Below are 57,671 nucleotides of genomic sequence, written 5' to 3'. Positions count from 1 at the left end.
CGGCTCAAACGGCAGGCCGCGGTCAGTGCCTGGCTGCCAGCCAGCGAACAGGCGCTCTAGCGGCGCATCCGCTTCACCAGTGCGAAACGGGACAGCAGCACCAGACTTCGCGCCCTGGTCGCGGAAGGTGGTTTTCGCGTAGGAAACGTTCACCAGTGCACCTACTTCACCAACACTGGTTTCCCAACGGTTACTGGCAAGCGCACTGATCACCGGGTCAGTTGCATCCGCTTGTTCCTGGTGAATGCCGCGAGCGGCAAAGACCACTTTATTGCCTTCAAAGTTAAATGGGCGATGGGTGTGAATATCGATCTGCCCAGCAATACCACTGGAAATCAGGTCAGCGGAGCGGGTTTTGAATACATCAACCTGCCCCAGCAGGCTAGCGGGAATATCTGCCAGCGCCACAGAGCGGCCAGAGGCAGTAAAAATATTGCGACCATTTACCGTAGTGGTGACATCGTTTAATCCACGAATGGATACCGTGGTCACTTCACCGGCGCCGCGGTCGGTTACCTGTACACCGGTTACACGCTGCAGGGATTCAACAACGTTATTGTCCGGAAACTTACCGATATCTTCCGCAACGATAGAGTCCACAATCTGGAAGCTATCGCGCTTTATATCGATAGCCTTTTCGAGACTGGCACGCACGCCGGTAACTACTACCTCTTCGAGTGCGGAAGACTCATCGATTTGTGCATCGTAAGAGGCGTTCTGGGCCATAGCCACTGCACTGAAACCACCAAACGCCGTCGCCATGGCAATGGACGAACTCAGTAGGTGTCGCTTGAACATATTATCTCTCCCATCTTGGGTGTTTTTATTGTGTTGCCGAATTCCGGGGAGGGCATTCACCACTCCCGGTTTTTCCGCGCCAGACCTCCGCGCGGGTTTCTGTCTGTAACCGGCTTGCGCAACGTATCCGGCCTCTGGGCGGCCGGGGTTCCACTCGCGAATTACAGGCGTCAAGGGGTCGCTTGTGCTCAGGGAACACAAACCCCATTCGGTTTCGGGCAGATGAGAGCCACACAGGCTAATTGGGTGGGCAATAAACGACTGGTGGTGCAGGCCGTACAGAATTGGCCGGGAAGTCGTCTCTCGCGCATCGCTGGTCTTCGACTCTCTTATTATTCGGTGCTTGTCTCGGCAGGGCCGGCTCGCACTCTCTTTTATCTGGTGTCCCTCTCCCCTGGTGGCAAACACTTTTGCAAGTAGCGCCCTGGGAAGGCCGGATTTACACCTTATTTGTATTACTTTTAGGCATGCTAGCCACTTATTTCGGGTCCGTCAACGAGCTTTTCGCCATTTTTGTTATACAAAATGAAGATTTTGGACAGCGACTGAACTATCCAGGCGGCATCAAACCCGCGCTATCAGGGCCATAGCCGGGAACAATGACCCGCAGCGAACGCCAGCGCGGTCTCCATCGGTATAGCCTGGCACGTAATTCTTCATTTCCTGCACGAAAAATCAACGATTTATCACGAATACAGGCTGCTCCGGGACTCTGCGGCCCATGTCAGCGGCTCTTTCTCCGCAGTTCCAGGCCACAAAAGCCAAAATATTATTGTAATACGATAACTCTATTGGCAAGATTCACGGCTACCCTGCGCTGGAGATGTCGGCAGCCCCACTGTCGGCACTGGCATTCTCTGTGCGCACTGCGGTACTGGGTGCGATCGGAGGGGGTAATAGCGGAGAGAAAGCTCCAGATAATAAATACAAGAGGGATTCACCCATGAAGACCAACCACCGGGTCAGTTACCTGGCCCTAGTGCTGTCCAGCATTCTGTCGACCACCGGCTGTTTTGATTCGGGTTCCGGCGGCGGCGATGACGACCCCATTGTCAAACCTCAGCCAGAACCGGAGCCCCAGCCCGAGCGGCCAAAGGTTCCGGACGCCACAGATCCCACCGCAGATGGCAGCACCATCGCCTACAACGATATGGGTGTGCACGACCCATCGGTGATCCGCGACGACGACGGCACCTTTTATGTATTCGGCTCCCACCTGGCTGCTGCCAAATCCACCGACCTGATGACCTGGGATTTTGTCGCCGAAGGCGTCAACGACCAGAACCACCTGTTCAACACCTACGCCAGTGAAGTTTCCGAGGGGCTGGAATGGGTCGGTGGCCACCAGGGTTCCTGGGCAGCAGATGTGATCAAGCTGAACGACGGTCACTACTACTTCTACTACAACCACTGCGCCAACCCGGAAAGCGAAGCCGGCGACTGCAACGCGCCGCGCTCCTATCTCGGCGTCGCGATGGCAGACAGCATCGAAGGTCCCTATACCGATCTGGGTATCTTCATGCGCTCCGGCATGACCCCGGAAGAACTCGCGGCGGGCTACGGTCCCGACGGCTTCACCGGCACCGAGTACAACCCCTGGATCCACCCCAACGCCATCGACCCGGATGTCTTCTACGACAAGGACGGCAAGCTGTGGATGACGTACGGCTCCTACTCCGGCGGCATCTTTATCCTGGAAATGGATGAAACCACCGGCAAGCCGCTCCCCGGCCAGGGCTTCGGCAAACACCTTACCGGCGGCGACCACAGTGCCATTGAAGGCACTTACATGCTGTACAGCCCGGAGAGTGACTACTACTACCTCTTCATGTCGTTCGGCGGCTTTGTCTCCACCGATGGCTACAACATTCGCATCGCCCGCTCGAAAAACCCGGACGGCCCCTTCCTGGACGCGGAAGGCAATGACATGGTCAATGCCCGCGGCAACTGGGACAGCATCGCGCCTTACGGGGTGAAGATGATGGGCGGCTTTGAATTCGCCTCGGATGTGGGCGACACCGTTGGCGCGCGCGGCTATTTGGCTCCGGGCCACAACTCTGCCTACTACGACGAAGCCACCGGCAAGCACCTGCTGATTACCCACACCCGTTTCCCCAACCGCGGTGAACAGCACTCGGTGCGGGTACACGAGATGTTCGTGAATGCCGACGGCTGGCTGGTGGCTTCACCCCAGCGCTACGCGCCCATCGATGGGGACAACATCGTCGACAGCAACGACCTGAACGGTACCTACAAATTCATCAACCACGGCAAGGACATTAACCGCACTGCCAAACCCACCCTGTACGTTTCCCTGAATGACGATGGCACTGTGAGTGGCGAAGTCAGTGGTACCTATGTGCACGATGTGGATAACCCGGCGCAGATCAGCTTCACCCTGGATATCGACGGTGAAAGTATTGCCTACGCGGGGGTCACCCAGTGGCAGTGGAACGAAGCTTCCAGCAAGCTGGTGCCGGTGTTTACTGCGGTATCCGCCAGCGGCGAATCCATATGGGGCACCAAGATGGATAACCTGGTGGATACCGATGTACTCACCAATATCAGTGATGCACTGGTTCTGCCGACAAGCTCCACGGATAACCGTCTGACGCTACCCACCCGCGGCACCCGTGCTGCCAGCATCACCTGGAGCAGCAGCGACGAAAATGTCATTCAGGCCGATGGCAGCGTAACGCGCCCCAATGCGGGTGAAGGCGACCAGACGATCACCGTCACCGCGGACATCGACCTTAATGGGGTCACCAGCAGTAAGTCCTTCGACATCACCATTCCCCAGCGCCAGCCGTACAACCGCACTGCCTGGTTCCCGTTTGAAAACAGCCTGGCGGAATCCGAAAGCCGCTTCGCTCCGGGTACCGCCACCGGCGACCGCATTTTCAACACCGGCACCATCGCGTACACCGAAGGCCAGGAAGGCTCAGCGTTGCAGCTCGACGGCAGCAACGGCGTGCTGTTGCCGGAAGGGTTGATCAACAACTACGAGTACACGGTGTCCTTCTGGACCAACCCGACAGCAATCACCGGATTCACCACCGCCTTCTTTGGTGCCGTCAACGAGCAGACCGATGACAACGGCCTGCCCTATTCCAACAACTGGATCAGTTTCCTGCCTCAGAGCTGGGATGAAAACACCATGTTGTGGAGTGGTAGCGAGGCCTGGTTCGATGGCTCCGCAGGCGAGCGGATTCCGGAAGGCGCCTGGACCCACATGGCGTTTTCCGTCAACCAGGGCCTGGTCAGCGTCTACCTGAACGGCGAGCAGAAATTCTCTGCGGGTAACCTCAGCGACTTTTTCTCCAGCAACACAGGAACCTTCGCACTCGGCGTCAACTACTGGGATCTGCCGTTCAACGGCCTGATCGATGAGCTGAAAGTGTACGAGGCCGCCCTCACCGCCGAGGAGGTTCGCTTCCTGGATATCGACAAAAAGTCCGACGCCGAATTGCTGGCTTCCGCTACCGCGATTCTCGATCTGGGCGACCTGTCCGCGGTTGCGGACAATCTGCAGCTGCCGGTAACCGGCCCCTACGCCGCCGCCATCCACTGGAGTTCCTCCAACCCGGCCGCGATCGAGGTATCGGGCAGCACCGGTGTGGTCACCCGTCCGGAAGGCAGCGATGCCGAAGTCACTCTCACCGCAACGCTGACCCTGAACGGTGCCCAGGAAGTGAAAACCTTCGCCGCCACGGTGAAATCCAGCGGCTTACCCGAACCTGTAGCCCACTACGGTTTCGAACAAACCCTGGATGACACCACCGGCAATTTCGGTGCGGGTAATGTGGTCGGCAATCTGATCGACGCCGCCGGTGGCAGCATCACCTATGCCGACGGTGTTGCCGGCCAGGCCGCGGTATTCGACGGCGCATCTGGCGTGGTATTGCCGGACGGGTTGATCGAGGATCACAACTACAGCTTCAGCCTGTGGCTGAGCCCCTCGGCACTCACCGCCTACACCACCAGCTTCTTCGGCTGGGCCACCACTGAAAGCTGGATCAGCCTGCTGCCCAACGGCCACGGCAGCGACACCATGTTGTGGTCCGGCACCGCCTGGTACGACGCCAATACCGGTATCCAGATTCCTCAGGATGCCTGGAGCCAGCTGGCGGTCAGTGTGAATGGTGGTGAAGTCAATATGTACATCAACGGCGAGCTGGCCTTCGGCGGCAACAACTTCCCGGATATTTTCGGCACTGCGGCGGAGCGTCACTTTGCCCTGGGCGTGAACTACTGGGATACCCCCTACGCCGGCATGATGGACGAGCTGAAAGTCTATGCAGACGCCATTCCCGCTGCCGACATTCAGGCACTGTATGAGGCGGAGCTACTGAACCAAGAGTGATGACGCCAATTTCTACACATTAGTTAAAGAAAAGGTTCAAACCGGACCAAACCGAACCAAACCCAAAAAAGGGCAGCGCAAGCTGCCCTTTTTCATGGGCGACTTGTTCTCGGTCAGTGGTTTCCGCTCCATAGAAATATTGCCGCCTTCCCGGGCTTTGAGTAGTGTGAAGGGGTACGGATCGAATAAGACCTTGCCATGGAACACTCAATTGGGCCGCGGTTGCCGCTCATTCATCACATATTGCCAACCCTGCTCGCAGTACTGCTGTTAATGGGTGCCAGTGAATGGCTGATTATTAGCCAGCTGCCACCGGGAACCCAATTCGCCGGCTCGGTGCTGCGGGTACTACTGGCCACTGCGCTGGTCGGCTTCTCCGGTTTCCTGTTATATCGCCTGCAGCAGCGCCTTAACCTACGTCAGGCCAGATTGTTGGCCCACCAGGAAAAGCTCAATGCCGAGTACCAACAGGAACTGAAAAAGCACGAGCAAACCGAAAAGACCCTGTCCGACCAACTGCATTTCCTCCAGATTCTGATCGACGCCATCCCCGCCCCCATCTTCTATAAAGACGCCGATGGCATTTACACCGGCTGCAACCGCGCGTTTGAGGCTTTCCTCGGCAAGTCGCGGCAGGCGATTGTCGGTCACTCGGTGTATGGCGTATCCCCTGGCCCCCAGGCCAAGGTATATCACGAGAAAGACCTGGAGTTGATGCACCAGCGCGGCCAGCAGGTTTACGAATCTCAAGTGGCCTACGCCGACGGCAGCCTGCACGATGTCATATTCAACAAGGCTGCTTACGAGCTGGAAGATGGCCGCCTTGGCGGATTGATCGGCGTCATTCTGGATATTACCGAGCGCAAGACGCTGGAACGGCAGCTGGTACAGGCCAAAGAAAAAGCGGAGTTTTACAGTCGTTCCAAAACCCAGTTCCTGACCAATATGAGTCACGAGATCCGCACGCCACTGAATGCGATTGTCGGTTTCAGCCAGGTACTGCATAGCCGCAGTGCCGGTTTCGAGTTGCCGCAGGATTTTCGTGAATTCCTCGAAAAAATTTCCATCAGCGGCCAGCGCCTGGCGGAGCTGGTGAACGATGTGCTGGATATATCCCGGATCGAGGCGGGCAAGATGGAAGCGGTGGAGGAGGACTTCCCGCTACAGCGCTTGATCGACTGCATCCTGGTTTCCTGCGAACCCCAGGCCATTCGCCAGAACCTGCGTATTCACTGTGATATCGACCCCACCCTGCCCGCGTATATTCGCAGTGACCGCGGCAAGCTGTCGCAGATACTCATCAACTTGATCGCCAACGCCATCAAATTCTCGCCGGCCGACAGCGCCATTACACTCACGCTGAAAAACCGGAACGACACACAGCTTGCGATCGAGGTGATGGATCGCGGTATCGGTATTCCGCCGGAGCAACAGGCGATTATTTTCGAGCCGTTTGAGCAGGTGGACAAATCCCTCCGTGGGCAAGCCCGCGGTACCGGATTGGGGCTGCCAATTACCCGCAGCCTGGTGGAACTCCTCGGCGGCAGTATTTCCCTGGAAAGTGAAAATAATGTCGGCACCCGCTTCCAGGTATTGTTGCCCTTGCGCCACGGCAGCCCCACACCAATAGCAAGTGGTGAGCAGGAAAAAACCCGCTCACTCGACGGTATCCGGATTCTGATTTTTGAAGACAACGCGCTGAACCAGACACTGATGCAGGCGTTCTGTGATGATCTGAAGGTGGATGCCACCTTTGTCGCCGATGGCCGCCAGGGAATCGAACAAGTCCAGGCCATGCACCCGGATCTGATTTTTATGGATATTCAGATGCCCGGGCTCAGCGGCATCGAAGCCACGCAAAAAATTCGCCAGAACCCGGCATTTTGTGATACACCGATCATCGGCCTTTCGGCCGCGGCCTTTAGTGACCAGCGCAATGCGGCGCTGGATGCAGGCATGAACGACTACCTCACCAAGCCGATCGCTTTTCCGCAGTTAATCGCGGCGATCAACAAACACCTGGTCTAATGGAAAGTATTCGACAGGTTTTCTCGCACAAAAAAATGGGCAGCCTGAGGCTGCCCATTTTTTAATTTGGCCGTTCCGGAAGGTACGGCCTTTGCCTTTGCAGGCAAACCCATCCTGTGACAGATTGGATTACTTCAGGTCAAAACGGTCCAGGGTCATCACCTTGGTCCAGGCATCGACGAAGTCGTTTACGAACTTCTCGTCGCTGTCGTTGCTGGCGTACAGCTCAGACAGTGCGCGCAGTTCGGAGTTGGAGCCGAAGATCAGGTCTACCGGGGTGGCAGTCCACTTCACTTCGCCAGTCGCTCGATCTTTACCTTCATACAGACCATCTTCCTTGAAGGACTTGGACCACTTGGTGTCCATATCCAGCAGGTTGACGAAGAAGTCGTTGCTCAGGGTACCCGGCTTGTCGGTGAAGACGCCGTGGGTGGATCCGTCGTGGTTCGCACCCAGGGTACGCATGCCACCCACCAATACCGTCATTTCCGGCACGCTCAGGTCCAGCAAATTAGCGCTGTCGATCAGCATATCAACCGGCATCATGTGCGCTTCTTCGCTGTAGTAGTTACGGAAGCCGTCCGCCTTGCGCTCCAGGTAACCGAAGGACTGAACATCGGTCATTTCCTGGGTAGCATCATTACGACCCGGCTTGAACGGAACGGTAACGTCGTAACCGGCTTTCTTGGCAGCCTGCTCGATCGCAGCGGCACCGCCGAGAACGATCATGTCTGCCATGGATACTTTCTTGTTACCCCAGGCTTTGCTGTTGAATTCCTGCTGAATTTTTTCCAGCTGACCCAGAACCTTGTCCAGTTCCTGCGGGTTGTTCACAGCCCAGTCTTTTTGCGGAGCCAGACGGATACGTGCACCGTTGGCACCACCGCGCATGTCAGTGCCGCGATAAGAAGAAGCAGAAGCCCATGCAGTGCGCACCAGTTCAGATACGCTCAGGCCGCTGTCCAGCACCTCGGCTTTCAGGTTTTTCACATCGCGATCGCTGATCAGTTTGAAGTCCACTTCAGGGATCGGATCCTGCCAGCTCAGTACTTCCGCCGGTACTTCGTCGCCCAGGTAGCGCGCGCGCGGGCCCAGGTCGCGGTGAGTCAGCTTGAACCACGCCTTGGAGAAGGCCAGCTGGAATTCTTCCGGGTTCTTGTGGAAACGCTCAGCGATTTCCTTGTACTTCGGATCAAAGCGCATGGACAGGTCGGTGGTGAACATCATCGGCGCGTGACGCTTACCTTCAACGTGCGCATCCGGAACGAACTTCGCCTGCTCGGCATTCTTCGGCTCCCACTGGGTGTGGCCAGCCGGGCTCTTGGTTTTTACCCATTCGAAGCCGAACAGGTTGTCCAGGAACTGGGAGCTCCAGGCAATCGGGTTAGCGGACCAGGCGCCTTCCAGGCCCGAAGTGATGGTGTCTTCAGAGTGGCCTTTGCCACACTTGTTTTCCCAACCGAAGCCCTGCTGCTCGATCGGAGCGCCGCCCGGCGCTGCACCAACACATTCCTGCGGCTTGTGTGCACCATGCGCTTTACCGAAGGTGTGACCACCGGCAATCAGTGCAACGGTCTCTTCGTCGCTCATGGCCATGCGGCCAAAGGTGTCACGAATACGGTGGCCGGCAGCCAGCGGGTCCGGGTTGCCGTTCGGGCCTTCCGGGTTTACGTAAATCAGACCCATGTGGTCCGCAGCCAGTGGTTTCTCAAGAACGTCGCCCTTGAAACGCTTGTCGTTGCCAACCCATTCGCGCTCGGAACCCCAGTAAACAACGTCGGCTTCCCAATCGTCTTCACGGCCGCCGGCGAAGCCGAAGGTTTTGAAGCCCATGGATTCCAGAGATACGTTACCGGCCAGCACCATCAGGTCAGCCCAGGAAATCGCATTGCCGTACTTCTGTTTTACCGGCCACACCAGGCGACGGGCCTTGTCCAGGCTCACGTTGTCCGGCCAGCTGTTCTGCGGCTCGAAGCGCTGCTGGCCGCCACCGGCGCCACCGCGACCGTCGTACACACGGTAAGTACCGGCACTGTGCCAGGCCATACGAATAAAGAAGGGACCGTAGTGACCGTAGTCAGCCGGCCACCAGTCCTGGGAAGTGGTGAGGACTTCCCTGAGGTCTTTCTTGACGGCTTCCAGGTCCAGCTTGCTGAAGGCTTCGGCGTAGTCGAAGTCAGCACCCATCGGGTTGGACTTTTCTGCGTTCATGCGCAGCGGTTGCAGGTCGATGCGGTTCGGCCACCAGTCCTGGTTGGACATGACCTGATCGCCGGAAGGCGCGGCGTTGGCGTTAACAGAGAGTGCTGTCGCCAGGGCCACCGCCAGAGAGAGGGATTTCTTGAGCATTGGATTGCGTTCCTTATAGTCTCATCAATCGGACGAGAGAATCCTATAGGGTCACGCAATCACCTTGAAATTAGACGTTATTATCGGCCTTATTAATATCCACAATCTGAAAATGGTTATTAATAGCTATCGAGTATCAGCCTTATAGAGTGCAGCAATCCATTGCACAGTAAACCATCAATTTGTGGTCAAACTGCCAAGAGGCACCCGGGTAACAACGATGTCCTCCTTGTTTTCGCCGTAGGCCACATACAAATGCTCCTTCCACACAAACGATTTGGGATAACTAAAGCCTTTTCGCTTGTACAGTCCCTCGTAACGCAGCCCCTCAAGATTTTCGCCCCCCGCGCGTAAAAGGTAAGCGCGGTCAAACAACTGGCCATCACTGCTCAGGGTGATTGTGAGGGGCTCGCGGTCTTTTGAGCCACTGGGGTTATTGACGAGATACGCAGTCCCGTCCGGCAAATTGCCCGCACTCTGCTTGGCGCGGGAATCCGGCATATCGGTTTTTTCTACCCGGGACCAGCTTGTGCCGCAGTCTTTACTTTCTGATGCCAGTACCCGGAAGCCGCTCTGCTGGTCCCGAAATACCATGACCAGTGCACCGTCCTTGCGCCGGAAGTTACTCGGCTCCAGCTCTCTGCTCACACCGTCTTTCATCGACAGATTTTCAAACTTGCCAAGCTGCCAGCCATGGATACCCGACAGGTCCTCGGTAAACATGGGAGTAGCCCGCAAACCTGGCTGGCGATGCAGGGCGGTTACCAGTCTTCCGCAATAGGTGTGGAAATCTTGCTCGATAACGCCATCCAGTGGTTCGCCAGAGGCAAACGTCGGGCGCACAGGCGCGTGCCAACCCTTATCCTGGTGACTGCGCAAGACCTCGGTGTAGCCACCGCGAGGCTTCATATCTTCGGGCCATACGTTGATGAATGCGTACAGTTCCTCGCCCTTCGACCACCAGCCACCGCTGGTTATCACTGCGCCTTGCCGTGCGGGCGCCAAAACTTCGGGCGCACTCCACTCCAGACCATCCTGACTGGTGGCGTAGAGCACGCGGGTATCCGCTGCGTCTTCATCCCGCGCCAAACTCTGCCACTGTGCATATAGGGTCCCGTTGTGTGCGAAAAGTACCGCACCGTGGTTGTATTGGCTCTCTTCCGGCTTTGCTCGGTATACCGTTACCGACTCGGTGCCCTCTAAAGTAACAAGCCCCAAAGTACCGGGCTGAGCGTTATCAAACAGATCGGGCGCTACATCAAAGGGCTGCGCGCAGGCACCCATCGAGATACTCAGCAAAATAGTCGAAAACAAATTCTTCATCTAAAAACCGCAACTCGTCAGGATCTAGTAAAGTAACAGCGGACCAAGGTGGCCTGAAATTGTCGATGTGCTGCTCAATGAAAGCGCTGAAGCGTAACAGCAGCGACCATGCGGCAAAAGTCCCCTATAACCCAGCACAGTACCCCCTACAACAGACGAGCCAACATTCACATGCAATCGGTCGCCATTTTTGTTGATGTACAGAATGTGTATTACACCACGCGACAAGCGTTTCGCCGGAATTTTGATTACAACGCATTTTGGTCGAAGGCAACCGAGGGCAGGCGGGTCACCAGTGCCATTGCCTATGCAATAGACCGCGGCGACCAGAAACAGCGGGAATTCCAGAACATACTCAGGGCCATCGGTTTTGAGGTAAAGCTGAAACCCTATATCCAGCGCGCTGATGGCTCGGCAAAAGGCGATTGGGACGTAGGTATTACGATTGACGCGCTGGAATACAGTGAGGATGCCGATACGGTAATTCTGGTTTCCGGTGACGGGGATTTTGATTTGCTGGTGGAAAATCTGCGTGTTCGCCGGGGTAAACGCGTAGAGGTATACGGTGTTGCGGCGCTGACAGCCGACTCACTGATCAACGCCGCCAGCGATTTCACGCCAATCGAAAATGCATTATTACTGGGCTAACTAACGGGAATGAAATAGATCCATAGAGTCCGCGTAATCGCCGGTCATCCAATGAAAGCTGTCCATTGCAAATCGCATTAAAACGGGTTCAATGTATAGCCCTGCTGCTGTAACAGCGCATTGGCCGTCATCGCAGACAGCGCCATATTGATACCCGGCAACAGATGCGCGTTATCAATTTCGTAATAGGCTGCAGATTGTCCGCACAGATACACCTGTACCCCCTGCTCTTGTAACGCGGCAAGAAGTGGCGCATTGGGGTTTTTACCCCCAAACTTTTCTTCAAATTGCTTGTTCGCGAGCAAATCAAGACCAGCCTTACCATGCACGACCAACGCGAGCTCTATTTGCTCCGGAGGCACGCCGGCACGGGCCTGCATATTCAGAAAGCGAGCCAGACTTTCAAAGCGTCGATTGGCTTTTTCCTTATCGCCCTGATCAGCCACATCAAAAACCACCTTGAAGTGCTCCTTCCCAGTCAGCGGACTGCTCTGCTTGACCTCGGCAACCGCTCCGTAGTTTTCAATTACCGGCCCCTTGGAGAAGTCCGCAGCCGACGAAAATGGCGCAACCAATATAAAAAAGGAGAGTGCGAACGTGGGGTTAATCATTTTCAACTCACTGTTGCATTTAATGGTCGTGAATAAGGCAGCGGTAAATTACTGCATTGCCGCGGTGATCCCGGGCCTGACGGCGTCTGATCCCGAACTGGATGACGCCATTTCCAATCGATTACGCCCACCCTGCTTAGCCCGATAAAGCGCTGCGTCAGCGGCCTCAAACAGTTGCACCGCGGAAACATAATTATTCTGCTCAAAGGCGGCAACGCCGATGCTCACCGTCAGGGATATTTTTCCCAGCTCCAGTTCTGCCACCAGTCTGACCAAACGTTCGGCGACAACCGCGGCCTGTTCCCGGTTGGTCCGGGGCAAGAGTATGGCGAATTCCTCACCGCCATAGCGACAGGCCAATACCGGTTTGCGCACCTGCTTTCTGATCAACTGTCCCAGAGCACACAAGGCTTCATCACCACGCGCGTGCCCCAGCCGATCGTTAATGGTTTTGAAGTGATCCAGATCGAGAATCAACAGAGCCAGGGGTGTACCGTTGCGATCAGCCAGCGCAAACTCCCGCGGCAACTGCTCATCGAAATAGCGACGATTGAACAGGCCGGTCAATTGATCCAGATAACCGTGTCGCTGTATCTCCCCTACTCTGGCGCCCAGCGCCAGAGACAAGAGGACCATCTCCACCAACGCCCCCACCTGAAATGCGTTGTGGGTAAAACTGTTGTGGGGTACCAGGCCAAAGGTTTTCAACATATAGATGACCACACTCACCAAAAGCGCGGTCCAACCGACCAGGAAATAGCGCGCGGGCACCGAGCCCCGCAACAGGCTGATCACCCCCATCACCATAAACAGAATGGAAAGTACCAGGGTGAGAATGGCAAGGATCAGAATAATCGGCCCGTAGTCCACAAACGGAGAAACTATCGTCAGTGGAATAAGGAGGTAGAGTAACCAACGCGCTACTTTGTCGGTACGCGGTGCCAAACGGGGGCCGGAACAGACAGTGCGCACAAACTGGATACCAAAGATCAGGGTAAACCCAAGGAGGACTACCAGGCTTTGATTGGCCAGCCATGGATTTTCAGGCCAGAGGTATTGATAGGATATGCCGTTGTGAATGCCAAAATAGAGGCCATAGCTGACGGCGTATCCCATGTAATAGGCATAGGCTCTGTCGCGCACCGCCAGGAACAGAAACAGGTTGTAAATCACCAGCACCAGGAATCCGCCGTAATAGACTCCCAGTAATATCTGCTCCTTGCCCAGTTGCGGCAGGAATGCCGTTTTGCTGCTGACACTGAGGCCGATATTCATCGAGCCCGCGGTCTGGTAGCGCAGGTAGTAGGTTTGGATACTGTTGGCAGGCAGGGTAATCGGGAAAACGAAATCGCGCAGGTTCAGAGGACGAGAATGAAAAGGTCGGCGGTCGCCGGTGGCGATCTGCGTCCAGTCGCCAGCGGAATCCTGACTCCAGAAATCCAGGTGATCAATCAGTGGGTAGTCCTGGTGCAGGATCAGCCCCACAGGAGCCGTCGTGGGATTTTGCAGGGTAACCGCCACCCAGTAAGTAGCCTTGCTGAAGCCGAAGTTCGCGCGCTCGCCTTCAATCGGCTTCAGTTGCTGTTTCGCGTCCGCGTCCAGGACTTCCGGTAACGCAAGGCTGCCCTGCTCATCCACAAGAATCCGCAGGTGCGATGTGAGGGCATGAGGCCGTTGCTCCTCCTCCACGACGAAGGGATTCGCCGCGGCCCCCAGTGACAGACAAATCAGCAACAGCCCCCATATCCACATTGCGATCTTCATCGCTGCCGCTTCCCCAAGCTTATTTTTCTGTTAATTGACGCCGAATATTACCACAACAGGCGTGTATGCCCCGCCAACCCGAAACATCGGCCTAAACTGACCAGTCTCATACTGTCAAATAATGAGCAGATGTATTTCACCGTTACTTAGTGAACGACATATCCTCTGGGAGTCGCCTAAATGAACACTAAGCGCGGCAGATATAAGAATGGAGCCATTGAAAACATTCTGCTTACCGGAGCACTTCTCCTCCCTTTCTCCTCCTTCTCTTACACCTTTCTCATAGAGAGGTTTCCCCATTGAGCATGCAATTGATAATCTATATCATTCGCAACCCTGCAGGCGTTAGATCTACCATAGCCCGCAGTAGCGGGTAATACCCGACACCATCGAAATCAGGGGGCAGGGAATGACTTCCATCCACAAAACTACCTTGGCCGCAGTGATCTGCAGCCTGTGCGCGTCCGCTTCAATCCAGGCGGAAGAGACCATCGAAACGGTCACTGTGACCGCGAGCCGCAGTAACAAACCGATCAACGCCATCCCGAATACCGTCAAGGTACTGGATCGCGAGGCTCTGAATCAGCAGCTGGCCATGAGCAGCAGTCTGCTGGACAGTCTCAGCTTCACCGTCCCGAGCCTCACCCCTGCCCACCAGAAGATGACCAGCAACGGCGTGACCCTGCGCGGTCGTACACCTCTGTATATGGCGGACGGCGTGCCGCAGTCCACGCCCCTGCGCAATGGTGAACGCAGCGGTTTCACCTTCGACCCGGATTTTATCGACCGCGTGGAAGTCATTTACGGTGCCAACGCCATCCAGGGTGTGGGCGCCACCGGCGGCGTCATCAATTACGTGACCGTGGACGCGCCTGAGTCCGGCGACTGGTTGCGCAAGTTGAACACCACGCTCACTACCGATGACCTGCTGGGTACCGACAACCACTACAAAACCTCCGGACTCATCGGTAAAAAGTTCGCGCAGACTGATTTCGTCACCGGCATCGCTTGCGACGCACAGGATATTTACTACGATGCCGATGGTGACCCCATTGCCATAGACCCCGTCCAGGGCGACTTTATGGATAGCCAGAGCTGGAGCCTGTTCAGCAAATTTGGCTACGACCTGGACAGCGCACAGCGCCTGGAAGCCTCCGTCAATTACTTCAATCTGACTGGGGATGGCGACTACCGCGTAGTGGCCGGGGACATGGTCCAGGGTATTCCCGCCACGTCAGAAAAAGGCCGGGGCGATGGCGACCCCACCGAAAACGAAGCCCTCAACCTCACCTTCAGCTACACCCACAGCGACCTGCTGGGCGGTGAATTGAGCGCGCAAACCTTCTACTACGATTTTTACGCACTCTATGGCGGCGGCGCCTTTGCCGCCTTCCAGGATGCGGAGATCGCCCCAGTAGGCACCCTGTTTGACCAGTCTGCCCTGGCCTCGGAAAAAGCCGGTGCCAAGCTGACATTTATTCGCGACAACACCCTGATAGACGGCCTGCAACTGGTTACCGGTCTCGACTATTTGCGCGATAACACCTATCAGGAACTGGCTCAAACCGACCGCCTGTGGGTACCGAACATGGTCTACCAGGGCTGGGCACCCTTCGTGCAGCTGGAGCAACGCTTGGTCGATGACCGCCTGCGCCTGTCCGTCGGTGCTCGTGTCGAAAACGTCACCCTGAAAGTCCCCAGTTTCACCACCGTAGCCGGTGCCAATAACACCTATGTGGAAGGTGATTCTCCAGACTTCAGTGAGGTGCTGGGCAATGCCGGTGCCGTCTTTGATGTAACCGAAAACCTCACCCTATTCGCCTCCTTTGCCGAAGGCTTCACCATGCCGGATGCGGGGCTGATTCTGCGCGGGGTTAACACTCCGGACCAGACGGTAGCGGACCTGGTTGACCTGCAGCCGGTGATCGCGGACAACACCGAGGTCGGTGCTAATTATCAGAGCGGCGGCCTGGCGATTGCAGGCAGCTACTTCTGGTCCGACTCCGATTTCGGCTCGCGTATTCTCGTAGTGAACGGTGTCGGTGAAATCACTCGCCAAAAGACCGAGATCAAGGGACTGGAGCTGACTGCCAGCTATCAGTTTGAGTCCGGGGTGCGCACCGGCATTGCCTACAGTCAACTGGAAGGCCACTTTGACAGTGACAACGACGGCACCCTGGACAAGGATCTGGACGGCCGCAATATCGCTCCGGATCGGGTAAACCTTTACGTTGCCGGCCCGCTGGCCGAGCAGGTACAGGGACGCCTGCAGTACTCCGCGTTACTGGATCGCGAATTTGATGGCGGCCTGCCACAGCACAATTTCAATGGCTATCGCCTGCTCGATGCGATGGCGACCTATACCAATCCGGAACTCGGTACTTTCACCCTGGGTGTGGAAAACCTGGCGAACGAGTCGTATATCACCTACTACTCGCAGACTCTTACCTACGTGAACGACAGCACCTATTTTGCCGGTCGTGGGCGCACCCTGAGCTTCGGCTGGAACAAGGCGTTCTGATCGATTTATCAATCAGTGCCGAAATAGCTATGCATCCGTAACAGCCCCCGCAAGTGTTTGCTTGCGGGGGCTTTTGCTATTGAAGCTGGCGTTGGCATTTTCGACAGGCAAAAAAAGGGGTGGTCTACATTTCTGTAGCCACCCAAGCCCGATAAAAATCGTTGCCCTGCTGAAAGGGCTAAATCAAGGACGGAATCAACCCCGCGCGGGAACCGCTCGTAGCTGGAATTTCTGGCAGTCGCTGTCCGCTGCAGGCGCCTGGGCAAAGGTATTGCCCTCTGCCAAACCACAGTGCGCCAGGTCCAGGTTGTGCTTGCTCTCGCGGTTTTTGATTTGCAGGCTGCCGTCGGCCAGAGGTTGCAGCAACCACTGGCTGCTGCTCCCTTTACAGCTGCCAAGTACCGCTGGCGCACCGGGAACCACGGCATTGTCAGCGATGGTCATGCACTGGTCACCGGCCTGTATTTTGACAAACCCTTCATCCGCCGCCGCAATCTTCCAGCGCTGGCAGGAATCCCCTTTCCAGGCGCCCTGGCGAATGTCAGCCCCGGTCGCACAACCGGTTGCCTGCAGCACTCGGCCACTCTGTACACTGGCAATAGCAACTTCCTCGGCGGGCTGCAGTGACCACTGAGAACAGCCTTCGCCATTACAGTCTTTTGCCGCCAGCGGCTTGCCGGTATCGCGATTCAACAATTGCACCCAGCCGTTTTCATTCTGGTCCAGGGTCCAGCGCTCGGACTCGGTATTGGTCCAGGGTGCCAGCTCTCCGCTCTGGTTGAGGAAATTGCCGCTGGCGGTATTCGCCAGACGGTAAGCGCCGTCGCCAGTACTATCCAGCACCCACTCACTATCGCTGGATGCGCAGTCGTCCGTGCCTGTACCTGTCAGGCACTGGTTGCTTACCGCATTCGCCAGTTTCCAGCGCGCGCCCTGTACTTTGGTGGTGATTGGTCCGTTTTCACCGGAGGGCAGCTTCTGGAATTCACCTTCCGGTACCGGTACGCCGAAATTCGGGGTGCCGTTTTCATTCCAGGTAAATTTCTGCGCGCGCACCGAGCGGGTTGCACTGCAACCGTCGGTCTCTTTCGAGTTGCCGTGATAGACAATCCAATCTTCGGTTCCGTCCGGCGATTTAAAGAAACCATTGTGACCGGGGCCGAAAACGCCATTGCCGCGCTGGAACACAGGCTCCGGATACTTGCTCCAGGAGGCCGGGTCCATCGGGTCATCACCGGTGAGCTCTTTCATCGCCAGTTTGTAGTCCGGCGTATCGCAGAAGCTGGCGGAATAAATCATGAAAGTGCGGCCATCCTTTTTCAGGATCTCCGCGCCCTCGTTCACCTTGCGACCACTCTGTTCCCACTCGGCTTCCGGACGGGTAATCACCACACGCGGTCCCTCGATCGACCAGGGGTTGGTCATCTTGGAAATCCAGTTCAGCTGTTCGTCACCCACCCACTCGGACCACAGCAGGTACAGCTGGCCCTTGTGCTCGAGATAGGTGCCGTCGATATTCCAGGTATCCGGCATCGGCGAGCCCTTGTACACATAGGGCCCCATGGGGTCGTCGCCCACGCTTTCCAGTACCGACAGGTGCTGGTGGTCCAGTGTGCCGTGCTGGCCGGAGGTGTACATCAGGTACCAGCGCCAGCCATTGGGGCCATTCAGACGATGAAATTCAAATGCCCAGAAATTGCAGCAGCGCGCCGGATCGGTATCGGACCAGATATTAATCGGCGCCGCCGTGGCGAGCCCATCCAGGGTCGGCGATTTGCGCATCACCAGCTGCGAGGTCCAGGTGGTGGTCGTCAGGTAGTAGTTGCCGTCCCAGTATTCCAGCCAGGGATCGGCGCCATTGGCAAACAGCGGGTTGGCGAACATGCCTTCGGGGGCATCGACCTGGCCGTGCTGCGATTGTTCGGGCTGCTCGGAAGCTGCACCCTGCGCACTTTTTCCGTCTTTCCCCGCTGGGGATTTTTCCGCACTGTTTTCAGCGGGCTGGCAGGCGGTAATGCTCGCCAGTGCAATGCCGGCAACCAAACTTTTTGTGATAAAACGGGAAACGCGTTTTAGGTTCATGCTGATTACTCCCTTGTCGTTATTGAACCGGCTTTACGCCTTCAGAAGTCATGACCACACGCTGAATCGTGCCATCTTCGTTGTAGTGCAGATCGTCGATACACACCGAGCGACGGAAACTGCCGCCTTCCGGTGTTCCGCCGTTATGGTAAATAAAGAAGGAACGGCCCTTGAAGTCGATAATGGACTGGTGGTTGGTATTGGAGTTACCCGCCAGTTCGTTGAGGACACCCTTGTACTCCCAAGGTCCCTCGATGGACTTGCTCATGGCATAGCCGATTTTTTCCGGGAAACCCATGGCATAGGTCAGGTAGTAGTTGCCACCGTGTTTGTGCGCATAAAGTGCTTCGGTAAAGTTCGGCAGGTCCAGGCTGTGCATGGGACCATCCAGCTCGATCATATTGTCCTTGAGCTTGGCCCAGCGCGGTTTGGTATTACCCCAGAATAAATAGGCCTCACCGTTATCATCGATGAAGGTCGCCGGGTCCAGGTCGTCCCAGTCGATCTCGGTATCGGTGGTCATGTCATTGCTGATCAGTGCCTTGCCCAGGGCATCCTTGAAGGGACCTGTTGGGCTGTCGGAAACCGCGACCCCGACCGCAAAGCCCGGCTTGGTTTCATCGTGGCGCACCGTGGTATAGAAATAAAATTTTCCATCTTTTTCCACCACATGGCTGGCCCAGGCATCGCCCTTGGCCCATTTAAAATCAGTGACCGCCAGAGGAGAACCTTCGTTTTTCCAGTTCACCATGTCTTTTGAAGAGAACACCAGCCACTTGTGCATTTCGTAGAAGCCCTTGTTGTCCTTGGCTTCGTCGTGGCCGGTGTAAAGATAGACGGTGTCCTTGTACACCATGGCCGCAGGATCGGCGGTGAGTACCTCGGTGATGGCCGGATTGGCGGCATGACTGCCGATTGACGTTGCGGTCAGCCCAGCGGTGACGAGAGTGGCTAAAAATCTGTTTTTCATATTTCTCTCACTTCTATTTTTATAATGACAATTCGCGAAAAAATACGGTGTTCAGTCTGCAGCCTGCTGGCGGAACTCCGGCATACCCGAAGCATCCCAGTGCAGGACCCGCACCCGGGTCGCGCGGTTACCATCCAACAGGGGATTGCCCTGGATATTCCGGTAATCCCGCGCGTGGTACACCACTAGATCTGTTACGCCATCTTCAGCCACCGTAAAACTGTTGTGCCCCGGGCCGAAGCGCTTGCGCTCTGCACTGGTGTAAAACACCGGCTGTGGTGACTTGTTCCAGCTCCGGGGATTCATCAGGTCCGCACCTTCATCGGCCCACAACAGGCCCATGGCATAGTTGGCGTCGGTGGCGCTGGCGGAATAGCTGATGAACACCCGGCCATTCTTTTTCAGCACCGCCGGACCTTCATTCACCTTGTGCCCCCGGGTCTCCCAATCAAAGGTCGGCGTCGACAGGGTGATGACCGGCTGGCGAATCTCGGTGGCTGACGCCATTTCTGCCATCAGCAACTGCGAGCCCAGCTCGTCCTTCACATCGTACTGGGCCCAGACCAGATAACGATTACCGAGGTGAGTAAAGCTGGTGGCATCCAGTGAAAAACTGTCCACCGGCGTCGCAATTTGGCCCATCTCCTGCCAGTCCCCCTGCAACGGATTAGTGGCAGTATTGCGCAGGACGTACATGCGGATTTTCCACGGATCTTCCGCCTCACCGGCCGCAAAATAAATGAACCAGGCATCATCGATATAGTGGAGTTCTGGCGCCCAGATATGTGCGCTCATGGGGCCTGCCGCGTGCTTGCGCCAGATCACTTCGGCATCGGCTTCGGCCAGGCCGGCAACGGTCTCTGCGCGGCGCAGCTCAATGCGGTCGTATTCCGGAACCGTGGCAATAAAGTAATAGAAACCATCGCGACGCATAACCCACGGATCGGCCCGGCGCGCCACCAGGGGCGAAGGTAAGTGTCCCTGCAGGGACGCATCGTGCAGGGACGTATCGTGCTGGGTCGACGGCGCTGCGGCCACGCTGGCGGAAAGCCAGAGACAGGCGCAGGCCAACACCCGGGGGAACAGGCTTGGGAAGTTCATCGCTGTTTTCGTTATCGTTGTAGTCTTGTCTTTATTCGCGGGGCTGCTAGTTCCGGTACTGCTATTTTCCGTAGCGCTATTTGCGGAATGCAGGGCAGTTGCCGCGCCGCAAACAATATTATTATACTACTAATACCCTAACAACCCCGTTAAGCACCATAATTCGACGGGCTTGTGTGGATGAGAGAAGCACAATAGCCATAAAGAGAAGCCGATATGTTCCGACTTCCCGCAGTACTGCGGCGCCCGGTCGCGCTCGCCGCTGCCTGCCTCAGCCTTCCCCTTGCCGCCTGCGCCGACAGCGATGCCCGGGCGCAACGCCAGATCGACGTGCACGACCCGGTAATGATCCGGGAAGGCGACAGTTACTACCTGTTCAGCACTGGTCCAGGTATTACCATCTACCGCTCACCGGACAGGCAGCACTGGACCTATTCCGGTCGCGCCTTTGACACAGAACCCGACTGGGCGAAGGGCGTATCCCCCACCTTCAATGGTCACCTGTGGGCACCGGACATCATCGAGCACGATGGTCACTTCTACCTCTACTACTCGGTTTCCGCCTTTGGCAAAAATACTTCAGCCATAGGCGTGACCACCTCCCCGACTCTCGACCCCAGTTCGCCGGCGTATGGCTGGCAGGACCAGGGTATTGTGGTGCGCTCGATTCCGCACCGCGACCACTGGAATGCCATTGACCCGGCCATCATTTTCGATAAAGACGGCACACCCTGGATGAGCTTCGGGTCTTTCTGGGAGGGATTGAAACTGGTGAAGCTGGACAGCTCGCTCACCAGGCTGGCAGAACCGCAGGAGTGGCACACCATCGCCCGCGGCGACCGGCAAAAATACCAGCCGGTGGACAAGGCCGGTTCGGAAGAGCTGGAGGCTCCGTTTATTTTCGAGAAAAACGGTTACTACTACCTGTTTATCTCACGCGGGCTCTGCTGCAAGGGCGATGACAGCACTTACCGGCTGGCAGTAGGCCGCTCGAAATCTGTCACCGGTCCTTACCTGGATAAAGACGGTGTGGATATGGCGAACGGCGGTGGCACACCACTGCTTTCCGGGAATAAACGCTGGCCGGGGCTTGGACACAACAGTGCCTACACCTTTGATGGCAAGGATTATCTGGTACTCCACGCTTATGAGTCAGCGGACAATGGCCTGCAGAAACTCAAGATCATGGATATTACTTGGGATGATGATTTATGGCCGCACGTAGATCCCGCGGAGCTGGATAAGTACCAGGGATTCAAAGTTAAGTAGTTCCCACCGATTCAGAATAAAAGCACCAGAATGGCGATGAAAAAAATAATCTTAAGCCTCGCAATCAGTACCCTTGCCCTGAGCGGATGCGCCAGCAAGCAAGAGCCCGGCGAACTGGAAGTGTTCCCGCTCGACCAGGTTCGCCTGCTGGCAAGCCCTTTTCAGCACGCCCAGGACACCAACATCCAGTACATACTGGCAATGGATCCGGACCGGCTGCTCGCACCCTATCTCAAGGAAGCGGGGCTCGCGCCCAAAGTGGAAAACTACCCTAACTGGGAAAATACCGGCCTCGACGGCCATATTGGCGGCCACTACATTACCGCGCTGAGTCTGGCCTGGGCCGCTACCGGCAATAGTGAGGTCAAGCAGCGCCTCGACTATATGCTCGACGAGCTGAAGCGCGCACAGGTTAAAAATGGCAACGGTTATTTAAGTGGCGTGCCCGGCGGCAAAGCCATGTGGAATGATTTAGCCGCGGGAAATATCCGCTCCGATCTGTTTACCCTCAATGAAAAGTGGGTCCCGCTCTACAATATCCACAAGGTCTACGCCGGCTTGCGGGATGCGTATCGATACGCAGACAGCCAGCAAGCCCTGGAAATGCTGATCGCCCTGTCCGATTGGGGGGCTGAACTGATTGTGAATCTGTCGGATGCACAGCTACAACAGATCCTGAAAAGTGAGCACGGTGGCCTGAACGAGGTCTACGCCGATATCGCCGAAATTACCGGTGACAAAAAATACCTGGAAATAGCCAAGCGCCTGTCACACCGCGAGATTCTCAATCCACTGGAACGGCAGCAGGATAAGCTCACCGGCCTGCACGCCAATACCCAGATCCCCAAAGTCATCGGCTACAAGCGTGTGGGTGATCTGGTACAGGATAAAAAATGGCAGGACGCCGCCGCGTATTTCTGGGATGAAGTGGTAGCGCACCGCACTGTGGCCATCGGTGGCAACAGCGTACGCGAGCACTTCCACCCCACCGATGACTTTGCGCCCATGGTGGAAGATGTGGAAGGGCCGGAAACCTGCAATACCTACAACATGCTAAAGCTGACGCAATTGTTGTATCTGGGCGATGCGGAACTGGGTGATCCACAAACCCGCTATATCCGCTATTACGAGCGCGCGCTCTACAACCATATTCTGTCATCACAAAACCCGGATACCGGTGGCCTTGTGTACTTCACTCCCATGCGCCCCAACCACTATCGTATGTACTCCCAACCCGAGGAGGCCATGTGGTGCTGCGTTGGCTCAGGAATCGAAAACCACAGCAAATACGGCGAGATGATTTACGCCCATCGCGGCGACGACCTGTTCGTAAACCTGTTTATTCCCTCGACCCTGAACTGGGATGAAAAAGGTATCCAGATCCGTCAGGAAAATACCATCCCGGATACGGAAACCACCACACTGACGGTCACCGGCAGCGGCAGTTTCCGCCTGAAACTACGCTACCCTGCCTGGGTCGAAGAAGGTAGCCTCGCTATTGCGATCAATGGCGAAAACGTTTCTGTACAAGACAAGCCAGGCAGTTATGTCTCCCTGGCGCGCCACTGGAACGATGGTGACCGTATTGAAGTCAAGCTGCCGATGCACCCGCAAGCGGAACAGCTTCCGGATAAATCCGACTATTACGCACTGACATACGGGCCTGTTGTACTGGCAGCGAAAACCCAGCCTTTTGTCGGCGAGCAACTCAATTTTCTCGCTGACGACAGTCGTATGGGGCATATCGCCCGTGGCCCCATGTGCCCGCAGGAAATGACACCCACCTTTGTGAGCGAGGACCGTGATTTCGCGCTCGGGCTGCGGCGCTTGCCCGGAGACCAGCTGCGCTTTGCCGCGCCGGATAGCCTGCGTACCGCAGATATTCCGGCACTGGGAAAGAATATCGCCCGCGCCGAACTTCCCGCGCTGAACCCCGATGCCGGTACGGGGCTGGAGCTGATTCCTTTTTTCCGAGTGCACGAGTCCCGCTACAGTATTTACTGGCCTTACAGTACGCCGCAAAACCTGGCAGCCAAACAACAACAGCGTGAAGCGGAAGACCGCGCACGGCTGGCACTGACACGCCAGACCATCGACAAGGTGGCGCCCGGCGAGCAGCAACCGGAAGCGGATCACTTTTTTGCCGGCGCCGGTACCGAAGCGGGCATCCACCGCGGCCGCCACTGGCGACATGCCAGCGACTGGTTCAGCTACCGTTTGAATGATCCCAACCAGGAAGCACAGACACTGCGCATTACCTACTTCGGGCTCGATAATGGACGCAGTTTCCGGATCCTCGCCAACGCGGTGGAGATCGCGCAGGTAACACTGGATGGCAGCCGTGGGGATGCTTTTTTCAGTATGGATTACCCGGTGCCCAGGGAGGTATTGGAACAGGCAAACCAGGGGCACATCGAGTTACGCTTTGAAGCGGCGGAAAACTCCGTGGCCGGAGGAATTTACGGTGTGCGCCTGCTGCGCGCGATGGCGGATATTGAAGAGATGAAGGAATAGCAGCGGCGTACATAAAAAACCCCGGGCAGGTCACCCTGCCCGGGTTTTTTATTGATCGCTCTGGCTGGATGGATTCAGGCCGGAACTAACTCTTCTGATGGTACCGGTTGCACAAGTTTATCCAGCAGCTGTGCGGTATTGAAGCGGAAGCCCATCACGCCTTTAAACGGTGTTTTGAACACAAACAGGTTACCCGCCTGCCACTCCCGATCAAGGGTCCACTCGTTCAGAGATTCTTTTGCCGTGGTGACAAACATCAGATCCAGATCCGGGCCGCCGAAGGTAACGCAGGTCGGCTGGCTCACCGGCACCGGAATAGCCCCGGCCAACTTGCCGTCTGGGGAATAGCGCTGGATCCGCGCACCGCGCCACTGGGCGGACCAGAGGTAACCCTCTGAGTCCACGGTGGCACCATCCGGATAAATGCCGAACATGGTGCGCGCAAACAGCTCACGCTGACCGATATCGCCGCGGCGGGCATCGAACTTGTAGCGGTAAATACTGCGGCGCGGAGAGTCGGCAAAATAGAAGTGGCTGGAGTTCACATCCCAGCAGCAGCCGTTGGAAATAAAGATATTGCTTTCCTGCTGGCTGACCACACCATTGGCCTCGAGACAGTAGAGGACACCTGCAGCGTCTTCGCGGCCATCTTCCGCCATGGTACCCGCCCAGAAACGCCCCTGCCGATCAATCTTGCCGTCGTTGAAGCGCAGGCCACTGCCCTTTTCCAGCAGGGTTTTCTGCCACAGGATCTTGCCCTGTCGGTAATCAAACAGGGCGAAGCCGGTTTCAAACGCGGCGACAATACAGTTTTCACGGTCGGTGAAGGCGAAGGCACACAGGCGCTCCGGGGTATCGAATACCTCCAGTTCACGGCCGGGCCAGGACAGGCGATAGAGTTTGCACTCGTGGATATCGGTCCACCAGACACTCTGCTCTTTGTGGTTCCACAGCACCCCTTCACCCAGGGTATTGCCGACTTCGATCGCGTCAATGCGCTGTACTTCGAGCATGAGCGCCCTCTCTTATTCCGTATTGCCTGATTTTTTATCGTCTATGGGTAGCAATTAGTGTGCCGCTGCAGCCTGCCGCCGGGTGAGCAGTCGCTGCATACCGATGAAAGCAAACAGCAGCAGGCCGATCACGATCTTGGTCCACCAACTGTTCAGGGTGCCATCAAAGGAGATATACGTCTGGATAACCCCCATGATCAGCACACCGATCAGGGTGCCTACCACATAGCCGGATCCGCCGGTCAACAGGGTACCACCAATCACCACCGCCGCAATGGCATCCAGCTCCATACCTACAGCGGCCAGAGAATATCCTGAGAATGTGTAAAAGGAGTAGACGATTCCACCAAGAGCAGACAGGAATCCACTGATCGCGTAGATACTGATGGTGGTTCGGGCCACCGGCACGCCCATCAACTGAGCGGACTGGGCGCTGCCTCCCAGTGCGTAGATAAAACCACCGAGGCGACTGAAATGCGCCAGCAGGATGGCCGCAATCAGCACCATAAACAGGATCAGTGTGGATGCCCCAACCCAGGCACCGCCGGACAAAAGCAGACCGAAATCAGCTACCGCGTCATAAAATGGGTGCTCAATTGGGATCGACTCTTCACTCAAGGTCGTCGCCATGCCACGGGCCAGGAACATACCCGCCAGCGTGACAATAAACGGCTGTAGTTTGTAGTAGTGGATCAGCGCGCCCATGGAAGCGCCAAACAGGCCACCACCAATCAGTACCATCGGAAAAACGATCAGCGGGTGCCACTGCAGTTCACCGATCAAAAGCCCGCACACCACACCCGTCAGGGCGATCACTGCCCCCACCGACAGGTCGATACCACCGGAGATGATCACAAACGTCATGCCGATGGCTGTGATGACCAGAAAGGCATTATCGGAAAACAGGTTGGCGACCACTCGGGTGCTACCGAATCCGTCGAACTGCAAAGCACCCGCGAGGAACAACAGCACAAACAGAGCGCTGGTCACATACAGTGCGGTGAATCTGGAATTGGCGAGAGACTGAATCATACCTGCGCCCCTGCGTGTTTGTTTTTTCTGAAGGATGCAACAAGCGCAGCCATCTGTTGCTGGAACAGCGGCGACTGCAGCAGCAGCACAAAGATAACCACCACCGCTTTGATCAACAGGTTAAATTTTGCCGGCAGACCACTCATGATGATGGTGGTGCTGAGGCACTGGATCACCAGCACCCCGACAAGGGACAACAGAATGGAAAAGCGCCCGCCCATCAGGGATGCACCGCCAATTACAACGGCGAGAATCGCATCCAGCTCCAGCCACAGGCCCGCATTATTGGCATCCGCGCCCTGAATATCGGCCGCAGCGATCATGCCCGCCAGTGCAGCACAGACACCGGCAATGCAGTAAACCATCATTTTTACCGCACGCTGATTGATCCCCAGGTAATAGCTGGCTCCGGCATTACAACCGACACTTTCCACGAACAAACCCAGTGCGGTTTTACGCATCAGCAATTGCACCAGTGCAAACACCACCAGCACCAGCACGATGGGAAATGGCAGCCCGAGGAAAGCGCCCGTGCCGAGAAACGCAAAAGCATCGTTCTGGAAAGTCACGATCTGGCCGGCGTTGACCAGCTGCGCAATTCCGCGCCCGGCCACCATCAGGATCAAGGTAGCCACGATCGGCTGAATCCCCATATAGCTCACCAGCCCACCGTTCACCGCACCCGCTACCAGGCCCGCGGCGAGACCGGCGGCCATCAACAACAGAATGTTATCCACACCACCCACAATCAGGTTGGCGCACACTGCGCCGGCAATGGCCATGGTCGCACCAACAGACAGATCGATGCCGCCGGTGGCAATCACCAGGGTCATGCCAATCGCCAGCAGCGCCACCGGTGCACTGCGATTCAGTACATCGATCAGGCTGCCGTACAGGCGTCCATCCTGGATTTCGATATGAAAAAATTCCGGAGCCATGACCAAATTGATGGCCAGCAGGCAGAGGAGCCCCAGCATCGGCCATACATAGCGGCCGTTAAGCTTGGGCAGTGTGACTTTTTCCGGGGCACTCGCCTGGCCCGCGATCGTTTGTAGATTACTCACGTTACGCCTCCGCAATCGCCTGCATGATATTGCCTTCGGTAATGTCGTCGCCCTCGATCTCCGCCACCTTGCGGCGATCACGCATTACTGCAACACGATCGGAGAAGGCAACCAGCTCATCCAGCTCGGAAGAGGTTACCAACAGAGACATGCCGTCGCCGCAGAATTTTTTGATCAGCTTGAGAATTTCTGCGTGTGCACCTATGTCGACGCCACGTGTAGGCTCGTCCAGTACCAGCAATTGCGGATTGGTGGCCAGCCAGCGGGCGAGAATGACTTTCTGCTGATTGCCGCCACTCAACTGTTCGATGGGCTTTTCCGCATCCGGTGTCGCAATTTGCAGCTCGGCGATAAACCGCTCCGCCAGCGCCTGCTGCTCGGCACGGTTCATCGGACGCCACCAGCCCCGTCGCGCTTGTAGTGCCAACGCGATATTTTCGCGAATAGATAGCGGGCCAACGATACCGCTGGTCTTGCGGTCTTCCGGGCACAGCGCCAACCCCTGAACAATGGCTTCCGCGGGTTGTGAAAAGTTCTGCTGCGAGTTTTTGAAGGTCAGTTTACCGCCGGTCGTTTTATCCACACCGAAGACCGCACGGCAGACTTCTGAACGCCCGGAGCCGAGCAAGCCCGCTAGGCCCACCGCCTCACCGCGGCGCACCCTCAGGGAGGTGGGGTGCAGTGAACCACGCACCGCAACCTCATCCAGTTCCAGTAAGGTTTCCGCGAGTGCCTTTTGCTCCCGCTGCTCTTTAGCCTGCAACTCTCCAGTCTGTAAATCTCCAGCCTGAACTTTGGTTTCCGCCTGCAGCTCCTTGCCGAGCATATGCCCTACCAGCGCACTGCGAGGAAGGCTGGCCGCCTCGAACTCCCCAACCAGCTGACCGTTGCGCAACACAGTGATGCGATCGCACACCGCGTATACCTGATCGAGAAAGTGGGTAATAAACACAATGCCGATGCCCTTGGCCTTCAACTCGCGCATCACGGAAAATAGCTTCTCGCATTCCTCCGCGTCGAGACTCGCGGTGGGCTCATCCAGCACCAGCACCTTCGCCGACATATCCACACCGCGAGCGATGGCGATCAACTGCTGAATCGCAACAGAAAACGTCGATAGCGGCCGGGTAACGTCAATATCCAGGTCAAAGCGCTTCAGTACTTCTTTTGACTGACGATTGATCCGCTTCCAGTCGATCAACCCGAACTTTTTCGGCTCACGCCCCAGGTACAGGTTCTGTGCCACTGTAAGATTGGGCAACAGGTTGACCTCCTGGTAAACCGTGCTGATACCCACGGCTTGCGCGTGCGCGGTACTCTTCAGCTTTAGCGGTTCACCCAGATAGGCCATGCTGCCACCGTCACCTTGCAGCGCACCGGTCATCACCTTTACCAGCGTGGACTTCCCAGCCCCGTTCTCCCCCAATAGCGCGTGGACCTCGCCCTCGCGCAACTGGAAATCCACGCCGTCCAGGGCTTTAACCCCCGGGTAGCGCTTTTCGACTTTGCTCAGACTTAACAACGTCATGGTGTTTACCTGCCGGCTATCGCGCCTAGTTCTATTATTTTGAGCGCTTCGCGTATTCTGCAGCGGCGGTTTCCTGGGTAAACAGGTCACCGGTGGTGGTAATCAGTTTCTCCACCTTGCGATCGCCCTTCAGGTAGGCCTCAATCACATCAAACGCCGGCGCCCCCAGATGCGGGTTCAGCTCCACCGTAGCATTGGCATCGCCATCTGCCATCGCCTTGAAATAATCCGGCACACCGTCCACAGAAACCACCAGCATATCCTTACCCGGCTTCAGCCCCGCTTCCTTTATCGCCTGAATGGCACCAATGGCCATCTCGTCGTTGTGGGACCAGAGCGCACAAATATCCTTACCGCTGCTCTCCGCCTTGAGCATGGCTTCCATTACCTCTTTACCCTTGGTACGGGTAAATTCACCGGTCTGGCTACGCACGACTTCCGCATTGGGGTACTCGGCGATCACCTCATTAAACCCCTTCATCCGGTCAATCGCCGCGGTAGCACCCACCGTACCCTGCAGCTCGAGAATTTTGCAGTTACCGCCGGTTTCATCCATCAACCACTGCGCCGCACGACGTCCCTCCTCAACAAAATCGGAAGCGATGCGGGTAAGAAACAGCGTTTGGTTATTCACATCGATATTGCGGTCGAGAATAACCACCGGAATCCGCGCGCGTTTGGCTTCGCGCAACACCGGCTTCCAGCCAGTCTCCACCACCGGCGCAATCATGATCGCATCGACCCCTTGGGCGATAAAACTGCGCACCGCCTTGATCTGGTTTTCCTGCTTCTGCTGGGCATCGGAGAACTTCAGCGTGATACCACGCTTTTCCGCTTCCGCTTTGACCGACTCGCTGAAGCTGGTGCGCCAGCCACTTTCCGAGCCGACCTGGGAAAAACCAATGGTGGTTGCGAGTGCACTCTGGCTGGCACACAAGGCCAGGGCAAAAGCGCCAGACAGGATTCGAGAGATCTTCATAGCGGACTCCTCATCACTTTGGATTGTTTATATTTATTGTTGGGAGCTTGGCTCCCTTTGTAGGTCCACCCATCTTTGTGAACGAACACTAGATACTCAGACGCGAAGCTCCCGTTGCCGGGAAGCGGTTCACGAGACCGTCTGCGGCCTGGATGGCCGCAGCCGAGCCCCCATGGATGGGTTCACGGCGTGTCTCGTGAACCGCTTACCGGCGACGGGGGCGCCACTACGGCCAGCTAGTCGCTACCCTGCAGCATTTACTTGGCAAGGAATAACCACTAGTGGCGGCTCCAGTCCGGCAGGGGTATCCGGGACACGCCGTAAACCCATCCCTGGGGGCTTGTCTGCGAGGTCCCTCTCGCAGACAGTCCCGGATACCCCTGCCGAACCGAAGCCTTCGCAGCAAAAATTTCACTACGAAGAAAGAGTTTATTCCGCAGAAAACTGGTAAATCGTTGTCTGCCGGTACTGCTCACCCTTCTTCAAAATTACAGAAGGGAAATTACTGTGATTAGGCGCATCCGGGAAACCGTGGGTTTCCAAACACAATCCCGCATACTGATTCATGGGGGAGCCGTCATCGCGATTGCGGCTGCCATCCAGGAAATTTCCGCTGTAAAACTGGACCCCAGCCTCACTGGAGAAAATTTTTACCGCACGCCCGGACGACGGATGTACCAGAGATGCAATCGGCTTCAGAGCCTTGTCCGCGGTCTCATCCACCACCCAGAAATTATCGTAACCACCCGGCCACCACTCGATATCACGGCCAATTTGCTTGCGCTTGCGGAAATCCACCGGTGTATCCGCAACCTCGAGCAACTCACCAGTAGGAATCAGCTGATCGTTCAGGCGCAGCAGCTGGTCAGCGTAGATCTCCAGCTCATGCTCGAGGATTCCGTCACGCCCTGCCAGATTCCAGTAACAGTGATTGGTCAACGCCACCGGCGTTTCCGCATCGGTTACCGCACGAAACTCCAGGGTCAGAGCATCATCCTCATCCAGACAATACGTCAGCTCAATATCCAGATTACCCGGATATCCGCCCTCTCCGTCTGCACTGACACAGCGAAAAGTCACCGACTGGAAACGCGCCGAAGATTCGCTTTGCACCAGCTGCCAGCGCTTGCTATGCAAACCCTCCGGGCCACCGTGCAAATGGTTTTCACCATCGTTGGCCGGCAGCAGGAAAGTCTCACCACCCAGTTCAAAACACGCACCGCCAATGCGGTTGGCAACCCGACCCGCAGTCACACCAAGGTAGCCATCGTTCTCCAGCCAGTGCTGAGGATCGGCGTAGGTCAGCAGGATATTATCGCTGTGGCCATAGCGGTCTTTGGTGTGGATGGAATACAGGCTGGCACCGAGGTCACACAAGGTGACCCGGGTACCGCGACTGTTCTCCAGCGTAATCAACTGCAGCGGTCGATTACCGCTGCCGATGGGCAGCTCAGAGGCGACTATCCCGCTGGGCATGTTCAGTTCAGAATGCATCACTGCTTTTTTCACCATTTACCAGCCGCGCAATGTTGAGCGGATTGGCGTTTTTCAGGGCCTCCGGCAGCAGTGCTTCCGGATAGTTCTGGAAGCAGATCGGGCGCACAAAGCGCGCGATGGACATGGTGCCGACGGAAGTGAAGCGCGCATCGGTAGCCGCAGGGAAAGGACCACCGTGCATCATGGAATGACACACTTCCACACCCGTAGGGAAATTGTTGCAAACCACACGGCCGACTTTCTGCCGCAGGATTTCTACCAGATCGCCGTACCCCGCGAGCTCCGATTCGGTGCACTGCAGAGTTCCGGTCAGCTGGCCCTGCAGTGAAGCAATTGCCTGCAGTAGTTCGCTGCGATCGCGACACTTCACTACCAGCGACATGGGGCCGAAGACTTCTTCCTGCAGCTCTTTGTTGGCGAGGAAGTTCTTACCATCCACGGTCAACAGACCCGCCTGGCAAGTGAACCCTCTATCGTCACCAGCGGCTTCACCACAGCCAACCTGTTCCACGCCCTGCTGATCGCGCAGGCGGGCAACGCCGCTCTGGTATCCGGCCAGGGTATTTTCATTCAACATCACACCTGCGCCGACCTTGGCCAGTGCATCGCTGGTGGCCGCGATAAAGCGATCCAGACCTTCACCTTCCACTGCCAGCACCAGCCCAGGGTTCACACAGAACTGACCGGTACCCAGGGTCAGGGAGCCGACAAAGCCTTCGGCGATGGTTTCAGCTTTTTCTTGCAGCGCTTCTGACAAGAGTACGACCGGGTTGATGCTGCCCATTTCTGCAAACACAGGAATCGGTTCCGGGCGTGCGTTGGCCAGGTTGAACAGCGCCATACCGCCCTGCAAGGAACCGGTGAAGCCAACCGCTTTTACTCCCGGCGCCTTTACCAGCTCGGCGCCCACGCGGCGCCCGGAACCCATGATCAGAGAGAAAACACCCGCAGGCATGCCGGTGTTTTTTACGGCCTTATCAATCGCCTGGGCTACCAGCTCGCTGGTGCCCGGGTGGGAGTTGTGGCCTTTTACAATCACCGGACAACCGGCGGCAAATGCCGCCGCGGTGTCCCCACCGGCGACGGAGAACGCCAGCGGGAAGTTGCTCGCACCGAAGACCGCCACCGGTCCCAGTGCCTGATTGAAGGAACGCAGGTCAGGGCGCGGCAGCGGTTCACGATCCGGCATGGCGGTATCGATGCGCGCATCCAGGTATTCACCTTTTACAATCCAGTCTGCAAACAGGCGCAGCTGGCCGCAGGTACGGCCGCGCTCGCCCTGGGCGCGGGCCAACGGGTAGCCGGTCTCTGCAGAGACACGCTCCAGCAGCTCATCGCCCAGGTTCATGATTTCGTCGGCGCAGGCGTTGAGGAATGCAGCGCGCTTGGCCGGTGCCAGATTGGCAAATTCCGTGGCGCAGGCGCTGGCGGCATTCACCGCTTCGGTTACCTGGAACTCATCCGCGGAGCTGATCGCCGGTGCCAGGTTTTCACCGGTGGCCGGATTTACGCCATGAAATGATCCGGCACGGCCGTCCACCCAGTTGCCTGCGATCAGTTGTTTTCCGGTAATCGTCATTGGTTTCTCCTAAGTTTTTAAATCCAGCCGCCGTCGACGATGAAATTCTGTGCGGTGCACATAGAGGCATCGTCGGAAGCCAGGAACAGGGCCATGGCACTGATGCTCTCCGGCATCAGTGGATCTTTTACACTCTGGCCCTTGTCGATGGCTTCGCGTGCAGCGTCATCGACCCGCTCGGCCAGTTGCTTTTCGGTCATCACCCAACCGGGCACCAGGCAATTCACGCGGATTCGGTCCGGGCCCATGTCGCGGGCCAAACCACGGGTCAGGCCTTCGATGGATGCCTTGGCACTGGTATAGCCGGGCATGCCACCCTGACCTGCGTGCCAGCTCATGGAACCGAGGTTGATGATGGAACCCGCTCCCAGTGCTTTCATATAGGGATATACCGCCTGCGCCGCAAAGAAGTGGTGGCGCATATTGACGGCGAGACACTTGTCCCACTGTTCCGGAGTTACCTCACGAAAATCGTGGCGCGTGTCATTGGCGGCGTTATTGATAAGTACCGAGATGGGGCCCAGCTCTTCCGCCGCCTGCGCAATAACCGATTGCAAGCGGTTGATATCGGTGAGGTCGCAGGGGTAAAAGCGCACTTCGCCTGCCGCACTTTCGTTGCGCAGTCGCTCGACCAGTGCGGAGGATACGTCTTCCTGAATATCCACAAAGGCAACTTTGGCACCCTGCTGGAAAAAAGACTCCACCAGGCTGGCGCCAATGCCGGAACCGCCGCCGGAAACAAATACGGTTTTGCCATTAAGGCTCGGATATTGATTGGTCAGCGTCATCACTCGCTCGCTTTATGCATTATTCGTTGTCATTACTGCGCCCACTCTCTGCGGAGTGGATCGCATGGATTCTACTGAATCCGGTCGACAGGTAGGGCCGGTACGCCTGAGTGAAAAAAGGCGCCCCGAAGGGCGCCGGGAGTCAAACGTGATAAACCGGATTAATGGTTACCTGTAGAAAATCTATCTGGTGTGTACAGCGCTTCCCGTTAGTGAGAGTGCGGCGGTACTTCTGAACCGCGGCAGCCCACCAGAAAATCGAAGTCACAGCCTTCGTCGGCCTGCATCACATGATTGCGGTACATGGCCTCATAACCGCTGGTAGTGGCGATCACGCGATCGGCTTTCAGTTTTTCCAGGCGCGCAGCTATTTCTTCATCGGATACTTCGAGATGCAGCACACCATTGTGCGCATCCAGGTGAATCATGTCGCCATCCTGCACCGCCGCCAGCGGGCCAAACTCCATGGCTTCCGGGGCCGTGTGCAACACTACGGTACCAAAGGCAGTGCCACTCATGCGCGCGTCGGAAATACGCACCATGTCCTTGATGCCCTTTTTCAGTACCTTGGGCGGCAGGCCCATGTTGCCCACTTCCGCCATCCCTGGATATCCCTTGGGGCCGCAATTTTTCAGCACCATCACGCAGGTTTCATCGATATCCAGATCCGGATCTACCACGCGGGATTTGTAGTGTTCGAAGTCTTCGAACACTACCGCGCGGCCGCGGTGGTTCATCAGCTCGGGACTTGCCGCCGAGGGCTTCAGCACCGCACCGCGCGGCGCCAGGTTGCCGCGCAACACACAGATACCGCCATTTTCTACCAGCGGATTGTCCAGCGGGCGAATGACATCGTCGTTGTAACAGGGTGCATCTTCCACGTTCTCGCCAATGGTCTTGCCATTGACGGTCAGGCAGTCCTTGTTCAAGGCACCGGATTCGCCCAGGCGGCGCAACACAGCCGGCAGGCCTCCCGCGTAATAAAACTCTTCCATCAGGTACTTGCCGGACGGCTGCAGGTTGACCAGGGTCGGGACTTCGCGCCCTTCTTTCCAGTCGTCCAGATTCAGGTCCACGCCCATGCGACCGGCAATGGCCTTGAGGTGGATAACCGCGTTGGTAGAGCCACCGATGGCGGCATTGGTGCGAATCGCATTGATAAAGGCGTCTTTGGTCAGCACCTTGGACAGGGTCAGGTCCTCATGCACCATATCAACAATGCGCATGCCGGACAGGTGCGCCAGCACATAGCGGCGGGAATCCACTGCGGGAATCGCGGCATTGTGCGGCAGGCTGGTGCCGAGGGACTCCGCCATACACGCCATGGTGGACGCGGTACCCATGGTGTTACAGGTACCCGCAGAGCGGGACATGCTCGCCTCAGCGCTCAGGAATTCGTGCAGGGAAATATTGCCGGCCTTGTACTCTTCGTGGGCCTGCCACACCAGGGTACCGGAACCTACGTCCTTGCCCTTGTGCTTGCCGTTCAACATAGGGCCGCCGGTAACCACGATAGTGGGCAGATTGCAGCTGGCGGCCCCCATCAGCAGGGCCGGAGTGGTTTTGTCGCAACCCACCAGCAGAACAACCGCATCAAGCGGGTTGCCGCGGATAGCCTCTTCCGTATCCATGGCGGCCAGGTTGCGGGTAAACATGGCGGTGGGACGCAGGTTGGATTCACCGTTGGAAAATACCGGAAATTCTACCGGCACGCCGCCGGCTTCAATCACGCCCTTTTTGACGTGCTCGGCAATTTTGCGGAAGTGGGCATTACACGGGGTCAGCTCGGACCAGGTGTTGCAGATACCGATAACCGGCTTGCCCTCAAAATGATGCTCGGGGATGCCCTGGTTCTTCATCCAACTGCGGTACATAAAACCGTTTTTGTCACGGGTACCGAACCAATTGGCCGACCGCAGGACCGTCTTCTTGTTATCACTGGCCATTATTATTGAACCCCATTTACTCTCTCATAACTATTATTGTATGACTTATTAAAAATCGGGACAAGCTTCGGAATCAATTTGCCCCGATTTCTGTCATCGCAAGCCTCAGTGGCACCTTTTAAGTGCGCTCATTGAGATACATCATATTGTATGATATTAATAATGGCCAGCGTCACAGAGAACATTTTTTACACGGCGCTGCACAGAAAATACCCCCTCCACCGGGCACTGTATAGCTCCTGGCCAGCGCCGCTTAACCAGCGCTTTGAAAGGGACGCAGAGAGATGCCGGTGGTCCCGAACAGCAGGCTAATAGAGAAGAAAAAGCGATGAGACTGATCCAGTTCACCACCGAATCCGGCCAGCGCGCAGTGGGCGCCGTGGTCGACAGCAATACCATCGACCAGCTGAAGGATGTCGAAACCGTATACCAGCTGGCCCAGCGCGCGCTGGCAAGCAACACCGGCCTGGAAGTTCTGGCCAGCTCACTGCTGTCCGATATTCGCCTGGACTATCAGCAGATCATCGATGAAAGCCGACTGCTGTCACCCATCGACCACCCGCAGGCCACCCAGCTGATGGTAGCGGGAACCGGGCTTACCCATCTGGGCAGCGCGGACACCCGCGCCGCAATGCACGCCCAGAACGCCACCGGCAAGGTGGAAGATATGACCGACACCATGAAGATGTTCAAAATGGGCGTTGAAGGTGGCAAACCCGCACAGGGCGAAACCGGCGTACAGCCGGAGTGGTTCTACAAGGGCGATGGCGACTGCGTAATCCCGCCGGAGGCATCCATCCCCAGCCCATCCTTTGCCCTGGATGCCGGTGAGGAACCGGAAATTGCCGGTATCTATATCAATGACGCTAACGGCACTCCCTGCCGCATCGGCTTCGCCATCGGCAATGAACTCTCGGACCATGTGACCGAGCGCCAGAACTACCTCTACCTGGCCCACTCCAAACTGCGCCACTGCTCCTTCGGCCCGGAGCTATTACTGGGTGAGCTGCCCAAGCATATCGAAGGGATCTCCCGCATTGTGCGCGGCGAGGACATCATCTGGGAGAAGAGTTTTGTGAGCGGTGAGGACAATATGTCCCACACCATCGAGAACCTGGAAGACCACCACTTCAAGTACAACAATTTCTGCCGCCCCGGCCATGTGCAGGTGCACTTTTTCGGCACCGCCACCCTGAGCTTCGGTGACGGGATCCAGCCCCAGGCCGGCGACCGCTTTGAAATCGAGTCGCCAACCTTTGGCCGCCCGCTGCGCAACACACTGAAAGTGGTGGAACGCGTGATTCCCAAGGTGAAAACCCTCTAAGGGAACCAAACTCGCAAATAAAAAGGGCAGCTCCATGAGCTGCCCTTTTTATTTCACATGCACCAGGGGGCAAAGGAATTACACCGCAATATCTACCTTGCCGTCCGCTCCAGCATTTCCCTCTTCCTCTGCCAGGTGATCCAGCGCCTTGTGCACCGACTTGGACAGCAGGGATTTCATTTCGAAACGCGCACGCTCCGGATCGCGATCGCGAATACCGAGGAACACGGCGTGGTGGCCAGGCAAAGACGCCTGATAGGCCGCCTCTTTGGAGCTACTGATTCGGAAGAGCCCCATCAGCGCAGTCTTGATCGACTCCCCCAGGGAAACCATAAACTCATTATTGGTTCCGCGCAGGATGGCCATATGGAATTCGATATCCGTGAGAATCACTTCTTCGGTGCCCGGCTCGGCAGTTTCCATCGCCTTGTAGGCTTTTTCCATCGCCTCGATCTGCTCATCGGTGGCACGCTTGGCCGCCAGGGCGGCAGAGGTGGGCTCGATCATTTCCCGCACTTCAAACAGGGAGCGCAGGAATTCCGGTGAAGGGGTGGAGTCAAAACACCAGCGCAACACTTCAGAGTCGAACATATTCCAGAATTCCCGCGGGCGTACCCGGGTACCCAGCTTGGGACGGGATTCAATCAGCCCCTTGGCCGTGAGGATCTTGAAGGCTTCCCGCAATGCCGTGCGGGATACATTCAGCTCTTCGCCAATGGTGGCCTCGTTGGGAATATAGGCACCGGGCTCGTAATAGCCGGTCACGATGCGCGTGCCCAGCTCGTAAGCGACCCAGGCGTGCACGCTGCGCGGCCTATTTTCCCTGACTTGTTTAACCATAATGCTTGCCTTTTCTGGTGCCGCCGATTCCGAAAATCGTTGATGCAGCGGAACAACCAGCCTTACCCCGGACTAACCGGTAAAAAAATCGGACTGATTAATTTTCGACCTGAATCGCACAACATCTGGTACGATCGCACAGCTTTTGTACATTTCCGCCGGGTAGGATACAGAAGTTTCGCGCCCGTTTCCGGAAGCGTAACTGCGAAATGTACGCCTATTCCCGGCGAGTTAAAAGTCGATGCACGGTTCCGGGGCCTTACCCCTCCTGCGCTTTGACTTTAATATTACAATAATATATATATTCTGTCGCGCCCAAACGAACTACGCTCACCGTTCAGGACAATAAACAGGGCGTCCAAAAAAAATAAACGTACGGACAAACGCAATAAAAGCTCCGGTACGACAAGCGATCGATAATAAGAGAGAAAGCACCATGCAGCAGTCGAGCAAGTTGTCTGTGGTGGAAAAAGTCGGTTTCGGTGCCGGCGATATGGCCGTGAACGTGATGATCGCAGCCATGTTCTACTTCATGCAGTACTTTTATACGGACATCTTCGGCCTGAAACCGGCGCATGTTGGAACACTATTCCTCGCTGCGCGTTTGGTCGATGCCCTGAGCGACCCGCTGATGGGATTGCTCACGGACAAATTCAAAGGCCGTCACGGCCGCTTCCGCCCCTGGTTCCTGTATCTCGCCATTCCCTATGGCTTTGCGGTCTTCCTACTGTTCACCACCCCGGACCTCGATTACAACGCGAAACTGGTGTGGGCCTACGTCACCTACCTGTTTGCCACACTCATGTTTACCGGTGTGGCCATCCCGTACATTTCCTACATCGGCGTGCTCACCAGCGATCCGCAGGAGCGACTGTCGGCAAACGGCTACCGCATGTTCTTTGCCAAGATTGCCAACGTCGTCATCGTGGCCTCGGTGCCGGTGCTGGCCCAATCCTGGGGCGGCGGCGACATGGCCAAGGGCTACCAGCTGGCCATGGGTTTTATGTCCCTGGTGGGCGTTCTGCTGCTGGTGATGTGCTTCTTCACCACCCGTGAACGAGTCGAGCATGTGGTGGATAAACAACCCCTGGGACAACAGTTGAAGTTGCTGGTTAAAAATGACCAGTGGCTGATCCTCGCCGGCGCCTGCATCCTGGGCACCATTGGTTATGCACTGCGCGGCGGCGTGGCCTTCTACTACGCGATCTACTACCTCGGCGGCAACGAATCCCTGGCCGCCCAGTTCACCAGTGCCGGTATCGCCGCCTCCATCGTCTCCATGGTCGCCTCCACCTGGATCACCAAGCGCTTCTGCAAAATTAAATTATTCAGCTGGTCGCAAATGCTCGTCGGCATTCTCAGTGCCCTGATGTTTTTCGCGGTATCCCCCGGCGATATTGCACTGGCCTTCGCGCTCTACATTCTGCTTTCCTTCGTCGTTGACCTGCACGCTCCGGTGTTCTGGTCTGCCATCGCCGAAGCCGTCGACTACGGTCACGCCAAAACCGGCCAACGCGTGAGCGGCCTCGCCTTCGGCGGAATTTCCTTCTGCCAGAAAGCCGGCGCCGGCCTCGCCGGCTTTATTACCGGTTTGCTGCTCACCTATTTCGGATACGAAGCCGGAGAAACCCAGAGCGAATTCACTCTTACCGGTATCGCCTTGATGCTCACCATTATCCCCGGCCTGTTCCACTTCCTTTTGGGACTGCTGATGCGCAAATTTGTGATTACCGATGCGTATTACACGGCGCTGAAAAATGGTGAGCTGAAGCCTGAAAGCGAACCAGAACAAGAAGGCGCTCCGGAAGCTTCAACCTGAGACAAAGCAATTCGTTAAGAAATCAAAAATTTCCGAGCAGGTGCCGGTATCGGGTGCAGGTTTGTGAGACCTTCAAAAACAGGATGTTTTTGCAGAGCCCCCAGGGATGGGTTCACGGCGTGTCTCACAAACCTGCACCCGATACCGGCGCCGCCACAAAACATATTAAGAACACTAATTAGATGTAGCGGAGTACCAAAGTGATTCCAGATAAAATTGCAGAACCTTTACTGCAACCGCTGATCGAGCAGCGCGCCGATCCGTTTATTTACAAACACAGTGATGGGTTTTATTACTTTATCGCCTCAGTTCCAGAATACGACCGCCTGGAACTGCGCCGCGCCAGCACCATCGCCGGCCTCGCCGAGGCCGAAAAAGTTACCCTGTGGACCAAACCCGAAACCGGCCCCTATTCTGACCTGATCTGGGCCCCGGAAATCCACCATGTCCACATCGAAGGCCAGGCCCCGACCTGGGCCATCTACTTCGCCGCAGCGCCATCGCGGGAAATCAAACACGACCTCTTTCAACACCGGATGTACGCCCTCACCACCACCGGCGCTGACCCGATGAACGCCACCTGGGAACTCAGCCAGGTAGACTCCGGCATCGACACCTTCTGCCTCGATGCCACCGTGTTTGAACACCATGGCAAACACTACTATTTATGGGCCCAGAAGGGTCCAGGTATTGCCGGCAACTCCAATCTCTACATCGCCGAAATGGACAGCCCCACCTCCATCGTGGGTGAACCGGTACTGCTGACCAAACCGGAATACGATTGGGAAGTGATCGGGTTCCTGGTGAATGAAGGCCCCGCAGTGATCAAGAAAAATGGCCGTGTTTTTATCGGCTATTCCGCCAGCGCCACCAATCACAACTATTGCATGGGGCTACTGTGGGCGGATGAAAATGCAGATGTACTGAATCCTGCGAGCTGGGAAAAATCCCCCAAGCCCGTATTGGAAAGCGATTACCAGCGCGGTATTTACGGGCCCGGACACAACAGTTTCACCGTCTCCGAAGATGGCAGCGAAGATATCCTGGTTTTCCACGCGCGCACCTACACCGAAATTGTCGGCGACCCACTGTGGGATCCGAACCGCCACACCTTTGTAAAAGCAATTCACTGGAATAAAGAGGGCTTTCCAGAGTTCGGCAAGCCGTCCGAGCCCTGAATGGCATTTCATCTCCGTTAAACTTGTCTCACAGGTTTACCACTGGCCCGCGTCTGCGGGCCTTTTTTGTTACCCCTTTAACCAGTACTCTTGCCGCTCCAGACATAGGATCAAGGAGCCATCCGTGGAAATATCCGCGCTCTACCATTTCCCGGTTAAATCCCTGCAGGGACACAAATGCAAATCCCTGCCACTGGACCGCTTCGGCGCGGTCAATGATCGCCGCTGGATGCTGGTAGATGGCGATAACCAGTTCGTCACCCAGCGCCGACTGCGGCCCATGGCGCAACTGAAAGCCACCGTGACCAGCAGTGGGGTGCGCCTGGAAAACCCCGAAGGGGTCGCCATCGAAATCCGCCAGCCAGACAGCGATGCAAACGCCCGTGTGGTACGCGTATGGGACGATGAGGTCAGCGCCCGCGATGCCGGCGACGAAGCCGCACACTGGCTCAGCGAACAGCTGCAATCCCCAGTGCGTCTCGTTGCCATGGGCAATGAATTCCAGCGCCACTTGGAGGCCCCGCGGCAAGACCGGCAGGTAAGCTTCGCCGATGCCGCGCCACTGCTGGTCATCAGCCAGGCATCCCTGGACGATCTCAACGGCCGCCTCGCGGAGCCCGTATCCATGCTGCGCTTTCGCCCCAATCTGGTAGTCAGTGGCTGCGAACCCTTTGCCGAAGACAGCTGGAAAACCCTCATCATCCACACCCACGACGGCCCGCTGGTATTCGACTGCACCCACCCCTGTGCCCGTTGCGGCATTCCCGGTCTGCACCCGTTTACCGGACGCGCACAGAAAGAGCCCCTGCGCACCCTGGCCAGCTACCGCCGCTGGGAAGACGGCCAAATTTACTTTGGCATGAACCTGGCACCCGCATCTGCCAACCAGATACCGGCCACCATACACTTGGGAGATAGGGTCGAAGTTCGCTGACGGGAAACGCGACCAGCAGAGGGGGCACAAGATGAGTATCACCCGCGACTGCGCACAGCTACTCGAAGCCGGCAGCCGCTACCACGTACACTACGGCGACCGCCTGGCCAACCACCTGCCCATGGTGCTGATCGCCCTGGACAAGCTGAGTGCGGGACCGCAACCACTCAAACACGCGTTCGACCGCAGCACCCCGCACCTGCACCCGCGCCCATACAGCCCCGTTGCCGACATTGAAAAGCCCGCGGATTACCGCAACCGCGACGACGCCTTTCCCAGTGTGTTGCACTACTACGAACAGCAGCTCAGACAGCTAGGTATCGCCAAGTGCCTGCAGCAGGAGCTGCCGCCACTACTACCGGCCATCGCCACCGCCGCCTTCCACGGCCTTATCCGCACCGCCTACGGCATCGACGCCCGCCATCTGGAAGAAATTGCCATGGGGCTGGCCTTCTGGAACCTCGACTACCATGAACTGAGTAGCAGCAGTGAGACCACTCCGCAGACAGCCGCAACCATCATTCGCCGGGTTGCGGAAAAATACCCGGAGGTTGCCGTAGCCCCGGGCAATATCGCCGATCATATGCAGGCTGTTACCGGCCAGCCCGATTGGCTGCAGACGCCAATCCAGCCGCAATTTTTGGGCCTCGAAGACATTGCCCGTGTCGCCATCGATGCGTACCTGGGCACGGGGGATTTCACCCTGCTCCACGGTGTCACTGGTTGCCACGCACTGCGACTGATACTGTCCTACTGCGAAAGCCAGCAGAGTGCACTGCGCTATTTCTGGCAGGGGCTGGTGATTGCGTACTTAAGTACCGGGCCAAAAAAAATTCAGCCCATTCCGTCGGAGGAAATCGACAATATTTTGCAACGGCAGACAGCAATCCGGGAAAAAGCGCTGCACAGCGAGGATGACCATGTAATCAAACTCGCCTACAGTGCGCTGGAAGAGTTTCATCACTACGGCAATCGCAATTACCTGCGTGTTCTTGTCTGAAACCTGGGCCTAAACCCAGGGCCTAAAACCTGGGCCTGGAAACTAGGCCTGAACCCTACCTAGACCGCCAAATACTGGCGAATCAAACCATCATCCAGATTCGACATCTTGTCCGCCGCAACCACTGAACCTTTCTGCATCAAACGAAACTCTTTTCCCACCCGACGCGCAAACCCCAGCTTCTGCTCCACCAGGATTACCGTCAGCCCGTCCTCTTCATTGAGTTGCGTAACGACGTCGCCGATCTGGCGCACAATATTGGGCTGAATACCCTCGTTCGGTTCATCCAGTATCAGCACCTTCGGATCAATCACCAGAGCGCGGCCTATCGCCAACTGCTGTTGCTGACCACCGGAAAGATCACCGCCGCGGCGGTGCAGCATATCCTTGAGCACGGGAAACAGTTCAAAAATCCGCTCGGGAATTTTTTTGAGGCCGTCACCGCGGGCCGGCAATCCGATCTGCAGGTTTTCTTCCACCGTCAACATCGGGAATATGTCCCTGCCCTGGGGCACATAGCCAATCCCCATTTTTGCCCGCGCCTGTGCCGGGCTGCCCTCAATCGGTTTACCCTGATACAAAATCCGGCCAGTGCTGGCTGGCAACAACCCCATCAGACACTTGAGCAATGTGGTCTTGCCGGCGCCGTTACGCCCCATGATGCAAGTGCAGGAACCCTCTTCAATATCCAGGTCGAGATTCCACAGGATCTGGGTTCCGCCGTATTTCTGGTTGAGCTTTTCAATCCGGATCATGCCTCTTCCCCCAGATATACTTCGATGACATCGCGGTTGTTCTGCACCTGGTCCATGGTGCCTTCCGCCAGCACCGAACCCTGGTGCAATACCGTTACCGTGCGCGCAATACTGCGTACAAATTCCATATCGTGCTCCACCACAATCACCGTATGTTTACCGGCGAGGGACGTCAGCAACTCTGCGGTACGCTCGGTTTCTTCCGCAGTCATACCCGCCACCGGCTCGTCCACCAGCAACAGGCGCGGTTCGGCGGCCAGCAACATGCCAATTTCCAGCCACTGCTTCTGGCCATGGGACAGCGCACCGGCCAACTGGTGGCGGGCATTTTCCAGGCCGATAATATTCAGCACTTCATCGATCCGGTCGCGCTCGCTGCCGGAGAGACTCGCGGTGAGTGCACTCCACACCCCCTTGCTACCCTGCAGGGACAACTCCAGGTTGTGGAAAACCGTGTGCGCTTCAAATACCGTGGGCTTCTGGAATTTCCGCCCGATCCCCAGCTGCGCAATCTCCGCTTCGTCGTGAGCCAGCAGGTCGATATTCTGGCCGAACCAGGCGCTGCCACTGTCGCACCGGGTCTTTCCGGTAATCACATCCATCAAGGTAGTTTTGCCGGCGCCATTGGCGCCGATCAGGCAGCGCAGTTCTCCGTCGTTTACATACAGGGTGAGATCGTTCAGCGCCTTGAATCCGTCGAAACTGACGCTCAGGTCTTCCAGATACAGGATCACGTTTTTCGACACATCCGGCGAGCGCCGACGCGGTACCAGAAACGGCCAAGCGGTATCCCGGCGCAACAGTTCGCGCGCCTGGCCTGCGAATTGATTCAAACTCGTCATGCGTTCACCTCTCCGCCGCTCACTTCGCGGCTGCTGTCGACCTGCGTTTTATCCCGCGTGGGCTGCGGGGTTTGTGTACTGACAAAACGCTGCAACAAGCCTGCCAGGCCCTTTGGCAGGTATACGGTAACAATGACAAACAAAGCGCCGAGCGCGAACAGCCAGCCGTCCGGCATGATGGCGGTAAAGCGGGTTTTGGCGTAATTCACCAGCAGTGCACCGACAATGGCACCGTACAGGGTGCCGCGGCCTCCGACGGCCACCCACACCACCACCTCGATGGAATTCAGTGGAGCAAATTCACCGGGATTGATAATGCCCACCTGGGGGACATACAAGATGCCGGCTACTGCCGCGATCAGTGCGGAGTAAACAAACAGCCATACCTTGTAGTGTTCGGTACGGTAGCCCAGGAAACGCGCCCGCGCCTCGGCATCCCGCACCGCCACTATCACCCTACCAAGACGCGACTCCACGATGGCGCGGCTGCTGATAAAGGCGATCACCAGCAGCAAGGTAGTAATCAGCAGCAGCGCCACACGGGTACTGTCCGCCTGCAAATCAAAGCCGAGAATATCCTTGAAATCCGTCAGTCCGTTGTTGCCGCCAAAGCCCATTTCATTGCGGAAAAATGCCAGCATCAATGCATAGGTCAGCGCCTGGGTCATGATCGACAGGTAAACGCCGGTCACCCGCGAGCGGAATGCCAGCCAGCCAAAAATAAATGCCAACAGGCCGGGGATGGCGAGCGCCATCGACACCGCAAACCAGAACTGATCCATACCGAACCAGTACCAGGGCAACTCCTGCCAGTTCAGGAACACCATAAAATCCGGAAGATCCGGGTTGCCATAGACACCGCGGTCGCCAATCTGTCGCATCAGGTACATGCCCATACCGTAACCGCCGAGCGCGAAAAAAGCCCCGTGGCCGAGACTAAGAATCCCGCAGTATCCCCAGATGATGTCCACCGCCATGGCAAGCATTGCGAAGCACAAGTATTTCCCCATGAGCGTAATGGTGTAGGTACTGACATATAGCGGCGAATCTGCCGGTAACAGCAGGTTGGCCGCGGACATCGCCAGGGTCGTCACCAGGAGTATCCCCACCAGCAATGAGGAGCCCTTGCCAGGCTGGCGCAGCTCGGTCATCGCGGCCGTCATCTTCTCCAGCGTACGAGTCATTGTGCTCATTGTGCTCATTCCGCTGCCCTCCCGCGCTGGGGAAACAACCCTTTTGGACGTTTCTGGATAAACAGGATCAGGCAGACCAGCACAATGATGTTGGCCAGTACCGCGCCGGTGGCCGGTTCAAGGAATTTATTCGCAACCCCCAGGGAGAAGCCGCCCACCAGTGTACCGAGCAGGTTGCCGACACCGCCAAATACCACCACCATGAAGGAATCGATGATGTAAGACTGCCCCAGGTTAGGCCCCACATTGGTGAGCTGTGAAAGCGCCACCCCGGCCACTCCGGCAATCCCGGAGCCCAGACCGAAGGTCATGGCGTCGACCATTTCCGTGCGCACACCCATGGCTTTGGCCATATCCCGATTCTGGGATACCGCGCGCACATTCAGGCCGAGAGAGGATTTTTTCAGAACTGTCACCAATGCGACGAATACCGCCAGGGCAAACAGCAGGATATATAACCGGTTGTAGGTGACGGAAAACACCGGGTTGATCGCCAGGGAACCGCTCATCCAGTCCGGCGTCACCACCTGCATATTCAGCGGCGAGAAAATACTGCGCACCGCCTGTTGCAGAATCAGGCTGATACCGAAGGTGGCGAGTAAGGTTTCCAGCGGACGCCCCTGTAAATGTCGAATGACGCCCCGCTCGATCAAAACGCCCACACTGCCAGACACCAGAAAAGCCGCCGGTACCGCGACCAGCAGCGAATAGCCAATGGCCCCGGGCATCAGCTGCTGAATCACATAGGTGGTGTAGGCGCCGAGCATGATCATTTCGCCGTGGGCCATGTTGATCACCCCCATCACCCCGAAGGTAATGGCGAGGCCAATGGCCGCAAGCAACAGTACCGAGCCGAGGCTCAGGCCAAAAAACAGTTGCTCCATCTGACTGTAGAATTTGATGCGTTCGGAAATTTTATCGAGTGCTTTCTGCGCGGCCGCCGTGACCGCGGCATCCTGTTCACTCTCAGTGTTCGACAATCGCTGCAGTTGATTGCGAACCGGGGCTTCCAGCCGCCCCTGCATGATCGTGATTGCGGAAAGGCGATCTGCGGTGCTGTTGCTGTCGCGCAGCTGCACCATGGCGCCTGCGAGACTGATCAACTCGGCGACTTCGGCGTTCACACCGGCTGTTTGTGCTTCTTCCAACAGCCGGATATTCTGTGGCGTCAAATCGCCCAGCATGGCAAGTACCGCCGCGCGCTGCGACTGCCCGTCACCGTGGAGCAAATCGATTCGTGCAATGGCATCGCGCAATTGACTGCGGAGCCGATTGTTTACACGTATTTTTTTTACCGCGCGGGATTTGAACTCCCCGAGTTCCGCGCCATCAAACAGCGCCCGGCCCACCAGGGTTCCGCTGCTGTTTTTCTGGATCTCCAGCAATTGTCCGCTCTCTTTCACATAGTAGAGATCACCGGCCAGCATCACTTCAAATAGAGAACGCATTTCAGCGCCCCCGGCCTGCTCCAGCTGTCGCACCAGGTCGCCGGTCTTTTTCAGACTTGCGCCGGGTAATTGCTGGAGCACAGAACCCACAGCGATTGCTGTGGGTTCTGTTTGCGCCAGCGGACTGCCGGTTGGCAGCAGCAAAACGGCCACTGCTGCCATCCAAAGCTTGAGTAGTAAAACCTTCACTAAACTCTCCGCATTCGTTACATCAAGATTGGGTGGATTTCGCCAACCGCTTTACTGAGCCTGACCACTGCAGGCCTTGGACTCGGTGTTGTAGTTGCCGCACTTGATCGGTGCGGTCCAGTCAGCAATCAGGTCCTTGGAACCCGGCAGGAAGTCAGACCAGGCATCGCCGGCCACGACACCCTCGGTTTCCCACACCACTTCAAACTGACCGTCGTCCTGAATTTCGCCGATGAATACCGGCTTGGACAGGTGATGGTTTTTGTTCATTTTGGCAACGCCGCCGGTGAGGTTCGGGAACTCGATGCCGATCATTGCCTGCTCAACCGAATCCACGTCCGTCGAACCGGCTTTTTCCACCGCCTTGGCCCACATGTTGAACCCGATATAGGTCGCCTCCATGGGATCGTTGGTTACGCGCTTTTCATCACCGATGAATTTTTTCCACTGCTGGACGAAATATTCATTGGCCTCGCTGTCGATGCCCTGGAAGTAGTTCCAGGCCGCCAGATGGCCGACCAGCGGACCGGTGTCGATACCGGAAAGCTCTTCTTCACCTACGGAGAAAGCCACGACCGGAATGTCCTCGGAGCTGACGCCCTGGTTGGCGAGCTCTTTGTAGAAGGGCACGTTGGCGTCGCCATTGATGGTGGAGACCACCGCGGTTTTCTTGCCGGCGCCACCGAATTTCTTGATATCGGAAACGATGCTCTGCCAGTCGGAGTGCCCGAACGGGGTGTAGTTGATCATGATGTCTTTCTTGGCGACGCCCTTCGATTCGAGGTACGCCTCCAGGATCTTGTTGGTGGTACGCGGATAGACGTAGTCGGTACCGGCCAGTACCCAGCGCTCCACTTCGAGATCGGACATCAGGTAATCCACTGCCGGGATTGCCTGCTGATTCGGCGAGGCACCGGTGTAGAACACATTTTTGGAAGACTCTTCACCCTCGTACTGCACCGGGTAGAACATCAAACCGTTCAGTTCCTCGATCACCGGCAACACGGATTTGCGCGATACCGATGTCCAGCAACCGAAGATCACATCCACTTTTTCTTTGGTCAGCAGCTCGCGGGCCTTCTCCGCAAACAGTGGCCAGTCGGAAGCCGGGTCTACCACCACCGCTTCGAGCTTTTTACCCAGCAGACCGCCCTTGCGGTTCTGCTCTTCCACCATCATCAGCACCGTGTCTTTCAGGGTGGTTTCACTGATGGCCATGGTGCCGGAAAGCGAGTGCAGTACGCCGACTTTAATGGTCTCAGCCGCCAGTGCGGCAACGCTGACTACGCTGGTGCCGGCGGCGAACGCCAGGCTGGCAACGAATTTTTTCAGTTTCATGGAATAGTTCCTTTTAGATTTGTTAAATCGTAGCGAGCGGGTGGCTGATGGTGGCCGCCGGAGCACAGAAAGCGGAGTGTATTTGGCATACATGCGCATTCCGCGCACCGCCGGACGCCGTCAGGCGCACGCGCAGTAGATTTAAAGCTGAACTTGCATGCCGAGGCTCAACACATCCACATCCGCGCCTGCATATCCGGAGGCGTTGGCATCACCGGAGACATAGCTGAGGTTCAGGCGGGTGTTGTGGCTGTTGACCACATAATTGAGGCCCAGCTCGGTGGAACTGCTGCTGTCGGCATCGGAGGGGCTGTTTTCCACCAGACGCAGGTAGGGCTGGAATTTGCCCGGGCCCACGTTGGCCGGAAACAGGTAGGCAGCAGTGGCAAAGACCGACTCGCCGTCAAACAGACAGAAGCAATCGCCGCTGGTGGGCGGGGAGGCCAGGGTGTAATCGGCATCGAAACTTTTGTATTCCGCCTCGACGGTAATCACACCGCCGGCATCCAGCACTGTTTCCGAGAGCATATCCACGGTCCAGCCGGAAAAGTCACCGGCGGACTCCGCACTACCCACACCGTCTTCCTGACTCTGCAGGGAAAGTGCCAGGGTAAAAATATTGCCGAGACCACCGTAATATGTGGAGCTTGTGTAGTAACCGGGATTGGCTTCCATATTCAGGAAGTTGTAGGCAAAGCGCGCGGCGTACAGCGGTTTCTCGTCCTGGTTGCTGTATTCATCGAGGCCAATAAAACTACCAGCGGCGTACTGGAATTTTCCCGCGGTGCCCCAAAAGGTAATGCCCTCATCGCGCCCGATGAGTCCCGCCTGGCCACCCTGGTCGGAGGCGTAGAGCGGCTGGCGATACTGGTTCCAGCTGAGACCGTAGTAAGGTCCGCTCATTTCGATGCGGTCCGCCGGCGTCAGCATGCGGCCCGCCCAGATATTGAACGCCGGGCTGAACTCGAATTGCGCAATCGCATCCAGCACATCCACGGTGTCGCCGTCCCGTTGCTGCAGATTGAAGGTGAACTTCACCGTGTCATTCAGCTGGCCAGAGGTGTAGACGCGGATATCCGGCATGGTGAATTCGCTATCCCCTTCCACCGACTGGAACTGGGAGCGAAATCCGGCACCGATACTGAACGTCTGCCCACCTTCCGATTCGTACTGCTTGGCTGACACCGGCAGTGATACGGCGCTCGCCGCCAGAACCCCTGCCGCACAGGCGCCACCTAGCCACCTTTTCTTCGACTGGCATACCGCTGGCAGTCGCTCACCTCCTGAATACTTCTCCATGATTGTCCCCTTGGTTTTTGGTCTCGGTCTTGGTTTCGATTGGTTATTTTTGCTGCTATCGATTATTCGACCGTGGGGACAGGGGAGCTATACGCGTATTGGGGCCGGTGACTACGTCATTTGACGGTTTTCAGAAATGCGGAGGGAAGTACACTAAGGATGGCAGTAATCAGCACAGAATCCGGTATTCTTGTTGCAAGAAAAAAGAATATGACGAGAAACCAGCAGTAGGCAGCACCCGGTGGTTGAAATATTTACGGGCAACGATAACGACAACGAACAACAGGCCATGCGACCCGCACAACAGGTGTTCCGCGTACGGCGGACCTACAACAAGTGGGTGGGAGACGAGACCCTAGAGGACTTCGCACTGCGATTTACCGCCGTGCGCGGGCGCCGTTTTACCATTGAGCAGGTGGCCAAAACCGCCCTGGGTGCCACCGCCTTTCTCGCCCTCGAGGCGATCGCTGCGGCGGTTACCCTCAACTACGGCTTTATCAATACCATCGCCGCCATGCTCGCGGTGGCCGCGGTGATCTTTATTACCGGCTTTCCGATCACCTATTACGCCGCCAAGCACGGCCTGGATATCGACTTGCTGACCCGCGGTGCGGGCTTCGGTTATCTCGGTTCCACCATCACCTCGCTGATCTACGCCTCCTTCACCTTTATCTTCTTCGCCATCGAGGCCGCAATCCTCACCTCGGCCCTGCATGCCCTGCTGGGTATTCCCCCGGCCATCGGCTACATATTCTGCGCGCTGGCGGTCATTCCCATCGTGACCCACGGTATTCACGCGGTGAGCAAATTCCAGATCGGCACCCAGCCGCTGTGGTTACTGTTGCAGTGCCTGGCACTGGGCAGTGCGGCCTGGTTTGAAATCTCCCGGGTGGAAGACTGGACCCAGTACGCACCGCAACACAATCCGGCGGGAGCGGGGTTCAACTGGATGCTGTTTGGTGCAGCCAGTGCGGTGTTTTTTGCCATGGTGGCGCAAATTGGCGAGCAGGTGGATTACCTGCGATTCATGCCAGAAAAAACACGGGAGAATCGCAAGCGCTGGTGGTTCTGGCTGACCCTGGCCGGACCGGGCTGGATCTTTATCGGCGTGATCAAGATGCTGTTCGGTTCCTTCCTCGCCTACCTGGCGATCACCGACGGCGCCTCTGCCGAACAGGCCGCCGATCCGGTGTACATGTACCAGACGGTGTTCAACTACCTGACCCAGTCACCCACCATGGCGCTGATCCTGGCCGGCGTGATGGTGCTGATCTCGCAGATGAAGATCAACGTCACCAATGCCTACGCCGGCTCCATCGCCTGGTCGAATTTCTTTTCGCGACTTACTCGCAGCCATCCGGGCCGTGTGGTCTGGCTGGTGTTCAATGTGAGCATCGCGCTGATTCTGATGGAACTGGGGATTTACCGCGCGCTCGAAGGCGTACTGGGTATCTTCTCCCTGGTGGCGATCAGCTGGCTAGGCTGCCTGGCGGCGGACCTGATGATCAACAAGCCGCTGGGCATCAGTCCATCCTACGTGGAGTTCAAGCGCTCGCATCTGTACGATTTCAATCCGGTGGGCGTGGGCTCCATGCTGCTGGCATCGGTGATCGGTATCCTGTGTTACCTCGGCCATTTCGGCGAAGTGGCGAAAAATTTTGCCAGCTTTATCAGCCTCGGTATCTGCTTTGTGATGGTACCACTGCTGGGGCTGGCAACCGGCGGCCGTTTCTATCTCGCCCGTCATCGGGACTTTCTCGACGGCGACGGTGAGCGCGCTGTCAGTAGCCACATCCAGTCAGCCCAGACCTGCTGTATCTGCGAAAACGATTTCGAACCAGCAGACATGAGCCACTGCCCCGCTTACCAGGGCCCGATCTGTTCACTGTGTTGCTCACTCGACTCCCGCTGTCTCGATGCCTGCAAGCCGGACGCGCGCTTTTCCCGGCAGCTGGCCACCTTCGCCAAAATACTGGTGCCGGAGGCCGTGGTGAACGGGGTGGATTCCCGGTTGGGGCGCTTTGCCGTTCTGCTGCTGGGCGCCAGTGTGTGTATTGCCGGCGTGTTGTCACTGATCTATGGCCAGCTACAACCGGCCAATGACGGGGAGGCACAGTTGCTGAGCCAGGCGTTCTGGACACTGTTTGTGGTGCTGCTGCTGATTGCGGGCGTGTTGGCCTGGCTGTTCCTGCTGACCCACGACAGCCGCATCGTTGCGCAGATGGAATCGAACCGCCAGACCCGGCTGCTGCTGAACGAAATCGAAGCGCACAAGGAAACCGACCGCGCCTTACAAGCGGCCAAGGAGCAGGCGGACCGTGCCAACAGCGCGAAGAGCCGCTACCTCTCCGGCATCAGCCACGAGCTCCGCACACCGCTGCAATCCATTCTCGGTTACGCGCAGCTGCTCAACCAGCAGCAGGACATTCCGGAAAAGCATCGCAATGGCCTGCGCATTATCAAACGCAGTGGTGAATACCTGACGGACCTGATTGAAGGGCTGCTGGATATTTCCAAGATCGAAGCCGGGCGCCTGGATATCTACCGCAACCAGGTGCGGCTACCGGAACTGCTCGAACAGATGGTGGAAATGTTCCGTCCCCAGGCCGAGGCAAAGGGCATCCGGTTTTATTGCCATATCCACAATCCACTGCCATCCACGGTAATCGCGGATGAAAAACGCCTGCGGCAGATACTGATCAACCTGCTGTCCAACGCGATCAAATACACCCGCGAGGGACAGGTGGATTTTCACATTCGTTACCGCAATCAGGTAGCGGAGTTCACCATTGTGGATACCGGCGTGGGCATTCACCCGGAAGATCAGGCGCGTATCCTCAAACCCTTTGAGCGGGTGCGCAACGGCGCGACTCCGGTGGCCACCGGTACCGGCCTCGGGCTGACCATCGCCTACCTGCTGACGGAAATCATGGGCGGCGAGCTGCGCATGGAAAGCGCACCGAACGCCGGCAGCCGCTTCACCGTGTCCCTGCTGCTATCGTGGGTGGATTCAGATCACCGCAGCGAGGTGCCGGAACGTCGTATACGCGGTTACCAAGGGCCGCGCCGCAGCGTAATGGTGGTGGACGACGAGCCCATTCACCGCGGATTGATTGGCGACCTGCTGACACCACTGGGCTTTTCCATGATGGAGGCACAGAGCGGCGAAGACTGCCTGGCACTGGTGCAGCAGCAACAGCCCGACCTTTTCCTGCTGGATGTGACCATGCCGGGCATGAGTGGGCTGGAGCTCGCCGAGCAGTTGCGCACCCGCGGTATTGCCGCCCCCATCGTGATGCTCTCCGCGGACGCACAGGAGCGACACCTGAAACCCGGCGACAGCGAGCCCGCCCACCACGATGCTTACCTAGTGAAGCCACTGGTGAACCAGAAGCTGTTCGACACCATGGCCCAGCTGCTGAAACTGACCTGGGTTTACGCCACCGACAGCGGATCCGCGACCAAACCACAAACGCGACGAGCCGCTTCGAGTGAGGCACTGCCGGATCATCCACTGCTGGCAGAACTGCTCGCATACGCGCGCATCGGCTACCGCAGCGGCGTGCACCGCACCCTGGACCGGATTGCCGCAGAATCGGTGGTACCCACACACCGCATTGAAGAATTCCGCCAGCTGGCGGACACCATGCGCTTCGAGCCTTTGAGCGAAGCCCTGGAAATCAAGGAGTGAACATGAAACCCGGTGACGACACGGCCAGTGCCACCCGGTCAACGGCGGATACGCACACAGGTGATATCGTACTGGTGGTGGACGATTCGCCAGATACCCTGAGCCTGATCAACGACACCCTCGAACAGGCGGGAATCGATGTACTGGTAGCGCTGGATGGCAACCAGGCGCTGAATATCGCCCGTCGCCTGCGCCCGGATATGATTCTGCTGGATGCGGTCATGCCCGGGTTGGATGGGTTTGAAACCTGCCGTTTGCTGAAAGCCGATCCCGAGCTGGCTTCTATTCCGGTGATTTTTATGACCGGGCTGACAGAGTCGGAGAGTATCGTGCGCGGACTGGAAAGCGGTGGCGTCGACTACCTGACCAAACCGATTCAGCCGAATGAATTGCTAGCCCGCATGAAAGTGCATCTGAACAATGCACGCCTGACCTCCAGCGCCCACCAAGCCCTGGACTCTACCGGGCAGTTCCTGTGCACCGTCGATGCGGCGGGTCGAATGCACTGGGCCACACCACAGACCTATGCCCTGCTGAGCAGCGCCGGTGCAATGGAAGGCGGCCTGCAACAAAAAATGGCAGCAGACCTGCAGCTATGGCTGTCACGCAACCCGGGGAGTGGCCACAAATTAAAGCTGGAGGGTTTTCACAAACCACTCGCGGTGGTGTTTATCGAGCAGCGCGGCGGCAGCACCTACCTGTTGAAACTGATAGACGATGGTGGCCCCGGCGGCGAGACAATACTGCGCGAAAAACTGTCGCTGACCCGACGGGAATCGGAAGTACTCTTCTGGATTGCCAACGGGAAAACCAATCGTGAAATCGGCGAGATTCTCGAGGTGAGTCCGCGCACCGTCAACAAGCATCTCGAAGGCGTTTTCTCAAAGCTCGGCGTTGAAAACCGTACGGCGGCGGCGGGCATCGCAATACGCGCACTGAACCCGGACGCCTGAGCCGATGCGATAAGATACCGAAAAAACGGGAGGCCATCGGCCTCCCGTTTTGAATCGCGTGACTTTCTAGGCTGCGACCGCTTCTTCTGCGGCCACCGCCTTTGCAAAGGCCGGGTATTCCGCCACTTTCTCAAAGAGCTGCCGGGTATTTTTACCCAGAGAGATCTCCAGCGGAAAGTAATTTCCCCAGTTGGCGTAAACCGCCAGCATCATATCGATCGCCGATACTTTCTCCCCGCAGATAACCGGCCGATCCGCAAGACGCTGTTCCACCAGTTGCCAGAGGCCGTTAATCCGCGCGGCGGCTTTCTGCAAAACTTCCTCTTTCGCCGCGTCCGACTCCAGGCCGCGACTGGCAAAAAATAGCAGGCCATAGGCCGGGTGCAGCGTGGCGTTGGCAAACATCAGCCACTGGGTGAATTCCGCCTGTTGTGCCGCGCTGGCTCCCAGTGATTCGGGCGCGTGCTTGTTCAGCAAATACAGCACAATGGCGGCACCCTCGCGCAATACCAGGTCGCCATCTACCAGTACCGGTACCTGGTTGGTCGGATTAATCGAACGAAAGTCCTCGACCGAGTCCCGCGCAATCAGCTCTACCGGCTGGTCCAGGTCCAGTATCAATGCGTGAATCGCGCGAGAGCAGGCACCGGGCATGTAATACAGTTTGTACATGGTTTTATCCTTTGTTGATTAGGGTTCAAACGAGGTTGTGTGCAGAAACAGGTCGATATTCACCGTTCAGGGACAGTGTCGACTTCGCCCACCAGCGCAGACAGCAGCTCTGCCGCGTGTACATGGCGACTCAGGCCGATAATTTGACCGGCCGCCATGGTGGCAAAATTGGGGTTGTTGCTTGCCGTGGAAGCGCGGGAAAGCGGCCGCGTCACCGACATCTGAAATGGATAGGGCAACGCCGGATCGTCCCAGACATCACTGGCTTCGGTCAGGCGGTTGCGGATATAGCGGGCCATACGCCCGGAAACCACTCGCGTCAGTACGGTATCGACACTCTCTCTTTCGCGCAGCAGCCGCTTGTGCATATCGCTCGCGCCGGATTCCTCACAGGCGAGAAACGCGGTACCTACCTGCACCGCATCTGCCCCAAGCGCCATGGCGGCGCGCACGCCTCTATGATCGGCAATACCGCCAGCGGCGATTACCGGAATCGATACCGCATCGCGCACCCTGGGCAGCAGCGCAAAAGTAGTGAGCAAAGTGCGCGGCTCGGGCTCTGTCAAAAACGCCGGGCGATGGCCGCCCGCTTCCAGTCCTGACGCAATCACCATATCCACGCCGGCGCTTTCCAATGCCACCGCCTCGGCGACGGTGGTCGCCGCTCCCAGTGTTTTGATGCCGCGCTCGGCACAGCGATCGAGAATCGAGGGTTCGGGAATACCGAACACGAAACTGAATACCGCCGGCCGCGCTGCGAGTATTGCCTCCACCTGCTCTTCGTAATCGTGCAGCGGATTCTCGGCTGCCGCTGGCGGAGAGAGAGACATCTCTTGATAAAGCGGGGCAATCTTTTTGAGGTAGGTTTGTTCGCGCGATTTGCTGAAGGGTTGGCCCCACTCCTGATCCCGGGGAATCCACAGGTTGAGATTGAAGGGCTTGTCGGTGCGTTTGCGAATATCCGCGGCTAGCGCAAGAATGCCTTCACCGGACAGGTGATGGGCGCCGTAGGCACCGAGTCCGCCGGCGTTGGACACCGCGGCGGCAAGTTCGGCACTGGAGTGGCCGCTGCCGAAGGGGCCCTGGAACACCGGGTAGGTTAACCCCAGTGACTGCGCTACCGGGTTGTCACGAAAATCCTCTCTCCGCATAAATACTCTCCCTGGCTGATGTGTGCGGGAGGCAGTCTAGCGGCAGTGGTTACCAAAATATACTAATGGAAGCTTTGTAACTACAATATGTGGTTACAGCATGGATACCTGGTTACCGATCGGTAACCGGTGATTTTCCGGCGATCATAATTTGGAAACAGTAAGGAAGTTTGCGGTGCTGCCACGTCGAAAAAATCCGGTGGAGACGCCACCGGCCAGTTGCCCGTTGAGTACCTGTATGGAGGTCATTGGTGGGGCCTGGACGCCGAATATTATCTGGTTCCTGAGTGAGCGGGCGCGGCGTTTTACCGAGTTGAAAAGTGATATTCCCGGGATCTCTGCAAAGATGCTGACGACACGACTGAAGCAGCTGGAGGAGCGCGGGGTGGTTATTCGCGAGGTGATGCCGACGTCACCGCCTAGTGTGGAGTATCGGTTGAGTGAGCTGGGGGCGGAGTTGAAGCCGGCAATCGAGGCGATTGTTCAGGTGGGGCACAAGCTCAAGGTGCGGGCCTCACAGACTACGCCATGAAATTAGTGTCGTGGCGACAGCGCACCGGGTGCACTGCCTTCACTTCTCAGCGCTTTACTTCGTGGCTTTCGTTACCCTGTTAGTCCTGAGTGTCTTCTTTTTTCTTTTCCGATTTCCTGAACAGAAAAACCGCCACCGCGCTTACTGCAAATGCCATAACAATCCACAGCATATGGTGCATTTCGTGTACCACACCCGCAGGCGCGTGACCTTCGTGGGCTTGAGTGGCCAGACTCGCGCTCACGAGAGTCATGAGCATCACGATTTTGGAGAGAATTTTTGCTTTCATATTTTCCTCGACTACTTGTGTTCTTGCTTTGATCGTTTTCAGGCAATTGCCGGAATGACTTTTTCTTCCAGCATTCCTTCGCGCACGATGAATTGGATAATGTCTTTGAGGCCTTTTTGTACCTTCAAGTTCGAGAAGACAAACGGCCTGTCGCCACGCATTTTTTTGGCATCGCGATCCATGACTTCGAGGGACGCGCCGACCAATGGGGCCAGGTCAATTTTATTGATGATCAACAAATCGGAGCGGGTGATACCCGGGCCACCTTTTCTGGGGATTTTGTCACCAGCGGATACATCGATCACATAGATGGTGAGGTCGGAGAGTTCCGGGCTGAAGGTGGCGCTGAGGTTGTCGCCGCCGCTTTCCACGAACACCACATCCAGTTCGCCGTGACGGGCGATAAGTTCGTCGATGGCGGCGAGGTTCATGGAGGCGTCTTCACGGATGGCGGTGT

The 57,671-nt window shown here is 57.0% G+C and carries 42 protein-coding genes (2 of these 42 running past the window's edge); 14 read left to right on the top strand and 28 right to left on the bottom strand.

Annotated elements, in window-relative coordinates:
- Positions 1 to 798: the beginning of a TonB-dependent receptor gene (locus tag GRX76_RS05865; RefSeq protein WP_160152456.1), read on the bottom strand. Its footprint begins 1,989 nt before the window's first position; 798 of the gene's 2,787 nt are visible here — the first part of the coding sequence; the start codon lies at positions 796 to 798; the stop codon falls past the left edge of the window.
- Positions 799 to 1,741: 943 nt separating this feature from the next.
- Between GRX76_RS05865 and GRX76_RS05860 the strand changes: the two genes are divergently transcribed.
- On the top strand, positions 1,742 to 5,161 hold the full coding sequence (locus GRX76_RS05860; RefSeq protein WP_160152455.1) for a LamG-like jellyroll fold domain-containing protein: 3,420 nt from the start codon (positions 1,742 to 1,744) through the stop codon (positions 5,159 to 5,161).
- 198 nt (positions 5,162 to 5,359) lie between these two features.
- Positions 5,360 to 7,189: an ATP-binding protein gene (locus GRX76_RS05855; RefSeq protein WP_160152454.1), complete on the top strand. Its 1,830-nt coding sequence runs from the start codon at positions 5,360 to 5,362 to the stop codon at positions 7,187 to 7,189.
- 129 nt (positions 7,190 to 7,318) lie between these two features.
- Here GRX76_RS05855 and katG read toward each other — a convergent pair whose 3' ends face one another.
- Both katG and GRX76_RS05845 read right to left on the bottom strand, forming a co-directional pair.
- Entirely contained in the window at positions 7,319 to 9,538 is a 2,220-nt protein-coding gene (gene katG / locus GRX76_RS05850; RefSeq protein ID WP_160152453.1) for a catalase/peroxidase HPI, read from the bottom strand.
- A 177-nt stretch (positions 9,539 to 9,715) separates the two neighbouring features.
- Positions 9,716 to 10,861: a sialidase family protein gene (locus tag GRX76_RS05845; RefSeq protein ID WP_160152452.1), complete on the bottom strand. Its 1,146-nt coding sequence runs from the start codon at positions 10,859 to 10,861 to the stop codon at positions 9,716 to 9,718.
- Positions 10,862 to 11,032: 171 nt separating this feature from the next.
- On the opposite strand from GRX76_RS05845, the gene GRX76_RS05840 reads away from it, so the two are divergent.
- The gene (locus GRX76_RS05840) at positions 11,033 to 11,509 is read left to right on the top strand and encodes an NYN domain-containing protein (RefSeq protein ID WP_160152451.1); all 477 of its coding nucleotides are present in this window, start codon (positions 11,033 to 11,035) and stop codon (positions 11,507 to 11,509) included.
- A 77-nt stretch (positions 11,510 to 11,586) separates the two neighbouring features.
- Here GRX76_RS05840 and GRX76_RS05835 read toward each other — a convergent pair whose 3' ends face one another.
- Positions 11,587 to 12,120 carry a DsrE family protein gene (locus tag GRX76_RS05835; protein WP_160152450.1) on the bottom strand — a complete coding sequence of 178 codons (534 nt, stop codon included), beginning with the start codon at positions 12,118 to 12,120 and terminating at the stop codon, positions 11,587 to 11,589.
- Positions 12,121 to 12,168: 48 nt separating this feature from the next.
- Entirely contained in the window at positions 12,169 to 13,884 is a 1,716-nt protein-coding gene (locus GRX76_RS05830) for a diguanylate cyclase (protein ID WP_160152449.1), read from the bottom strand.
- A gap of 409 nt (positions 13,885 to 14,293) precedes the next feature.
- On the opposite strand from GRX76_RS05830, the gene GRX76_RS05825 reads away from it, so the two are divergent.
- Entirely contained in the window at positions 14,294 to 16,405 is a 2,112-nt protein-coding gene (locus tag GRX76_RS05825; protein ID WP_160152448.1) for a TonB-dependent receptor, read from the top strand.
- Positions 16,406 to 16,600: 195 nt separating this feature from the next.
- On the opposite strand, the gene GRX76_RS05820 is transcribed toward GRX76_RS05825, so the two are convergent.
- Genes GRX76_RS05820 through GRX76_RS05810 form a run of 3 tightly spaced genes read right to left on the bottom strand, consistent with a single transcriptional unit; the run spans position 16,601 to position 20,558 of the window.
- Positions 16,601 to 18,487 (bottom strand): family 43 glycosylhydrolase, encoded by a 1,887-nt coding sequence (locus tag GRX76_RS05820; RefSeq protein ID WP_160152447.1) that lies wholly within the window; start codon positions 18,485 to 18,487, stop codon positions 16,601 to 16,603.
- Positions 18,488 to 18,506: 19 nt separating this feature from the next.
- Positions 18,507 to 19,457, bottom strand: a complete 951-nt coding sequence (locus tag GRX76_RS05815) for a glycoside hydrolase family 43 protein (RefSeq protein WP_160152446.1) — start codon at positions 19,455 to 19,457, stop codon at positions 18,507 to 18,509.
- A 51-nt stretch (positions 19,458 to 19,508) separates the two neighbouring features.
- Positions 19,509 to 20,558, bottom strand: a complete 1,050-nt coding sequence (locus GRX76_RS05810; RefSeq protein WP_160152445.1) for a family 43 glycosylhydrolase — start codon at positions 20,556 to 20,558, stop codon at positions 19,509 to 19,511.
- 216 nt (positions 20,559 to 20,774) lie between these two features.
- On the opposite strand from GRX76_RS05810, the gene GRX76_RS05805 reads away from it, so the two are divergent.
- Positions 20,775 to 21,827, top strand: a complete 1,053-nt coding sequence (locus tag GRX76_RS05805) for an arabinan endo-1,5-alpha-L-arabinosidase (RefSeq protein ID WP_160152444.1) — start codon at positions 20,775 to 20,777, stop codon at positions 21,825 to 21,827.
- 36 nt (positions 21,828 to 21,863) lie between these two features.
- A complete protein-coding gene (locus GRX76_RS05800) occupies positions 21,864 to 24,341 on the top strand; it encodes a glycoside hydrolase family 127 protein (RefSeq protein WP_160152443.1) in 2,478 nt (825 codons plus the stop codon).
- Between the two features lie 74 nt (positions 24,342 to 24,415).
- Here GRX76_RS05800 and GRX76_RS05795 read toward each other — a convergent pair whose 3' ends face one another.
- From GRX76_RS05795 to GRX76_RS05755, 9 genes are all read right to left on the bottom strand, one after another.
- Entirely contained in the window at positions 24,416 to 25,354 is a 939-nt protein-coding gene (locus tag GRX76_RS05795) for an SMP-30/gluconolactonase/LRE family protein (protein ID WP_160152442.1), read from the bottom strand.
- Positions 25,355 to 25,408: 54 nt separating this feature from the next.
- Positions 25,409 to 26,386, bottom strand: a complete 978-nt coding sequence (gene yjfF / locus GRX76_RS05790) for a galactofuranose ABC transporter, permease protein YjfF (RefSeq protein ID WP_160152441.1) — start codon at positions 26,384 to 26,386, stop codon at positions 25,409 to 25,411.
- Positions 26,383 to 27,450: an ABC transporter permease gene (locus GRX76_RS05785; protein WP_236250564.1), complete on the bottom strand. Its 1,068-nt coding sequence runs from the start codon at positions 27,448 to 27,450 to the stop codon at positions 26,383 to 26,385. The genes yjfF and GRX76_RS05785 overlap by 4 nt, the downstream gene beginning before the upstream one ends.
- 1 nt (position 27,451) lies before the next feature.
- On the bottom strand, positions 27,452 to 28,978 hold the full coding sequence (locus tag GRX76_RS05780; protein ID WP_160152440.1) for a sugar ABC transporter ATP-binding protein: 1,527 nt from the start codon (positions 28,976 to 28,978) through the stop codon (positions 27,452 to 27,454).
- Between the two features lie 34 nt (positions 28,979 to 29,012).
- Positions 29,013 to 29,957 carry an ABC transporter substrate-binding protein gene (locus GRX76_RS05775; protein WP_160152439.1) on the bottom strand — a complete coding sequence of 315 codons (945 nt, stop codon included), beginning with the start codon at positions 29,955 to 29,957 and terminating at the stop codon, positions 29,013 to 29,015.
- A 429-nt stretch (positions 29,958 to 30,386) separates the two neighbouring features.
- On the bottom strand, positions 30,387 to 31,451 hold the full coding sequence (locus GRX76_RS05770; RefSeq protein ID WP_236250563.1) for an aldose epimerase family protein: 1,065 nt from the start codon (positions 31,449 to 31,451) through the stop codon (positions 30,387 to 30,389).
- Positions 31,441 to 33,033: an aldehyde dehydrogenase (NADP(+)) gene (locus tag GRX76_RS05765; RefSeq protein ID WP_160152437.1), complete on the bottom strand. Its 1,593-nt coding sequence runs from the start codon at positions 33,031 to 33,033 to the stop codon at positions 31,441 to 31,443. The genes GRX76_RS05770 and GRX76_RS05765 overlap by 11 nt, the downstream gene beginning before the upstream one ends.
- A 17-nt stretch (positions 33,034 to 33,050) precedes the next feature.
- Entirely contained in the window at positions 33,051 to 33,821 is a 771-nt protein-coding gene (locus GRX76_RS05760; protein WP_160152436.1) for an SDR family NAD(P)-dependent oxidoreductase, read from the bottom strand.
- 209 nt (positions 33,822 to 34,030) lie between these two features.
- The gene (locus GRX76_RS05755; RefSeq protein WP_160152435.1) at positions 34,031 to 35,767 is read right to left on the bottom strand and encodes an IlvD/Edd family dehydratase; all 1,737 of its coding nucleotides are present in this window, start codon (positions 35,765 to 35,767) and stop codon (positions 34,031 to 34,033) included.
- 328 nt (positions 35,768 to 36,095) lie between these two features.
- Between GRX76_RS05755 and araD1 the strand changes: the two genes are divergently transcribed.
- Positions 36,096 to 37,091, top strand: coding sequence for an AraD1 family protein (araD1, locus tag GRX76_RS05750; protein ID WP_160152434.1), 996 nt, complete (start codon positions 36,096 to 36,098; stop codon positions 37,089 to 37,091).
- 78 nt (positions 37,092 to 37,169) lie between these two features.
- On the opposite strand, the gene GRX76_RS05745 is transcribed toward araD1, so the two are convergent.
- Positions 37,170 to 37,931, bottom strand: coding sequence for a FadR/GntR family transcriptional regulator (locus GRX76_RS05745; RefSeq protein WP_160152433.1), 762 nt, complete (start codon positions 37,929 to 37,931; stop codon positions 37,170 to 37,172).
- A 436-nt stretch (positions 37,932 to 38,367) separates the two neighbouring features.
- Between GRX76_RS05745 and GRX76_RS05740 the strand changes: the two genes are divergently transcribed.
- The 4 genes from GRX76_RS05740 to GRX76_RS05725 all read left to right on the top strand — a co-directional run bounded on the left by GRX76_RS05740 (position 38,368) and on the right by GRX76_RS05725 (position 42,862).
- Entirely contained in the window at positions 38,368 to 39,750 is a 1,383-nt protein-coding gene (locus tag GRX76_RS05740; protein ID WP_160152432.1) for an MFS transporter, read from the top strand.
- Between the two features lie 200 nt (positions 39,751 to 39,950).
- Complete coding sequence (locus tag GRX76_RS05735; RefSeq protein WP_236250562.1) at positions 39,951 to 40,928, top strand: family 43 glycosylhydrolase; 978 nt, start codon at positions 39,951 to 39,953, stop codon at positions 40,926 to 40,928.
- Positions 40,929 to 41,052: 124 nt separating this feature from the next.
- Entirely contained in the window at positions 41,053 to 41,862 is an 810-nt protein-coding gene (locus GRX76_RS05730) for an MOSC domain-containing protein (protein WP_160152431.1), read from the top strand.
- A gap of 31 nt (positions 41,863 to 41,893) precedes the next feature.
- Positions 41,894 to 42,862: a questin oxidase family protein gene (locus tag GRX76_RS05725; protein WP_160152430.1), complete on the top strand. Its 969-nt coding sequence runs from the start codon at positions 41,894 to 41,896 to the stop codon at positions 42,860 to 42,862.
- A 59-nt stretch (positions 42,863 to 42,921) separates the two neighbouring features.
- Here the strand turns inward: GRX76_RS05725 and urtE are convergent, their stop codons facing one another.
- The 6 genes from urtE to GRX76_RS05695 form a co-directional block, all read right to left on the bottom strand.
- A complete protein-coding gene (urtE, locus tag GRX76_RS05720) occupies positions 42,922 to 43,617 on the bottom strand; it encodes an urea ABC transporter ATP-binding subunit UrtE (protein ID WP_160152429.1) in 696 nt (231 codons plus the stop codon).
- Positions 43,614 to 44,450, bottom strand: a complete 837-nt coding sequence (gene urtD / locus GRX76_RS05715) for an urea ABC transporter ATP-binding protein UrtD (RefSeq protein WP_370463952.1) — start codon at positions 44,448 to 44,450, stop codon at positions 43,614 to 43,616. Before urtD ends, urtE begins: the two co-directional genes overlap by 4 nt.
- A 5-nt stretch (positions 44,451 to 44,455) precedes the next feature.
- Positions 44,456 to 45,622: an urea ABC transporter permease subunit UrtC gene (gene urtC / locus GRX76_RS05710; RefSeq protein WP_160154831.1), complete on the bottom strand. Its 1,167-nt coding sequence runs from the start codon at positions 45,620 to 45,622 to the stop codon at positions 44,456 to 44,458.
- A gap of 35 nt (positions 45,623 to 45,657) precedes the next feature.
- Complete coding sequence (urtB, locus tag GRX76_RS05705; RefSeq protein WP_236250561.1) at positions 45,658 to 47,289, bottom strand: urea ABC transporter permease subunit UrtB; 1,632 nt, start codon at positions 47,287 to 47,289, stop codon at positions 45,658 to 45,660.
- A 51-nt stretch (positions 47,290 to 47,340) separates the two neighbouring features.
- Positions 47,341 to 48,627, bottom strand: a complete 1,287-nt coding sequence (gene urtA / locus GRX76_RS05700; protein ID WP_160152427.1) for an urea ABC transporter substrate-binding protein — start codon at positions 48,625 to 48,627, stop codon at positions 47,341 to 47,343.
- A gap of 141 nt (positions 48,628 to 48,768) precedes the next feature.
- The gene (locus GRX76_RS05695; protein ID WP_160152426.1) at positions 48,769 to 49,926 is read right to left on the bottom strand and encodes a hypothetical protein; all 1,158 of its coding nucleotides are present in this window, start codon (positions 49,924 to 49,926) and stop codon (positions 48,769 to 48,771) included.
- Between the two features lie 241 nt (positions 49,927 to 50,167).
- Between GRX76_RS05695 and GRX76_RS05690 the strand changes: the two genes are divergently transcribed.
- Positions 50,168 to 53,617 carry an ATP-binding protein gene (locus GRX76_RS05690; RefSeq protein WP_201276921.1) on the top strand — a complete coding sequence of 1,150 codons (3,450 nt, stop codon included), beginning with the start codon at positions 50,168 to 50,170 and terminating at the stop codon, positions 53,615 to 53,617.
- Positions 53,618 to 53,619: 2 nt separating this feature from the next.
- Positions 53,620 to 54,570, top strand: coding sequence for a response regulator transcription factor (locus tag GRX76_RS05685; RefSeq protein ID WP_160152425.1), 951 nt, complete (start codon positions 53,620 to 53,622; stop codon positions 54,568 to 54,570).
- 66 nt (positions 54,571 to 54,636) lie between these two features.
- On the opposite strand, the gene GRX76_RS05680 is transcribed toward GRX76_RS05685, so the two are convergent.
- Together GRX76_RS05680 and GRX76_RS05675 are read right to left on the bottom strand one after the other, a co-directional pair.
- The gene (locus GRX76_RS05680) at positions 54,637 to 55,242 is read right to left on the bottom strand and encodes a glutathione S-transferase family protein (protein ID WP_160152424.1); all 606 of its coding nucleotides are present in this window, start codon (positions 55,240 to 55,242) and stop codon (positions 54,637 to 54,639) included.
- Positions 55,243 to 55,301: 59 nt separating this feature from the next.
- A complete protein-coding gene (locus GRX76_RS05675; RefSeq protein ID WP_160152423.1) occupies positions 55,302 to 56,393 on the bottom strand; it encodes a nitronate monooxygenase family protein in 1,092 nt (363 codons plus the stop codon).
- Between the two features lie 175 nt (positions 56,394 to 56,568).
- On the opposite strand from GRX76_RS05675, the gene GRX76_RS05670 reads away from it, so the two are divergent.
- Positions 56,569 to 56,925, top strand: coding sequence for a helix-turn-helix domain-containing protein (locus GRX76_RS05670; protein ID WP_201276920.1), 357 nt, complete (start codon positions 56,569 to 56,571; stop codon positions 56,923 to 56,925).
- A 79-nt stretch (positions 56,926 to 57,004) separates the two neighbouring features.
- Here GRX76_RS05670 and GRX76_RS05665 read toward each other — a convergent pair whose 3' ends face one another.
- The gene (locus GRX76_RS05665) at positions 57,005 to 57,214 is read right to left on the bottom strand and encodes a hypothetical protein (RefSeq protein ID WP_160152422.1); all 210 of its coding nucleotides are present in this window, start codon (positions 57,212 to 57,214) and stop codon (positions 57,005 to 57,007) included.
- Between the two features lie 38 nt (positions 57,215 to 57,252).
- A protein-coding gene (gene ureG / locus GRX76_RS05660) for an urease accessory protein UreG (RefSeq protein WP_160152421.1) crosses the window boundary here: on the bottom strand, positions 57,253 to 57,671 show its 3' portion. 223 nt of this gene lie beyond the right edge of the window; the window shows 419 of its 642 coding nt (coding positions 224–642); the start codon falls outside the window, past its right edge — the gene reads right to left on this strand; the stop codon is at positions 57,253 to 57,255.

The organism is Microbulbifer sp. ALW1 (genome assembly GCF_009903625.1).
GTDB lineage: Bacteria > Pseudomonadota > Gammaproteobacteria > Pseudomonadales > Cellvibrionaceae > Microbulbifer.
Note: the sequence above shows the minus strand (reverse complement) of the source record. Positions and strands in the feature narration are given on the sequence as shown.

Bases quoted from the DNA above. Each gene is read 5' to 3' on its own strand.
- GRX76_RS05745 (WP_160152433.1), bottom strand. From the start codon at position 37,931: ATGGTTAAACAAGTCAGGGAAAATAGGCCGCGCAGCGTGCACGCCTGG.
- GRX76_RS05695 (WP_160152426.1), bottom strand. From the start codon at position 49,926: ATGGAGAAGTATTCAGGAGGTGAGCGACTGCCAGCGGTATGCCAGTCG.
- GRX76_RS05825 (WP_160152448.1), top strand. From the start codon at position 14,294: ATGACTTCCATCCACAAAACTACCTTGGCCGCAGTGATCTGCAGCCTG.
- GRX76_RS05770 (WP_236250563.1), bottom strand. From the start codon at position 31,451: ATGCATTCTGAACTGAACATGCCCAGCGGGATAGTCGCCTCTGAGCTG.
- urtC (WP_160154831.1), bottom strand. From the start codon at position 45,622: ATGACGGCCGCGATGACCGAGCTGCGCCAGCCTGGCAAGGGCTCCTCA.
- GRX76_RS05815 (WP_160152446.1), bottom strand. From the start codon at position 19,457: ATGAAAAACAGATTTTTAGCCACTCTCGTCACCGCTGGGCTGACCGCA.
- yjfF (WP_160152441.1), bottom strand. From the start codon at position 26,386: ATGATTCAGTCTCTCGCCAATTCCAGATTCACCGCACTGTATGTGACC.
- GRX76_RS05830 (WP_160152449.1), bottom strand. From the start codon at position 13,884: ATGAAGATCGCAATGTGGATATGGGGGCTGTTGCTGATTTGTCTGTCA.
- GRX76_RS05665 (WP_160152422.1), bottom strand. From the start codon at position 57,214: ATGAAAGCAAAAATTCTCTCCAAAATCGTGATGCTCATGACTCTCGTG.
- GRX76_RS05860 (WP_160152455.1), top strand. From the start codon at position 1,742: ATGAAGACCAACCACCGGGTCAGTTACCTGGCCCTAGTGCTGTCCAGC.
- GRX76_RS05795 (WP_160152442.1), bottom strand. From the start codon at position 25,354: ATGCTCGAAGTACAGCGCATTGACGCGATCGAAGTCGGCAATACCCTG.
- GRX76_RS05680 (WP_160152424.1), bottom strand. From the start codon at position 55,242: ATGTACAAACTGTATTACATGCCCGGTGCCTGCTCTCGCGCGATTCAC.
- GRX76_RS05840 (WP_160152451.1), top strand. From the start codon at position 11,033: ATGCAATCGGTCGCCATTTTTGTTGATGTACAGAATGTGTATTACACC.
- GRX76_RS05675 (WP_160152423.1), bottom strand. From the start codon at position 56,393: ATGCGGAGAGAGGATTTTCGTGACAACCCGGTAGCGCAGTCACTGGGG.
- GRX76_RS05755 (WP_160152435.1), bottom strand. From the start codon at position 35,767: ATGGCCAGTGATAACAAGAAGACGGTCCTGCGGTCGGCCAATTGGTTC.
- GRX76_RS05805 (WP_160152444.1), top strand. From the start codon at position 20,775: ATGTTCCGACTTCCCGCAGTACTGCGGCGCCCGGTCGCGCTCGCCGCT.
- GRX76_RS05800 (WP_160152443.1), top strand. From the start codon at position 21,864: ATGAAAAAAATAATCTTAAGCCTCGCAATCAGTACCCTTGCCCTGAGC.
- GRX76_RS05810 (WP_160152445.1), bottom strand. From the start codon at position 20,558: ATGAACTTCCCAAGCCTGTTCCCCCGGGTGTTGGCCTGCGCCTGTCTC.
- urtA (WP_160152427.1), bottom strand. From the start codon at position 48,627: ATGAAACTGAAAAAATTCGTTGCCAGCCTGGCGTTCGCCGCCGGCACC.
- katG (WP_160152453.1), bottom strand. From the start codon at position 9,538: ATGCTCAAGAAATCCCTCTCTCTGGCGGTGGCCCTGGCGACAGCACTC.
- GRX76_RS05685 (WP_160152425.1), top strand. From the start codon at position 53,620: ATGAAACCCGGTGACGACACGGCCAGTGCCACCCGGTCAACGGCGGAT.
- GRX76_RS05780 (WP_160152440.1), bottom strand. From the start codon at position 28,978: ATGACGTTGTTAAGTCTGAGCAAAGTCGAAAAGCGCTACCCGGGGGTT.
- araD1 (WP_160152434.1), top strand. From the start codon at position 36,096: ATGAGACTGATCCAGTTCACCACCGAATCCGGCCAGCGCGCAGTGGGC.
- GRX76_RS05725 (WP_160152430.1), top strand. From the start codon at position 41,894: ATGAGTATCACCCGCGACTGCGCACAGCTACTCGAAGCCGGCAGCCGC.
- GRX76_RS05820 (WP_160152447.1), bottom strand. From the start codon at position 18,487: ATGAACCTAAAACGCGTTTCCCGTTTTATCACAAAAAGTTTGGTTGCC.
- GRX76_RS05845 (WP_160152452.1), bottom strand. From the start codon at position 10,861: ATGAAGAATTTGTTTTCGACTATTTTGCTGAGTATCTCGATGGGTGCC.
- GRX76_RS05740 (WP_160152432.1), top strand. From the start codon at position 38,368: ATGCAGCAGTCGAGCAAGTTGTCTGTGGTGGAAAAAGTCGGTTTCGGT.
- GRX76_RS05835 (WP_160152450.1), bottom strand. From the start codon at position 12,120: ATGATTAACCCCACGTTCGCACTCTCCTTTTTTATATTGGTTGCGCCA.
- urtE (WP_160152429.1), bottom strand. From the start codon at position 43,617: ATGATCCGGATTGAAAAGCTCAACCAGAAATACGGCGGAACCCAGATC.
- GRX76_RS05760 (WP_160152436.1), bottom strand. From the start codon at position 33,821: ATGACGCTGACCAATCAATATCCGAGCCTTAATGGCAAAACCGTATTT.
- GRX76_RS05775 (WP_160152439.1), bottom strand. From the start codon at position 29,957: ATGAAGATCTCTCGAATCCTGTCTGGCGCTTTTGCCCTGGCCTTGTGT.
- GRX76_RS05855 (WP_160152454.1), top strand. From the start codon at position 5,360: ATGGAACACTCAATTGGGCCGCGGTTGCCGCTCATTCATCACATATTG.
- GRX76_RS05765 (WP_160152437.1), bottom strand. From the start codon at position 33,033: ATGACGATTACCGGAAAACAACTGATCGCAGGCAACTGGGTGGACGGC.